General features: G+C 44.4%; 68 protein-coding genes, 1 tRNA gene and 2 riboswitches (2 of these 71 only partly in view). Of the genes, 24 read left to right on the forward strand and 45 right to left on the reverse strand.

Annotated elements, in window-relative coordinates; all coding sequences use genetic code 11:
* A protein-coding gene (ahcY, locus tag CBI31_RS06025) for an adenosylhomocysteinase (protein WP_088525494.1) crosses the window boundary here: on the reverse strand, positions 1–1,379 show its 5' portion. It extends 67 nt beyond the left edge of the window; only the first 1,379 of its 1,446 coding nucleotides appear in the window; its start codon is at positions 1,377–1,379; its stop codon lies off the left edge, out of view.
* Positions 1,380–1,440: 61 nt separating this feature from the next.
* Positions 1,441–1,546, reverse strand: a riboswitch (S-adenosyl-L-homocysteine riboswitch).
* A gap of 75 nt (positions 1,547–1,621) precedes the next feature.
* Positions 1,622–2,788: a methionine adenosyltransferase gene (metK, locus tag CBI31_RS06030; RefSeq protein ID WP_088525495.1), complete on the reverse strand. Its 1,167-nt coding sequence runs from the start codon at positions 2,786–2,788 to the stop codon at positions 1,622–1,624.
* 203 nt (positions 2,789–2,991) lie between these two features.
* Between metK and CBI31_RS06035 the strand changes: the two genes are divergently transcribed.
* From CBI31_RS06035 to dapF, 3 genes are read left to right on the forward strand one after another with little or no spacing between them, the layout of a single operon-like run.
* Positions 2,992–3,852, forward strand: coding sequence for an LpxL/LpxP family acyltransferase (locus CBI31_RS06035; RefSeq protein WP_088525496.1), 861 nt, complete (start codon positions 2,992–2,994; stop codon positions 3,850–3,852).
* Between the two features lie 15 nt (positions 3,853–3,867).
* Positions 3,868–4,767: an LpxL/LpxP family acyltransferase gene (locus tag CBI31_RS06040; RefSeq protein ID WP_088525497.1), complete on the forward strand. Its 900-nt coding sequence runs from the start codon at positions 3,868–3,870 to the stop codon at positions 4,765–4,767.
* Between the two features lie 58 nt (positions 4,768–4,825).
* On the forward strand, positions 4,826–5,680 hold the full coding sequence (gene dapF, locus CBI31_RS06045; RefSeq protein ID WP_088525498.1) for a diaminopimelate epimerase: 855 nt from the start codon (positions 4,826–4,828) through the stop codon (positions 5,678–5,680).
* Positions 5,681–5,691: 11 nt separating this feature from the next.
* On the opposite strand, the gene pyrE is transcribed toward dapF, so the two are convergent.
* Positions 5,692–6,360 carry an orotate phosphoribosyltransferase gene (gene pyrE, locus CBI31_RS06050; protein ID WP_088525499.1) on the reverse strand — a complete coding sequence of 223 codons (669 nt, stop codon included), beginning with the start codon at positions 6,358–6,360 and terminating at the stop codon, positions 5,692–5,694.
* Between the two features lie 8 nt (positions 6,361–6,368).
* On the opposite strand from pyrE, the gene CBI31_RS06055 reads away from it, so the two are divergent.
* A complete protein-coding gene (locus CBI31_RS06055) occupies positions 6,369–7,151 on the forward strand; it encodes an exodeoxyribonuclease III (RefSeq protein ID WP_088525500.1) in 783 nt (260 codons plus the stop codon).
* A 13-nt stretch (positions 7,152–7,164) separates the two neighbouring features.
* Here the strand turns inward: CBI31_RS06055 and CBI31_RS06060 are convergent, their stop codons facing one another.
* The 12 genes from CBI31_RS06060 to gatC all read right to left on the reverse strand — a co-directional run bounded on the left by CBI31_RS06060 (position 7,165) and on the right by gatC (position 18,441).
* Positions 7,165–8,478 (reverse strand): AmpG family muropeptide MFS transporter, encoded by a 1,314-nt coding sequence (locus CBI31_RS06060; RefSeq protein ID WP_240553768.1) that lies wholly within the window; start codon positions 8,476–8,478, stop codon positions 7,165–7,167.
* Positions 8,479–8,482: 4 nt separating this feature from the next.
* A complete protein-coding gene (gene metW, locus CBI31_RS06065) occupies positions 8,483–9,076 on the reverse strand; it encodes a methionine biosynthesis protein MetW (protein ID WP_088525502.1) in 594 nt (197 codons plus the stop codon).
* Positions 9,073–10,212: a homoserine O-succinyltransferase MetX gene (gene metX / locus CBI31_RS06070; protein WP_088525503.1), complete on the reverse strand. Its 1,140-nt coding sequence runs from the start codon at positions 10,210–10,212 to the stop codon at positions 9,073–9,075. Before metX ends, metW begins: the two co-directional genes overlap by 4 nt.
* Entirely contained in the window at positions 10,209–10,859 is a 651-nt protein-coding gene (gene slmA / locus CBI31_RS06075) for a nucleoid occlusion factor SlmA (protein WP_088525504.1), read from the reverse strand. Before slmA ends, metX begins: the two co-directional genes overlap by 4 nt.
* 8 nt (positions 10,860–10,867) lie before the next feature.
* Complete coding sequence (argB, locus tag CBI31_RS06080) at positions 10,868–11,770, reverse strand: acetylglutamate kinase (protein ID WP_088525505.1); 903 nt, start codon at positions 11,768–11,770, stop codon at positions 10,868–10,870.
* 12 nt (positions 11,771–11,782) lie between these two features.
* On the reverse strand, positions 11,783–12,160 hold the full coding sequence (gene dksA, locus CBI31_RS06085) for an RNA polymerase-binding protein DksA (protein WP_088525877.1): 378 nt from the start codon (positions 12,158–12,160) through the stop codon (positions 11,783–11,785).
* A gap of 223 nt (positions 12,161–12,383) precedes the next feature.
* Positions 12,384–13,427: a CobW family GTP-binding protein gene (locus tag CBI31_RS06090; protein ID WP_088525506.1), complete on the reverse strand. Its 1,044-nt coding sequence runs from the start codon at positions 13,425–13,427 to the stop codon at positions 12,384–12,386.
* Positions 13,428–13,496: 69 nt separating this feature from the next.
* Complete coding sequence (locus CBI31_RS06095; RefSeq protein WP_088525507.1) at positions 13,497–14,498, reverse strand: tyrosine recombinase XerC; 1,002 nt, start codon at positions 14,496–14,498, stop codon at positions 13,497–13,499.
* Entirely contained in the window at positions 14,479–15,153 is a 675-nt protein-coding gene (locus CBI31_RS06100) for a DUF484 family protein (protein ID WP_088525508.1), read from the reverse strand. Before CBI31_RS06100 ends, CBI31_RS06095 begins: the two co-directional genes overlap by 20 nt.
* A gap of 11 nt (positions 15,154–15,164) precedes the next feature.
* Positions 15,165–16,634: an Asp-tRNA(Asn)/Glu-tRNA(Gln) amidotransferase subunit GatB gene (gene gatB / locus CBI31_RS06105; protein WP_088525878.1), complete on the reverse strand. Its 1,470-nt coding sequence runs from the start codon at positions 16,632–16,634 to the stop codon at positions 15,165–15,167.
* Positions 16,634–18,151, reverse strand: coding sequence for an Asp-tRNA(Asn)/Glu-tRNA(Gln) amidotransferase subunit GatA (gatA, locus tag CBI31_RS06110; protein WP_088525509.1), 1,518 nt, complete (start codon positions 18,149–18,151; stop codon positions 16,634–16,636). Before gatA ends, gatB begins: the two co-directional genes overlap by 1 nt.
* Positions 18,148–18,441, reverse strand: a complete 294-nt coding sequence (gene gatC / locus CBI31_RS06115) for an Asp-tRNA(Asn)/Glu-tRNA(Gln) amidotransferase subunit GatC (protein ID WP_088525510.1) — start codon at positions 18,439–18,441, stop codon at positions 18,148–18,150. The genes gatA and gatC overlap by 4 nt, the downstream gene beginning before the upstream one ends.
* A gap of 61 nt (positions 18,442–18,502) precedes the next feature.
* On the opposite strand from gatC, the gene CBI31_RS06120 reads away from it, so the two are divergent.
* The 5 genes from CBI31_RS06120 to rodA are packed head-to-tail and all read left to right on the forward strand — an operon-like array spanning position 18,503 to position 24,076.
* The gene (locus CBI31_RS06120; RefSeq protein ID WP_088525511.1) at positions 18,503–19,546 is read left to right on the forward strand and encodes a rod shape-determining protein; all 1,044 of its coding nucleotides are present in this window, start codon (positions 18,503–18,505) and stop codon (positions 19,544–19,546) included.
* 24 nt (positions 19,547–19,570) lie between these two features.
* Positions 19,571–20,506, forward strand: a complete 936-nt coding sequence (gene mreC / locus CBI31_RS06125; RefSeq protein ID WP_088525512.1) for a rod shape-determining protein MreC — start codon at positions 19,571–19,573, stop codon at positions 20,504–20,506.
* Positions 20,503–21,027 (forward strand): rod shape-determining protein MreD, encoded by a 525-nt coding sequence (mreD, locus tag CBI31_RS06130; protein ID WP_088525513.1) that lies wholly within the window; start codon positions 20,503–20,505, stop codon positions 21,025–21,027. The genes mreC and mreD overlap by 4 nt, the downstream gene beginning before the upstream one ends.
* An 8-nt stretch (positions 21,028–21,035) precedes the next feature.
* Entirely contained in the window at positions 21,036–22,943 is a 1,908-nt protein-coding gene (gene mrdA / locus CBI31_RS06135; protein ID WP_088525514.1) for a penicillin-binding protein 2, read from the forward strand.
* Positions 22,925–24,076: a rod shape-determining protein RodA gene (rodA, locus tag CBI31_RS06140; protein ID WP_088525515.1), complete on the forward strand. Its 1,152-nt coding sequence runs from the start codon at positions 22,925–22,927 to the stop codon at positions 24,074–24,076. Before mrdA ends, rodA begins: the two co-directional genes overlap by 19 nt.
* Positions 24,077–24,159: 83 nt before the next feature.
* Here the strand turns inward: rodA and CBI31_RS06145 are convergent, their stop codons facing one another.
* The 3 genes from CBI31_RS06145 to CBI31_RS06155 all read right to left on the reverse strand — a co-directional run bounded on the left by CBI31_RS06145 (position 24,160) and on the right by CBI31_RS06155 (position 25,480).
* Positions 24,160–24,444 (reverse strand): HU family DNA-binding protein, encoded by a 285-nt coding sequence (locus CBI31_RS06145; protein WP_169709856.1) that lies wholly within the window; start codon positions 24,442–24,444, stop codon positions 24,160–24,162.
* Between the two features lie 110 nt (positions 24,445–24,554).
* On the reverse strand, positions 24,555–24,920 hold the full coding sequence (locus tag CBI31_RS06150) for a hypothetical protein (protein WP_088525517.1): 366 nt from the start codon (positions 24,918–24,920) through the stop codon (positions 24,555–24,557).
* Positions 24,921–25,183: 263 nt separating this feature from the next.
* Positions 25,184–25,480 carry a DUF167 domain-containing protein gene (locus tag CBI31_RS06155; RefSeq protein ID WP_088525518.1) on the reverse strand — a complete coding sequence of 99 codons (297 nt, stop codon included), beginning with the start codon at positions 25,478–25,480 and terminating at the stop codon, positions 25,184–25,186.
* Positions 25,481–25,502: 22 nt separating this feature from the next.
* On the opposite strand from CBI31_RS06155, the gene can reads away from it, so the two are divergent.
* The 4 genes from can to CBI31_RS06175 are packed head-to-tail and all read left to right on the forward strand — an operon-like array spanning position 25,503 to position 29,545.
* Positions 25,503–26,168 carry a carbonate dehydratase gene (can, locus tag CBI31_RS06160; protein WP_088525519.1) on the forward strand — a complete coding sequence of 222 codons (666 nt, stop codon included), beginning with the start codon at positions 25,503–25,505 and terminating at the stop codon, positions 26,166–26,168.
* A 7-nt stretch (positions 26,169–26,175) separates the two neighbouring features.
* The gene (locus CBI31_RS06165; protein ID WP_088525520.1) at positions 26,176–27,066 is read left to right on the forward strand and encodes an LpxL/LpxP family acyltransferase; all 891 of its coding nucleotides are present in this window, start codon (positions 26,176–26,178) and stop codon (positions 27,064–27,066) included.
* Positions 27,067–27,122: 56 nt separating this feature from the next.
* The gene (locus tag CBI31_RS06170; RefSeq protein ID WP_088525521.1) at positions 27,123–27,860 is read left to right on the forward strand and encodes a pseudouridine synthase; all 738 of its coding nucleotides are present in this window, start codon (positions 27,123–27,125) and stop codon (positions 27,858–27,860) included.
* Between the two features lie 56 nt (positions 27,861–27,916).
* Positions 27,917–29,545: a peptide chain release factor 3 gene (locus CBI31_RS06175; RefSeq protein WP_088525522.1), complete on the forward strand. Its 1,629-nt coding sequence runs from the start codon at positions 27,917–27,919 to the stop codon at positions 29,543–29,545.
* Here CBI31_RS06175 and CBI31_RS06180 read toward each other — a convergent pair whose 3' ends face one another.
* On the reverse strand, positions 29,546–29,791 hold the full coding sequence (locus CBI31_RS06180; protein ID WP_088525523.1) for a hypothetical protein: 246 nt from the start codon (positions 29,789–29,791) through the stop codon (positions 29,546–29,548). It lies immediately after the preceding gene.
* Between the two features lie 25 nt (positions 29,792–29,816).
* Positions 29,817–30,047 carry a DUF2798 domain-containing protein gene (locus tag CBI31_RS06185; protein ID WP_088525524.1) on the reverse strand — a complete coding sequence of 77 codons (231 nt, stop codon included), beginning with the start codon at positions 30,045–30,047 and terminating at the stop codon, positions 29,817–29,819.
* Between the two features lie 126 nt (positions 30,048–30,173).
* On the opposite strand from CBI31_RS06185, the gene CBI31_RS06190 reads away from it, so the two are divergent.
* Positions 30,174–30,356, forward strand: coding sequence for a hypothetical protein (locus CBI31_RS06190; protein WP_088525525.1), 183 nt, complete (start codon positions 30,174–30,176; stop codon positions 30,354–30,356).
* A gap of 51 nt (positions 30,357–30,407) precedes the next feature.
* Here the strand turns inward: CBI31_RS06190 and CBI31_RS06195 are convergent, their stop codons facing one another.
* The gene (locus CBI31_RS06195) at positions 30,408–31,280 is read right to left on the reverse strand and encodes a DMT family transporter (protein ID WP_133062487.1); all 873 of its coding nucleotides are present in this window, start codon (positions 31,278–31,280) and stop codon (positions 30,408–30,410) included.
* Positions 31,281–31,354: 74 nt separating this feature from the next.
* Between CBI31_RS06195 and CBI31_RS06200 the strand changes: the two genes are divergently transcribed.
* Together CBI31_RS06200 and CBI31_RS06205 are read left to right on the forward strand one after the other, a co-directional pair.
* Positions 31,355–31,999 (forward strand): histidine phosphatase family protein, encoded by a 645-nt coding sequence (locus CBI31_RS06200; RefSeq protein ID WP_088525527.1) that lies wholly within the window; start codon positions 31,355–31,357, stop codon positions 31,997–31,999.
* A gap of 34 nt (positions 32,000–32,033) precedes the next feature.
* Complete coding sequence (locus CBI31_RS06205; protein ID WP_088525528.1) at positions 32,034–32,804, forward strand: MipA/OmpV family protein; 771 nt, start codon at positions 32,034–32,036, stop codon at positions 32,802–32,804.
* 45 nt (positions 32,805–32,849) lie between these two features.
* Here the strand turns inward: CBI31_RS06205 and CBI31_RS06210 are convergent, their stop codons facing one another.
* From CBI31_RS06210 to CBI31_RS06245, 9 genes are all read right to left on the reverse strand, one after another.
* Positions 32,850–33,041, reverse strand: coding sequence for a hypothetical protein (locus tag CBI31_RS06210; protein WP_088525529.1), 192 nt, complete (start codon positions 33,039–33,041; stop codon positions 32,850–32,852).
* A gap of 172 nt (positions 33,042–33,213) precedes the next feature.
* Positions 33,214–33,315, reverse strand: a riboswitch (glycine riboswitch).
* A gap of 143 nt (positions 33,316–33,458) precedes the next feature.
* The gene (locus tag CBI31_RS06215) at positions 33,459–34,199 is read right to left on the reverse strand and encodes a sulfite exporter TauE/SafE family protein (protein ID WP_088525530.1); all 741 of its coding nucleotides are present in this window, start codon (positions 34,197–34,199) and stop codon (positions 33,459–33,461) included.
* A gap of 60 nt (positions 34,200–34,259) precedes the next feature.
* Positions 34,260–35,561: an alpha/beta fold hydrolase gene (locus CBI31_RS06220; RefSeq protein ID WP_088525531.1), complete on the reverse strand. Its 1,302-nt coding sequence runs from the start codon at positions 35,559–35,561 to the stop codon at positions 34,260–34,262.
* An 11-nt stretch (positions 35,562–35,572) separates the two neighbouring features.
* Positions 35,573–36,019: a tetratricopeptide repeat protein gene (locus tag CBI31_RS06225; RefSeq protein WP_161491185.1), complete on the reverse strand. Its 447-nt coding sequence runs from the start codon at positions 36,017–36,019 to the stop codon at positions 35,573–35,575.
* Between the two features lie 30 nt (positions 36,020–36,049).
* The gene (locus tag CBI31_RS06230) at positions 36,050–36,634 is read right to left on the reverse strand and encodes a histidine phosphatase family protein (RefSeq protein WP_088525532.1); all 585 of its coding nucleotides are present in this window, start codon (positions 36,632–36,634) and stop codon (positions 36,050–36,052) included.
* Positions 36,635–36,785: 151 nt separating this feature from the next.
* The gene (locus tag CBI31_RS06235) at positions 36,786–37,928 is read right to left on the reverse strand and encodes a sensor histidine kinase (RefSeq protein ID WP_161491186.1); all 1,143 of its coding nucleotides are present in this window, start codon (positions 37,926–37,928) and stop codon (positions 36,786–36,788) included.
* A 425-nt stretch (positions 37,929–38,353) separates the two neighbouring features.
* Positions 38,354–39,379, reverse strand: coding sequence for a fumarylacetoacetate hydrolase family protein (locus CBI31_RS06240; RefSeq protein WP_088525534.1), 1,026 nt, complete (start codon positions 39,377–39,379; stop codon positions 38,354–38,356).
* Between the two features lie 201 nt (positions 39,380–39,580).
* Positions 39,581–39,754 (reverse strand): hypothetical protein, encoded by a 174-nt coding sequence (locus tag CBI31_RS10330; RefSeq protein ID WP_161491187.1) that lies wholly within the window; start codon positions 39,752–39,754, stop codon positions 39,581–39,583.
* A 114-nt stretch (positions 39,755–39,868) separates the two neighbouring features.
* Complete coding sequence (locus CBI31_RS06245; protein WP_088525535.1) at positions 39,869–40,186, reverse strand: helix-turn-helix domain-containing protein; 318 nt, start codon at positions 40,184–40,186, stop codon at positions 39,869–39,871.
* 466 nt (positions 40,187–40,652) lie between these two features.
* Between CBI31_RS06245 and CBI31_RS06250 the strand changes: the two genes are divergently transcribed.
* Complete coding sequence (locus CBI31_RS06250) at positions 40,653–40,832, forward strand: hypothetical protein (RefSeq protein ID WP_088525536.1); 180 nt, start codon at positions 40,653–40,655, stop codon at positions 40,830–40,832.
* Positions 40,833–40,835: 3 nt separating this feature from the next.
* On the opposite strand, the gene CBI31_RS10335 is transcribed toward CBI31_RS06250, so the two are convergent.
* The gene (locus CBI31_RS10335; RefSeq protein ID WP_161491188.1) at positions 40,836–41,012 is read right to left on the reverse strand and encodes a hypothetical protein; all 177 of its coding nucleotides are present in this window, start codon (positions 41,010–41,012) and stop codon (positions 40,836–40,838) included.
* A 227-nt stretch (positions 41,013–41,239) separates the two neighbouring features.
* Here CBI31_RS10335 and CBI31_RS10340 point away from each other — a divergent pair, with 227 nt between their 5' ends.
* Both CBI31_RS10340 and CBI31_RS06255 read left to right on the forward strand, forming a co-directional pair.
* On the forward strand, positions 41,240–41,401 hold the full coding sequence (locus tag CBI31_RS10340; RefSeq protein ID WP_161491189.1) for a hypothetical protein: 162 nt from the start codon (positions 41,240–41,242) through the stop codon (positions 41,399–41,401).
* A 128-nt stretch (positions 41,402–41,529) separates the two neighbouring features.
* Entirely contained in the window at positions 41,530–41,724 is a 195-nt protein-coding gene (locus CBI31_RS06255; protein ID WP_088525537.1) for a hypothetical protein, read from the forward strand.
* 44 nt (positions 41,725–41,768) lie between these two features.
* Here CBI31_RS06255 and CBI31_RS06260 read toward each other — a convergent pair whose 3' ends face one another.
* The 4 genes from CBI31_RS06260 to CBI31_RS06275 all read right to left on the reverse strand — a co-directional run bounded on the left by CBI31_RS06260 (position 41,769) and on the right by CBI31_RS06275 (position 44,087).
* Positions 41,769–42,155 (reverse strand): hypothetical protein, encoded by a 387-nt coding sequence (locus tag CBI31_RS06260; RefSeq protein WP_088525538.1) that lies wholly within the window; start codon positions 42,153–42,155, stop codon positions 41,769–41,771.
* The gene (phaZ, locus tag CBI31_RS06265; protein ID WP_161491190.1) at positions 42,152–43,429 is read right to left on the reverse strand and encodes a polyhydroxyalkanoate depolymerase; all 1,278 of its coding nucleotides are present in this window, start codon (positions 43,427–43,429) and stop codon (positions 42,152–42,154) included. The genes CBI31_RS06260 and phaZ overlap by 4 nt, the downstream gene beginning before the upstream one ends.
* A gap of 179 nt (positions 43,430–43,608) precedes the next feature.
* On the reverse strand, positions 43,609–43,818 hold the full coding sequence (locus tag CBI31_RS06270; protein WP_088525540.1) for a hypothetical protein: 210 nt from the start codon (positions 43,816–43,818) through the stop codon (positions 43,609–43,611).
* A 32-nt stretch (positions 43,819–43,850) separates the two neighbouring features.
* Positions 43,851–44,087 (reverse strand): CDGSH iron-sulfur domain-containing protein, encoded by a 237-nt coding sequence (locus CBI31_RS06275; protein ID WP_088525541.1) that lies wholly within the window; start codon positions 44,085–44,087, stop codon positions 43,851–43,853.
* Positions 44,088–44,388: 301 nt separating this feature from the next.
* Here CBI31_RS06275 and CBI31_RS10345 point away from each other — a divergent pair, with 301 nt between their 5' ends.
* A complete protein-coding gene (locus CBI31_RS10345; RefSeq protein ID WP_161491191.1) occupies positions 44,389–44,562 on the forward strand; it encodes a hypothetical protein in 174 nt (57 codons plus the stop codon).
* Positions 44,555–44,767, forward strand: a complete 213-nt coding sequence (locus tag CBI31_RS06280) for a hypothetical protein (protein WP_088525542.1) — start codon at positions 44,555–44,557, stop codon at positions 44,765–44,767. Before CBI31_RS10345 ends, CBI31_RS06280 begins: the two co-directional genes overlap by 8 nt.
* 391 nt (positions 44,768–45,158) lie before the next feature.
* On the opposite strand, the gene CBI31_RS06285 is transcribed toward CBI31_RS06280, so the two are convergent.
* The 5 genes from CBI31_RS06285 to CBI31_RS06305 form a co-directional block, all read right to left on the reverse strand.
* A complete protein-coding gene (locus CBI31_RS06285; protein ID WP_338047334.1) occupies positions 45,159–45,374 on the reverse strand; it encodes a BrnA antitoxin family protein in 216 nt (71 codons plus the stop codon).
* A gap of 5 nt (positions 45,375–45,379) precedes the next feature.
* Positions 45,380–45,658: a BrnT family toxin gene (locus CBI31_RS06290; protein WP_088525543.1), complete on the reverse strand. Its 279-nt coding sequence runs from the start codon at positions 45,656–45,658 to the stop codon at positions 45,380–45,382.
* A 132-nt stretch (positions 45,659–45,790) separates the two neighbouring features.
* The gene (locus CBI31_RS06295) at positions 45,791–46,378 is read right to left on the reverse strand and encodes an SGNH/GDSL hydrolase family protein (RefSeq protein WP_088525544.1); all 588 of its coding nucleotides are present in this window, start codon (positions 46,376–46,378) and stop codon (positions 45,791–45,793) included.
* Between the two features lie 224 nt (positions 46,379–46,602).
* Entirely contained in the window at positions 46,603–47,157 is a 555-nt protein-coding gene (locus tag CBI31_RS06300; protein ID WP_088525545.1) for an outer membrane protein, read from the reverse strand.
* Between the two features lie 32 nt (positions 47,158–47,189).
* On the reverse strand, positions 47,190–48,305 hold the full coding sequence (locus tag CBI31_RS06305; protein ID WP_088525546.1) for an SDR family oxidoreductase: 1,116 nt from the start codon (positions 48,303–48,305) through the stop codon (positions 47,190–47,192).
* A 282-nt stretch (positions 48,306–48,587) separates the two neighbouring features.
* Between CBI31_RS06305 and CBI31_RS06310 the strand changes: the two genes are divergently transcribed.
* The gene (locus CBI31_RS06310; protein ID WP_206075456.1) at positions 48,588–48,830 is read left to right on the forward strand and encodes a helix-turn-helix domain-containing protein; all 243 of its coding nucleotides are present in this window, start codon (positions 48,588–48,590) and stop codon (positions 48,828–48,830) included.
* Between the two features lie 33 nt (positions 48,831–48,863).
* On the opposite strand, the gene CBI31_RS06315 is transcribed toward CBI31_RS06310, so the two are convergent.
* A protein-coding gene (locus CBI31_RS06315; protein WP_088525547.1) for an IS3 family transposase occupies positions 48,864–50,005 on the reverse strand; the annotation gives its coding sequence in 2 pieces (ribosomal slippage) (positions 48,864–49,738 and positions 49,738–50,005; 1,143 coding nt in all).
* A gap of 298 nt (positions 50,006–50,303) precedes the next feature.
* Complete coding sequence (locus tag CBI31_RS06320) at positions 50,304–50,783, reverse strand: arsenate reductase ArsC (protein WP_088525548.1); 480 nt, start codon at positions 50,781–50,783, stop codon at positions 50,304–50,306.
* 105 nt (positions 50,784–50,888) lie between these two features.
* Here CBI31_RS06320 and arsH point away from each other — a divergent pair, with 105 nt between their 5' ends.
* Together arsH and CBI31_RS06330 are read left to right on the forward strand one after the other, a co-directional pair.
* Entirely contained in the window at positions 50,889–51,599 is a 711-nt protein-coding gene (gene arsH, locus CBI31_RS06325) for an arsenical resistance protein ArsH (protein ID WP_088525881.1), read from the forward strand.
* Between the two features lie 174 nt (positions 51,600–51,773).
* Positions 51,774–52,220 carry a hypothetical protein gene (locus tag CBI31_RS06330; protein ID WP_088525549.1) on the forward strand — a complete coding sequence of 149 codons (447 nt, stop codon included), beginning with the start codon at positions 51,774–51,776 and terminating at the stop codon, positions 52,218–52,220.
* 435 nt (positions 52,221–52,655) lie between these two features.
* Here CBI31_RS06330 and CBI31_RS06340 read toward each other — a convergent pair whose 3' ends face one another.
* From CBI31_RS06340 to CBI31_RS06350, 3 genes are all read right to left on the reverse strand, one after another.
* Positions 52,656–54,458 (reverse strand): sulfatase family protein, encoded by a 1,803-nt coding sequence (locus CBI31_RS06340; protein ID WP_088525551.1) that lies wholly within the window; start codon positions 54,456–54,458, stop codon positions 52,656–52,658.
* A gap of 416 nt (positions 54,459–54,874) precedes the next feature.
* Positions 54,875–54,950 (reverse strand) — tRNA-Phe (locus CBI31_RS06345).
* A gap of 46 nt (positions 54,951–54,996) precedes the next feature.
* On the reverse strand, positions 54,997–55,239 hold the final stretch of the coding sequence (locus CBI31_RS06350; RefSeq protein ID WP_088525552.1) for an OsmC domain/YcaO domain-containing protein. The gene runs 1,953 nt beyond the window's last position; 243 of the gene's 2,196 nt are visible here — the last part of the coding sequence; its start codon lies beyond the right edge, outside the window — the gene reads right to left on this strand; its stop codon occupies positions 54,997–54,999.

Here is a 55,239-nt window from a genome sequence, read left to right on the forward strand (position 1 = left end):
TCAGATAACACTGTCAACTCAGCATTGAGAGTCTTAAGCTGTAAACGTGCGACCTTCTCATCCAAATGCTTGGGCAATGTATAAACGCCGATTGGGTATTTGTCGCTACCAACCGCATTCCACAATTCAATCTGCGCAATCACCTGGTTTGCAAATGAAGAGCTCATCACATAAGAAGGATGACCTGTACCGCAACCCAAGTTAACCAGACGGCCTTTAGCCAAGATGATGATGCGCTTTTCAGGCTTGCCATTGCTCGCTGGGAAAATCACGTGATCGACTTGTGGCTTGATCTCTTCCCACTTGTACTTCTCAATACCCGCAACGTCGATCTCATTATCGAAGTGACCAATATTACAAACGATGGCTTGATTCTTCATCTTCGCCATATGATCATGTGTAATGACATGGTAGTTACCAGTTGCAGACACAAAGATATCTGCTTTATCGGCAGCGTAATCCATAGTTACAACACGGTAGCCTTCCATTGCCGCTTGCAATGCACAGATTGGGTCTACCTCAGTAACCCAAACTTGAGCAGATAAGGCGCGCAAGGCTTGAGCTGAGCCCTTACCTACATCGCCATAACCGCAAACTACTGCAACCTTACCGGCAACCATGACATCGGTAGCGCGCTTGATTGCATCAACTAAAGACTCGCGGCAACCATAAAGGTTATCGAACTTGCTCTTGGTTACTGAGTCGTTCACGTTGATTGCAGGAAATTTCAATTCACCTCTAGCAAACATTTGATACAGACGATGAACACCTGTTGTGGTTTCTTCTGTAACGCCCTTAACTTTTTCCAAACGTGTTGAATACCAAGTTGGGTCTTGTGCTAATTTTTTCTTAATAGCAGAAAACAAAATTGTTTCTTCTTCACTCGTTGGGTGATTCAAGCAGGCTTGATCTTTTTCAGCACGGGCACCAAGATGTAACAACAAAGTAGCATCACCACCATCATCCAAAATCATATTGGTGAAGCCTCCATCAGCCCACTCAAAAATGCGGTGCGTGAAATCCCAGTACTGCTCAAGAGTCTCGCCCTTAATGGCATACACAGGCGTGCCATTAGCAGCAATGGCTGCAGCAGCATGGTCTTGTGTAGAGAAAATATTGCAAGATGCCCACTGCACTTGGGCACCAAGTGCCTCAAGGGTCTCAATCAACACTGCAGTTTGAATTGTCATGTGTAGCGAACCCGTGATTCGCGCTCCACGCAATGGCTGTTGTGCAGCAAACTCATCGCGAATAGCGATCAAACCAGGCATCTCAGTTTCAGCAATGGCAATTTCTTTACGTCCAAAATCAGCCAAAGAAATATCAGCAATTGCGCAACGTGTTGCAACAAAATTATTTAAATCGGTAACGGTATTCATTAATGCTCCAGCTAAATACGATCCAATGCTGGAGTGCAAACTCGCTAGCCGTTGAACCATGGGTTAGCGAGCGCGGTTGCAATTAGCAGAAACTGTTTAAGAATCCACTCCCTTCAAGCCTGGGGAAATGCTGGGTCTCAGCATTCCTTGCAACGCTCCTTGAAGGTATGGCGTAATTGTAAACAATTACGCCATATTTCGCCTCAATCCATCTATAAACTGCTTTTTAATACCCCTAGAGCTTATAAGCCAGCTGCGGAACGCAATGTAGCGGCCTTGTCTGTCTGCTCCCAAGTAAATTCGGGCTCCTCACGACCAAAATGACCGTAAGCGGCTGTTTTGCGATAAATAGGACGCAAGAGGTTCAGCATCTTCACAATTCCTTTTGGGCGCAGATCAAAGTGCTCAGATACCAATTGCGCAATCTTTTCATCAGAGATCTTGCCCGTACCAAAGGTGCTCACCATCACTGAAGTTGGCTTTGCAACGCCAATCGCATACGAAATCTGAATCAAGCACTTACTTGCCAAGCCCGCAGCAACCACGTTCTTCGCAACATAACGGCCTGCGTATGCAGCAGAGCGGTCAACCTTAGAGGGGTCCTTACCGGAGAATGCGCCACCGCCGTGAGGAGCAGCACCACCGTAGGTATCCACAATAATTTTTCGACCAGTCAAACCACAATCGCCCTGTGGGCCACCAATAACAAAACGACCTGTTGGGTTAACTAAGAAGTTAATTGCGCCCTTAATCAAATGCTTAGGCAATACCGGTTTGATAATTTCTTCGATGACTGCTTCACGCAATTTTTCGAGAGAAATGTCTTCATCATGCTGGGTGGAAAGAACTACTGTGTCAATCGAAACAGGCTTGCCATCAACATAACGCAGAGTCACTTGTGACTTGGCATCTGGTCGTAACCATGTCAAACGGCCATCACGACGTAACTGCGATTGACGCTCTACCAAACGATGTGACAAGTGAATTGGTAAAGGCATCAGCTCAGAAGTCTCATCACAAGCGTAACCAAACATCAGACCTTGGTCACCAGCACCCTGATCTAGGCCGTCGTCATGCGCCTTATCAACACCTTGAGCAATATCTGGACTTTGCTTGTCATAGGCAACCAGTACCGCACAACCTTTGTAATCAATGCCGTAAGCAGTATTGTCATAGCCAATCTCACGCAAGGTATTACGAGCCACTTGAATGTAGTCAACGTTTGCATTGGTAGTAATCTCACCAGCAAGGACTACCAAACCGGTATTACATAATGTTTCTGCTGCAACACGTGCAGTTGGATCTTGGGCCAAGATGGCATCCAAGATTGCATCAGAAATTTGGTCTGCTACTTTATCGGGATGACCTTCAGAGACTGACTCTGAGGTAAAGAAGTAATCGTTTGCCATTGCATATTCCTTTAAAAAATTAACACGTTCTATGGGACAACTCGACGTGCCAGGAACCACAACGGCGACGCTTTAGCAGAATTTATGAATCGCCCTGCAAGTTGTCTTAACTCAGCGATGACTCCATTTTATCCGAAAAGGGCTGAACTGAGCGAAGTAGGCTTAAATTTGGCCCTAATGGCTGTATTGAATATCATTAGGGGGTGCGAAAATTAATCCTCAAACTGAGCCTCAATGCCGTTGCAGCGCTTCCCCTGGTTTTGGTACAAATCATTGGGGCCTCTATGGGTGTCTTGGCCTATGTAGGCTCAAAGCAATATCGCTCGCTTTTTCGCCCACAATATGAAGGAGTAGTTAGCGCCTACAAACTACCATTCAAACTGTGGGAAGCAGTGAGGGCCTCTGGAATGCTATTTTCAGATAGCCTGTGGATATGGCGCAATCCCCAAAAGGCTCTTGCAAAGGCGGATGTACCAGACTGGGATGTCATTCAAGCCGCAATGTCCGAAGGCAAAGGCATGATTATTTTATGCCCGCACCTCGGTGGCTTTGAAATCATTCCTCGTTTTTTAGCACAACATTTCCCTGCAACCATCATGTATCGCCCATCCCGACAAGAATGGCTAAATGAAGTAGTGGAAGAGGGGCGCGCTTATCCAAATATGCATTTTGTACCAACTAATCTTCAGGGGGTTCGTCATATGACCCGGGCCCTTGCAAAAGGCGAGGCTATCGCCATCCTTCCGGATCAAGTCCCCAGTGGCGGTGATGGTGTTTGGTGTAATTTTTTTGGTCGTCCTGCCTACACTACCACCCTGCCAGTACGCCTTGCTAATCGACATCAAACACCTGCAGTAATGTTTACAGCAAAACGCAAAGCCTTGGGCTCTGGCTGGATAGTGAATGCCAAACGTTTGGCGCCTTTTTCAGATGACCCTACTATTGCAGCAAGAGAATTAAATAATGCCATTGAGGCTGCGGTCTTAGTTGCCCCAGAGCAATTCATCTGGTCTTACAACCGCTACAAACATCCTGCAGGCGCAGAACTACCTCCAAGCAATTAGTAATAAACTTTTGAAATGACCTGGTTATCCAACCTCTTCAATTTCTTGGCGCTTAATCTCCTGCGCCTCTTTGCTTTCCTCCCTTATGTATTCAGCGTCTATGTGGGCTATGGACTCGGCTGGCTTGCAGCCCATATACCTAATGAGCGTGCGCAGGTAGTGAAAACCAATCTCCGCCTATGTTTTCCTAATCTAAATGAAAAAGAAATTGATACGCTGGCACTGGAGCACTGGAAATTATTCGGCCGCAGCGTTTTAGAACGAAGTCGCATTTGGCTTGGTAGTGGTAAACAAATCACCGATATTGTGAGTATCGACTCGGCGATTACTTTGGGTGATCGCAAGCCACGCTTACTAATTAATCCGCACTTTGTAGGCCTCGAGGGTGGCTTTATGGCCCTGTCTGTTTTAGCCAGCCAGCATGATTGGCTCCGTGGTGCAGGTCTATACCAAAATATGAAGAATCCTTTCTTCAACCAAAAGATGATTGAGTGGAGAAATCGGTTTGGCGGGAAATCGATTGAGAGACAAAGCCGCCTTCGTGACCTCATCCGTGAAATCCAAACGGGGAACTTTATTTTTATCGCTCCCGACATTGATTTAGGTCCACGTGACTCTATCTTTGTTCCTTTTTTTGGCATTCAGACAAATACCATCACCTCCGTCTCCCGGCTAGCTAGACTCAGTGGTGCTGAGGTCTGTTTTATGACCACCACATTAAATAAAGACCGTAAAGGCTATACCTGCCATATCAGCGAACCCTTACCAAACTTTCCAAGTGATGATGTCGAGGAAGATACTGCCCGCTTAAATCACTATATTGAAGAACTTGTTCGCGAAAGACCGGCAGAGTACTATTGGGTACATAAGCGTTTTAAACATCGGCCACCTGGTGAGCTGAGCCTTTACGATTAACGAGATACTTTTGAGCACATCTTTAAAAAATACTGGACGCAAACTTCGCTTCACCAAAATGCATGGTGCTGGCAATGACTTCATTGTTCTCAATGGTATTGATCAAGACCTCAGTACCATCTCACGTGAGCAATGGCAGGCCTTAGCGCATCGTCAATTTGGCATTGGTGCCGATCAAATTCTCATTGTTGAAAAAGCTACTCGTCCAGATGCAGATTTTCGTTATCGGATTTTCAATTCTGACGGTGGAGAAGTAGAGCAATGCGGCAATGGTTCTCGTTGCTTTGTGCGCTTTGTATTAGATCAAGGCTTGTCTACTAAAAATCCTTTACGCGTTGAAGTTGCGCACACTGTGCTTACTCTCAAAGCTCATCCGGATGGTCAAGTAGAGGTTGATATGGGCGCTCCTATTTTTGAGCATAGCCAAATTCCATTTAATGCAAGTGGCTTGGCAAGCATGCAAGAGTTTCAAGAGATGCTTTTTGCACTTCCCCTAGATCATCCCGCCTCACATGATAGTTTTGTTGGCGTGCTTTCAATGGGTAATCCGCATGCAGTTCAAGTTGTTGCTGATCTTGAGAGTGCGCCCGTTCTTGAAGAAGGCGCTGAAATTGAAAAGTATTCTGCGTTTCCAAAAAAAGTAAATGCTGGCTATATGCAGGTCATGAATCGCAATGAAATCAAGTTACGCGTATACGAACGTGGTGCAGGGGAAACTTTGGCCTGCGGGACTGGGGCTTGCGCAGCCGTGGTTTCTGGTATTCGTCGAGGCTTACTGGATTCCCCCGTGAAGGTACATACTCGTGGCGGGGATCTTCTAATAGCCTGGGGCGGTATCGTCAATAACGTCGCCCAATCAGTCATAATGACTGGACCAGCGGCTACCGCGTTTGAAGGCGAAACACAAATCTAAGCAATGCCTTCTTAGATGCCGTATTGATCGCGATACGCTTTTACTGCAGGCAAGTAATTGGTGAGCTCGGTATCACTAGATGCCATGAGAAAAGTCATCAGGTCGGCTAAGTTAGCAATAGCAATCACTGGCAAGCCAAACTCTTCCTCAACTGCCTGAACTGCGGACTTCTCACCGATTTCAACGGCATTGCCAGAGCGCTCCATACGATCTAAGGCAATCAAGACTGCAGCAGGCTCAGCGCCTGCGCCACGTATGAGGTCTACCGACTCTCGGACAGAAGTCCCAGCTGAGATCACGTCATCAATAATGACTACCCTGCCCTTGACCGGAGCGCCAACTAATGATCCGCCCTCACCATGATCTTTGGCTTCTTTACGGTTATAAGCAAACGGAATATTTAAACCCTTATCTGCTAGAGCAATAGCAGTTGCAGCCGCTAAGGTAATGCCTTTATATGCGGGGCCATAAAGCATGTCGAAGGCAACCTTAGATTCTTGTAAGGCTTTTGCGTAGTAACGGCCCAATGCACTTAAGCGTGCGCCATCGTTAAATCCACCCGCATTAAAGAAATAAGGTGAAAGCCTTCCCGCTTTAGTTTTAAACTCCCCGAAGGACAAAACCTTTGTCTCCAAGGCAAAATGAATAAAGTTATCTTGATTTGAATTATTTGAGCTCATAGGCCTACATGTTACGCATCATTTCCGCGAACCTCAACGGTATCCGTTCCGCAGTCAAAAAAGGCTTCCTGCCATGGGCTATCAAGCAAAAGGCTGACTTTATCTGTATGCAAGAGCTCAAAGCACAACGAGATGACCTAGAAGCTTCCATCCTCAATCCAGACGGTATGCACGGCTTTTTTCACCATGCTGATAAAAAAGGCTATAGCGGCTGCGGGATCTATACACCACATAAGCCAGATGAAGTTTTGTACGGCTATGGCAATGAAGAATTTGATGCTGAGGGCCGCTATGTCGAGGCCCGCTTCAAAGCACTATCAGTAATTTCGGTTTATATGCCCTCAGGCTCAAGCTCACCTGAGCGCCAAGAAGCTAAGTATCGATATCTTGATAGCTTCTTACCCCACCTCATTGGGCTGAAAAAATCAGGGCATGAAATTGTCCTGTGCGGTGATGTCAATATTGCCCATCATGAAATTGACCTCAAGAACTGGAAAGGTAATCTTAAAAACTCTGGCTTCCTGCCAGAAGAGCGCGCATGGCTCACTAACTTGTTTGATCAGGTTGGCTACGTAGATGTCTATCGCAAACTAGAGCCTAAGGCTGGTGAGTCTTGCTACACCTGGTGGAGTAATCGTGGGCAAGCCTATGCCAAGAATGTTGGCTGGCGTATTGATTACCAAATTAGTACCGCAGGCATTGCTGCTACTGCCAAGAAAACTGCTGTCTACAAAGATGAGCGCTTCTCAGACCATGCCCCACTGACGGTGGACTACGACTGGAATCTGTAATTTAATACTAGCGTTAATCTTTCTTGATCTGCACGATTTTGAAATGAATGGTGGCCCAAATGAGTAGTAACACTGGTGCGCCAATAATAGCCGTGCCATAAAAGAAGGTCTGGTAACCAAAGGTATCGACGAATACTCCAGAGAAGCCTGCTAACCATTTTGGCAACAACAACATCATCGAGCTAAATAGGGCGTACTGAGTAGCTGAATAGCGAATATTCGTGAGGGCTGATAAGAAGGCAATAAATGCAGCGCTAGCAATACCTGAGCTTAAATTATCAGCAGAGATTACCCAAATCAAACCATGTAAATCATGGCCTTGGGTTGCCAACCAAGCAAACAAGATATTGCTGACTGACGACAACACTGCGCCCAAAAATAAAATCCGTAGGACACCAAATCGCAAAGTGAGAACACCACCAACAAAAGCGCCGACTAAAGTCATTACAACGCCGAATACCTTACTCACTGCCGCAACTTCATCTTTGGTATAACCCATGTCAACATAAAAAGGATTGGCCATAATGCCCATCACCACATCACTAATGCGATAGACGGCAATTAAAGACAAAATCAATACTGCGTGCCAGCGATAGCGCGTCAGAAATTCAGCAAATGGCTCAATCAAAGTTTGATGTAGCCACGCTTTAACATTACGCGCTTTAGGCAAATCAATTTTCACGGGCTCTTTACTTAATAACGTAGTAATCACACCCACACTAATGGACGCAGCCATACATAAATAAGCGAACTGCCAGGCGCCTGCATCATAACCAGCGCCAGTCTCTGCACGGGCAGCGAGCCAGAGAACGCCTGCACCAGACCATATCAAAGCAAGGCGATATCCCGTTTGATAAGTAGCGGCTAAGGCGGCCTGACGATCACTATTGGCGGATTCAATCCGAAATGCATCTAATGCAATGTCTTGGGTAGCCGAACCAAATGCAACTAGTAGTGCACACCAAACTACAGAGTTGAGCGCAAGCTTTGGATCTAGCGTAGACATTCCCACAAGACCCAAAATGATGAGTGCCTGCGCGAATAGCAGCCAGCTGCGACGGCGCCCGAATAATTTTGTTAAGAAGGGGATTTGTAAACGATCAACCAGTGGAGCCCACATCCACTTGAATGCATAAATCAGCCCGACCCAAGTTAAGTAGCCAATAGTGCTGCGATCAATCCCAGCTTCGCGTAACCAAAAGCTTAAGGTGCCAAGAATCAGTAATAGTGGGAGGCCGGCAGAAAAGCCAAGGAACAACATTCGAAGACATGGCCATTCGAGGTAAACCCGAAAATCAGCAAGCCACGACTGAGCCGCTCTCAGCATGGCTCTATGCGCTGCGAACGCGGAAAAGCGCCAAACTGCCAAAGAAATTAGGCATCAGGGTAACTTGCCGCCCATCATGCAAGATGCATTGATCAATCACCTGCAGGCCAAGACTTGAGGCGAGCTTCTCAAAATCTTCTACGGTAAGCACGCGCACATTCGGCGTGTTGTACCACTGATATGGCAAGCTCTTTGATACTGGCATACGACCAAGCCCTACCGCCAAACGATGTGACCAGTGGCCAAAGTTTGGGAAGGACACAATCGATTCTTTGCCAACGCGCACCACTTCACGCAAGATCTTTTCAGTCTGATGAATCGTTTGTAATGTTTGCGATAGCACTACGGTGTCAAAGCTATCGTCTTCAAAAAGCGCTAAGCCACCCTCTAAATCTTGCTGAATCACATTGAGGCCTTTTTGTACGCAAGCAAGAACGCGTACATCATCAATCTCTACCCCATAGGTATGAACGGGCTTTTGCTTTTGTAAGAACTCTAAAAAGCTACCATCGCCACATCCTAAATCAAGGACCTGGCTATGAGGGGCAATCCATTTAGCAATTGCTGAAAAATCTGCGCGCATATTTAGGACGCTCATGATTGAGCCCCCAGCATTTGCGCAAAATACGCTCTTACTAAATTGTGATAGCGCTCATCATCTAATAAAAATGCGTCATGTCCATGAGGGGCATCAATCTCTGCATAAGTCACTTCACTCTTATTGCTCAATAAAGATTGCACAATCTCACGGCTGCGACTGGGCGGGAAACGCCAATCTGTTGAGAAACTCACTACCAAGAATTTAGCCTGTACTTCAGCCAAAGTACGGTTGAGACTGCCATCATAGCGACGGGAGGGATCAAAGTAATCTAAGGCGCGTGTGATCAGGAGATAAGTATTGGCATCAAAGTAAGTTGAAAACTTATCTCCTTGATGGCGTAAGTAACTTTCCACCTCAAACTCAACATCAAAGCTAAAACGATAGTCATTCGATTCACCATTAGGGCGCTGTAAATCGCGTCCAAATTTTTCAGCCATGTCATCATCAGATAAATAGGTAATATGGCCAACCATTCGGGCTAAACGTAAACCACGCTTTGGTACTACGCCATGCTCATAATAATTGCCCCCATGAAAATCAGGATCCGACAAAATAGCATTACGTGCTACCTCGTTAAAGGCAATATTTTGTGCGCTGAGCTTTGGTGTTGATGCAATCACAACACAATGCTCTAAGCGCTTTGGAAACTGAATTGCCCAAGCCATTGCCTGCATACCGCCCAGGCTACCGCCCATGACTGCAGCAAATTTCCGAATGCCTAATTTGTCTGCAAGGCGCGCTTGGGTGTTTACCCAATCCTCAACGGTGACCACGGGAAAGTCGGCACCATAAGGCTTGCCAGTTTCTGGGTGAATGCTCATGGGCCCAGTAGAACCGAAGCAAGAGCCCAAATTATTGACCCCAATAACAAAAAAATGATTCGTGTCTACAGGCTTGCCTGGCCCAATCATGTTATCCCACCAGCCGATATCTTTTGGGTCATCAGGACTAGGACCAGCTACATGATGAGATGCATTAAGCGCATGACAAACTAATACCGCATTACTTTTATCTGCATTGAGCTTGCCATAAGTTTCAATGACTAAATCATAGGCAGATAGAATGGCTCCACTCTGCAAAGGCAGGGGCTCGGCAAAATGGATGGTATTTCTAGAGAGGTTTAGCTCGCTCATTCTGAGAGGAGGATGCGCAAACTAATATCAGAGGCTTCGGTTGGCAATTTCTTAAAGCCACTGCGGGCAAATCGATGCCAACGGCCCAAAACAAAACTCATCAACATGGCAGCGCGAATACTAACTTCTTCCTGACCGGCACCAGCCCAGGCGCCGCCTTGGGTTTGGGCAATGCGCAGCGCTTGCTTTAAGGATGCCTCAACGCGATCTAAGACCTGAGTAATACGCTCTTGCAAACGATCATCTTCTTGCAACAAAGCATCTCCCAGAAGAACCCTCGTCATACCTGGATTCTTCTCGGCGAAGAAAAGCAACATTTGCAAAATTCCACGCGCTTGGGCAAGACCAGATTCTTCTTTTTGATTAATCTGATTAATTAAACCAAAAACAGTTTGCTCGATAAAAGAAATTAAGCCTTCGAACATCTGCGCTTTACTAGCAAAATGACGATAAAGTGCAGCTTCAGATACTTGAATTTTTGCTGCCAAGGCTGCCGTCGTTACCCGCTCACCTTTGGGGTTTTGGAGCATCTCTGCAAGCACTTGCAAAATCTGTAGGCGACGCTCTCCAGGGCGGGGGCGCTTGCGCGCCTTACCAGTATCAGCGCTGCTGTCGTTGATATCTGCTGGCTCTAAAGATTGAGGCATGTATTTACTTACCTCGAACGAATCATCGTACCGAATGCTTGCTCGGTCAAAATTTCTAGCAGCAAGGAATGTTCAATACGTCCATCAATAATGTGTACTGAATTTACTCCACTTTTCGCAGCATCTAATGCGGAAGAAATCTTCGGCAACATGCCTCCAGAGATCGTGCCATCCGCAAATAAAGCGTCAATCTCTCTTGCAGTGAGATCCGTAAGGAGCTTGCCCTCTTTGTCCATCACCCCAGGGATATTCGTCATCATGACCAATTTCTCTGCATGCAAAATTTCAGCCATCTTGCCAGCTACTAAGTCTGCATTGATGTTGTAGGCCTGACCCTCTTCACTAAAGCCAATTGGGGAAATCACCGGAATAAAGGCGTCATCTTGTAAGGCCTTTACAACCGCAGGATTAATGGCCTCAATCTCACCCACAAAGCCTAAATCAATTGTCTTACCAGGCTCTTTATCACTAGGCACCAACATTTTCCTGGCATGAATTAAGCCGCCATCTTTACCAGTCAAGCCAACCGCCTGACCGCCAAATTGGTTAATCAGCATCACAATATCTTGTTGTACTTCGCCGCCAAGAACCCACTCCACCACTTCCATGGTTTCTTCATCGGTAACGCGCATACCCTGAATAAAGCTCCCGGTCTTACCAATTTTTTTCAAGGCTTCATCAATTTGTGGGCCGCCGCCGTGAACAACAACGGGATTCATGCCGACCAATTTGAGCAAGATGACATCGCGCGCAAAACTTTCTTTGAGGCGCTCTTCAATCATAGCGTTTCCGCCATACTTAATGACAATAGTCTTGCCGTGATATGAGCGGATATATGGCAAAGCTTCAGCCAGAATCTGCGCCTTTAACAAAGGCGAGATATCGCTAAGGGTGGGTAAATGCTTGGTCATCGCAAATAAAAGTTATTCGCCAAATAATTTTTGACGTAGTTCACGACGCTCCTGTGCTTCAAGAGACAAATTGGCTGTAGGCCTTGCAATTAAACGGTTTAAGCCGATTGGCTCGCCAGTTTCTTCACACCAGCCATAGTCACCAGACTCGATACGAGCCAAAGCTTGCTCAACCTTTTTAAGCAACTTACGCTCACGATCCCGCGTACGCAATTCCAAGGCGTGCTCTTCTTCAATAGTTGCCCGATCAGCAGGATCTGGCACCAAAATATTTTCGCGAAGATGTTCGGTGGTCTCCGAAGCATTCTTCAAAATGTCATCTTTAAGGGTTAGTAACTTTTGACGAAAAAAGTCTAACTGCGCAGCACTCATGTAGTCCTTGTCGGACATCTTCAGTAATTCTGCTTCAGTTAAGGGCGCACCTTTTACAGTCTTGGTACTCGCAGCTTTACTGCTAGCTTTTGTCGCGGCTGCTGGTTTTGTTGCTGTTTTTACTGTCATCTCATTCTTTCCTAGATTTGAAGCATTATTGCCTCATTCTGCCAAACTTTTACCGTGCTTTAATCAATATTTTTTAATATTGACCGTGGCGGCGGATTGTACCCGAAACTTCCTATACCAAACATCCCTCAAGCCCAGCCAGTAGGGTGTCCTTAGGTAAATCAATGCCTATAAAGACCATACGGGTTTGCTTAGGCTCGCTACCCCATGGGCCAGCCATATCGCTACCCATCATTTGATGAACCCCCTGGAACACCACTTTTCGGTTACTTCCCTTCACATAGAGCACGCCTTTATAGCGCAGCATCTTTTCACCAAAGACCTCCAGAATGCCTCCCAGGAAGTCTTCTAGCTTATTGTGATCAAAGGGTTTATCACTACGAAAAACAAAGGACTGAATGCGGTCTGTGTGCCCTGCGTGCCCATGATGATGGTGCTCGTGGCTATGGTCGTGCCCACAGGTGCTGTGGTCATGATCATGGCTGTGATCGTGATTGTCTTGCTCCAAAAAATGCGGGTCAATGTCTAGCTTGGCATTGAGGTTAAAGCCCTTTAGATCTAGTACCGCATCAAGAGGCACAATTCCTTTAGTAATCCCAGTAATGGGGGCCCTTGGGTTCATGCGCATCAAACGATTACGCAAAGCCTCAACCTCAGCAGGCGTTACTAGATCGGTCTTGGTAATGAAAATCTGGTCAGCAAAGCCCACTTGGCGCTGGGCCTCTTCATGTTCAGTTAGCTGCTTAGGGCCATGCTTAGCATCCACCAAAGTCACAACAGCATCTAGAACGTAATGGTCAGCAACATCGTCATCCATAAAGAAGGTTTGGGCTACTGGGCCAGGGTTAGCGACGCCAGTCGTTTCAATCACAACACGATCAAAACTAATTTTCTTATCCTTGCGCTGATCCCAAAGCTCATTGAGTGCCTCAACTAAGTCGCCACGAATGGTGCAACAAATACAACCGTTGCTCATCTGCACAATATTTTCTTGGTTGTCTTGAACCAAAATATCGTTATCGATGTTCTCCTCGCCAAACTCATTTTCAATCACGGCAATTTTTTTACCATGCTGCTCGGTCAAAATATGCTTCAGCAAAGTTGTTTTTCCACTTCCTAAGAAGCCCGTCAAAATGGTTACAGGAATTAATGCCATGAATGATCCAATCAAAATCTAGAAGTAATACTTGCCCAAAGCGGGAAACCCACTATCTTACCGAGTTCCTCAAGCTTTACCAGCCTTGGCTCGGGGATGCGCTTTATCGTATGCCTGAGCAAGGTGCTGAAAATCTAAAGACGTATAAATCTGGGTGCTGGAAATACTGGCATGCCCTAGCATTTCTTGAACAGCCCGCAAATCTTGGGAGGATTGCAAGACATGACTAGCAAAGCTGTGGCGCATCATGTGCGGATGTACATGGGTGGGTAGTCCTGCGCGCATAGCTAAAGTACGTAGGCGCGCCTGAACCGTGCGTGGCGATAAGCGCTTGCCAGTTGCCGATAGAAAAAGAGCGTTCGATTGCTGAGCATAACTACTACTATTGCGAATTTCTCTCCAGATATTGAGCGACTGCATTGCTGGAGCGCCAACTGGTACAGAGCGTCTTTTGCCACCCTTTCCTAAAACGGTGACTTCAGCTGCATCCCAATCTAACCAACCCGCAGACTCTTGTTGGCGATCTTTACTTTGCATCACATCAATTCCCAATAGCTCAGATAGACGTAAGCCTGAGGAATACAGTAAATCAATAATGGCCGCATCTCGAATCGATTCCAAATCTTTTTTCTCTTCCGCCTCTTTAACGGCTTGACTCACCAAGGAAAGTGCCTGCTCGACCGACAAGGCTTTAGGCAAGGACTTCAGGCGCTTAGGCGCCTTGACATCATCAACTGGGTTAGCCACTAGATTGCCAGTCACCTTACCAGCGCGGGCATCTCGCCTTGCATCTTTCTCGGTGAGCCAGTGATACCAACCACGCCATGCTGAAAGTGCCCTCGCAATGCTTCTGGAAGATTTGCCTTTGGAATGTAAGCGCCCCGCCCAACGACGCACATGACCATTGCTCACTTTTAATAAATCAATAGAGTCTTCAAGAGCAAAATTTTGCAGATCCCCAAGATCCATGCCATACGCTTTGAGTGTATGCGGCGAGAGTTGACGCAATACATGCAACTCGTGCAAATACTCTTGCACGAGAGGGTGAAGATCAGTCGCTGGTAATTTCATAAGCCTGGATACGATCCAAAGCTGCTGCTGTAAGTTCTGCAATCTGGCGTAAATAGAAGGCGCCCATATCTGCAGTAAAACGGGTTTCATCCTTACTAGCTAGTAATAAAACTGCGGGGGATTGGCTAGCGCCTATGCTTTTGCCAAGCGGCAAGCCAATAGCCACCATGCTTTGCCAGCTTGGATCAATACTGGTTTGACTCGCTAGTAAATCTACGCTCGCAGCTGCAAGCTCTTTAGCTGAACCGCAAAGTGGTGTATCAATCCAAGGACCAAATGCAGAATTTGGCGATAGTAATTGCGCAGACTCAACCTCAAAAACTTCAGCCAATCCAGAAGTAATTGCGCCTTCAACATCCGCTTTATTGTTTGCCTTCATTAAGCGCAATAACCAAGCAACCAAACTTTGTTGGGTTTTATCGTTACGACTACCAAAATGCAGCATCTCACTTAATCGACGATTGAGCTCTTGATTTTGAGTGCGTAGCACCGTCATCTGACGCTCTTGCAACGAGATCGCACGATCCTCATGTGGGTGCTTAATACGAATCTCATTAAAAAGATCTGCATAGCGATCGAAGAAGCCTGGTGAAGCTCTTAGCCACTCAGCAACCAACTCTTCTTGTTCGGACTGCTTTGGATCTATTACACTCATCTATTTCTTTCTTAACTTAGTTTTTTACGCAAAAGTTCATTTACTTGGCCTGGATTAGCTTTTCCCTGAGAGGCTTTCATAATCTGGCCAACAAGGGCATTGAATGCCTTCTCTTTGCCAGAGCGGAACTCTTCCACTGATTTCTGGTTGGCTACAAGCACTTGATCAATGATGGCCTCCAATGCTCCGCTATCACTAATCTGTTTCAGCCCTTTGGCATCAATTACTTGATCGACAGTGCTCATTGCCTTACCAGCAAGAGCCTCTTCCCACAAAATTGCAAAGATATCCTTGGCGATCTTATTAGAGATAGTGCCATCAGCTACGCGAGTCAATAAAGGCGCTAAGTGCGCAGCCTTCAGTGGAGCATTTGCAGTCGCAATTCCAGCACGATTTAAAGAAGAGGCAAACTCACCTGCGATAAGGTTTGCAGCGGCCTTGGCTAGAGATTTACCTACGATAGCTAGTAACTCTTCGAATACTTTTGCGGTATCGCGATCTTGTGTCAACAGCTGTGTATCGTAAGCGCTCAAGCCATAGTCTGCCTGCCATTGCTCGCGTAGTTGCGCAGGAAGTGCTGGCATCTGATTGCGCACTTGTGCAATCCAAGCATCATCAATAACGACGGGCAATAAATCAGGGTCTGGGAAATAGCGATAGTCGTTAGCGTCTTCTTTACTCCGCATGCTACGTGTTTCACCACGGTCGGGATCATAGAGGCGAGTTTCTTGAATAACAGTGCCACCGTCTTCGATTAATTCAATTTGGCGGCGCACTTCATATTGAATCGCCTCTTCTAAAAAGCGGAAAGAATTTAGGTTCTTGATCTCACAACGAGTACCAAACTCTGCCTGCCCTTTAGGGCGAACAGATACGTTCGCATCGCAACGGAAAGATCCTTCTTGCATATTTCCATCACATACCCCTAGCCACACCACCAGGGTATGCAATGCCTTGGCATAGGCCACAGCCTCAGCGGCACTGCGCATCACTGGCTCAGTGACAATCTCTAGAAGTGGTGTGCCTGCACGATTTAAGTCGATGCCGCTAGAAGGCTCCCCATGGGGACCAGTAAAGCCCTCCTCATGGACGGATTTACCAGCATCCTCCTCCATATGAGCGCGAGTTAATTCAACGACCTTCACTTCATCGCCGACCAAAATTTCTAGATGCCCTCCAACCACCACCGGAAGGTCCATCTGGCTAATTTGATAGCCCTTGGGTAAGTCTGGATAAAAATAATTCTTACGGGCAAAAATACTGACTGGCGCAATCTTTGCGCCAACAGCCAACCCAAAACGAATGGCGTGCTCGACCGCTTGACGATTAAGAACCGGCAATACTCCTGGCAAAGCCAAATCTACTGCGCATGCTTGCGTGTTTGGTTCTGCGCCAAAGCGGGTGCTTGCACCACTAAATATTTTGGATTGAGTTTGTAACTGTGTGTGGGTCTCTAGACCAATAACAACCTCCCATTGCATCATGCCACCCCACTCGCTTGTCGCAGATGCCAATCCGTAGCTTGCTGATATTGGTGTGCCACTTGCAATAAGCGCGCTTCAGAAAAATAATTACCAATGAGTTGCATGCCAATCGGTAAATTATTGACATTAAATCCACAGGGCGCACTCATTGCCGGGAGTCCCGCCAAATTCGTTGAGAGCGTATAAATATCTTCCAAATACATCTGCACTGGGTCTTTTGACTTCTCCCCCAACCGCCATGCCACATCAGGCGCAACAGGCCCAAGGATCACATCACACTCATTAAATGCTGCCTGAAAATCTGCCGCAATAATGCGACGAATTTTTTGTGCCTGCAGATAATAAGCATCGTAGTAGCCATGACACAGAACATAAGTGCCAATCATGATGCGGCGCTTTACTTCTGCTCCAAAACCTTCAGTGCGAGATTTTTGATACATATCTCCAAGATCTTTGTACTCACCAGCACGATAGCCATAACGCACACCATCAAAACGACTCAAGTTACTTGAGGCTTCTGCTGGCGCTAAAACGTAATACACCGGAATAGAGAGCTTAGTTTTAGGCAAACTCACTTCAACTAATTTTGCGCCCAAACTTTCTAAAGTTTTTGCAGCTTCATTGACTGACTTAGCAACATCACTTGCTAAACCTTCAGCAAAAAATTCTTTAGGTAATCCAATGCGCAGACCTTCTAGGGGTTTAGCGGAATTCGCATTGCCTGCTTGCCAACTTTGATTGAGGTAACGGCCATAGTCTTCACCAGAGTCAGCAAGCGAAGTAGAGTCGCGCTGATCATGTGATGACATGGCAGAAAGCACTAGCGCGCAGTCCTCGGCAGATTTACCCATAGGGCCAGCCTGATCCAATGAAGAGGCGTAAGCAATCATTCCATAACGAGAAACGCGCCCATAACTTGGCTTAATACCAGTCAATCCACAAAATGCTGCTGGTTGGCGGATTGAACCACCGGTATCGGTGCCAGTTGCAATCGGAGCTAAGCCCGCGGCAACTGCAGCAGCGGAGCCGCCAGAGGATCCACCAGTAACACAGGCTGCATTCCAAGGGTTAAGAACTGGGCCATAGGCTGAATTCTCATTAGAAGAGCCCATGGCAAATTCATCCATATTGGTCTTGCCAAGACAAACCATGCCAGCACCATGCGGATTGTTTTCGTCGGGAATACCGAGGTTAGCAACCACCGTTGCATCAAAGGGGCTCTGGTAAGCGGCCAAAATTTTAGAGGCGGCTGTCGTCTTCCAGCCACGAGTGACGAAGACATCTTTATGGGCAATCGGAATTCCGGTCAACCTGCCTGCTTTGCCAGAGGCAATTAGCTTATCTGCTTTAAATGCTTGCTCTAAACTTAAGTGAGCATTCACATCAAGATAGGCGTTCAGATGTTTTCCAGCCTCAATTCGATCTAAAAAGTACTGGGTGAGCTCTTTGCTGGACACTTCTTTTGCAGCCAGTGATTTCGCTATAAGAGAGATGGGAGTGTTGTGCCAACTCATTCAATGACCCTAGGAACCAAGAAATAGCCCTCTTGCTGGGCAGGAGCAGATGTCATATTCTCCACTCGGCGATCAGACTCACTGACTAGGTCAACGCGCATTGGTTGAGCCAAATCACGCAAAAATAGGATTGGGTGCGCAAGCGGCTCCAACCCCGCGGTATCGACAGCCTGCATTTCCTCAACCAGAGAAAAAATAGCCTGTAGCTGGGGCAAGACTGCCTCAGCTTCTGCCTGACTTAACTCAAGTCTAGAAAGGTGCGCAATGCGCTGGACATCATCAAGATTCATGGGGGGCTAGAGTATCATTCCTATATATTTTTATTAACAACTTCTATTTTCCCACTACATCATGTTTAGTTTTTTCCGCAACTATTTTTCCAATGACCTAGCAATCGATCTAGGAACCGCTAACACCCTAATTTACATGCGTGATAGGGGTATTGTCCTCGATGAACCCTCGGTTGTGGCAATTCGTCAAGAAGGCGGTCCCAACGGTAAAAAGACCATTTTGGCCGTTGGAAAAGAGGCAAAAGCGATGTTGGGTCGTGTTCCAGGAAATATTGAGGCAATTCGTCCAATGAAGGATGGTGTGATTGCTGACTTCACCATTACCGAACAAATGCTCAAGCAATTTATCAAGCTTGTGCATGAGAGTAAATTATTAAGGCCAAGCCCACGCATCATCATTTGCGTTCCCTGTGGATCTACTCAAGTTGAGCGTCGTGCAATTCGTGAATCTGCATTAGGGGCTGGCGCATCACAGGTATTTTTAATTGAAGAGCCTATGGCTGCTGCAATTGGCTCCGGCCTGCCCGTTTCAGAAGCTGCAGGCTCGATGGTTGTTGACATCGGTGGAGGCACCACTGAAGTTGGCGTCATGTCATTAGGTGGGATGGTGTACAAGGGCTCTGTTCGCGTCGGCGGTGATAAGTTTGATGAAGCGATTACAAACTATATTCGTCGCAACTACGGCATGTTGATTGGCGAACAAACTGCCGAGTTGATTAAGAAAACCATTGGCTCTGCATTCCCCGGCGCTGAAGTACGCGAGATGGAAGTAAAGGGTCGCAATCTTTCTGAAGGTGTACCGCGCAGCTTTACGGTAACGAGTAATGAAATTCTCGAAGCATTAACCGACCCATTGAATCAAATTGTGACGGCAGTTAAAGCAGCTCTTGAGCAGATCCCGCCTGAGTTGGCGTCCGATATTGCTGAGCGCGGCATGATGCTTACTGGCGGCGGCGCCTTATTGCGTGACCTTGACCGCCTCTTGCTTGAAGAAACTGGCTTACCAATTCACATTCCAGAAGATCCCTTAACTTGTGTTGCTCGAGGTTGCGGTATCGCACTTGAGCGCATGGATAAGTTAGGCGGAGTGTTCTCGCACGAGTAAGCGACATACACGTCGATCAGGGAATTGCAAGATAGCGCTCCACCACTTTTCAGACAGGGCATTCCGGCCTTACTTAAACTGATTGTCTGTCTGTCAATCAGCATCGCTCTGATGCTGATTGATTTTCGTTTTAAAGCGCTTGATCCCATTCGCAATAATGTAAATTGGCTTTTGCGCCCGCTTGAATATGTCATGATGGCACCTCGTAATGCTTTCGAAGCCGCATCAGAATATTTCACTACTCGCTCGACGCTTGATCAAGAAAATCAGGTAATGAAAGTACGCCAAGCAGAGCTCTCCTTGCTTGCCAATCAATCCGAGTTCTTGATTGTAGAGAATCAAAATTTACGCGAGCTGATGGCACTGCAAAAACAGACGCCTTTCAAAACTCTGCCTGTAGAAATTCTGTTTAATCCGCCCAATCCAATTTCGCAGCGTATTGTGATCAACCGTGGAAGCAACGATGGCTTAAAGCTTGGCAACCCCATTGCCAACGATTCCGGTATCCTTGGCCAAGTAGTTCGCCTCTATGAGCGCTCTGCTGAGGTCTCCTTACTGGAAGATCGAGACTTTGCCGTACCCGTACAAGTCGCTCGCAATGGCTTACGTGCTGCTGTTTTTGGGGCTGGGCGCGGAAATCCTTTGGAATTACGCTATTTACCCGTAGCTAGCGATTTAGAGGTTGGGGATATTTTGCTCACCTCCGGAATCGATGGCGTCTATCCGCCAGGATTTGCTGTTGCAGTCATTAGCAAAATTGAGCGTAATGCCGATAAAAACTCATCTAATGTATTTTGTGTTCCAGTGGCCGCAGTAAATCGCTATCGCCAAGCCTTAGCTTTTTTATACGATCCGCAGTTCGATGCCAAAGCACCGACGATCAACGATAAATCAAGTACTAGTCCGGTAACAACCAATACTCCAGGCCGCCGCCAAACTCGTGCGCGAGGAATGCAATGATTGATTTCCAAAGCGGCTATATATTGCGTCCGGTCAATCCGGTCTTCATTTATTTCAGCTTGTTCTGTGCGCTGCTATTAAATCTTTTGCCAATTGGTAACTATGGATGGGTACCAGACTGGCTCATTCTTTGTATTGTGTTTTGGAACATTCATCAACATCGTTACGTTGGAGTGATATGGGCATTTAGCTTAGGGCTGTTAATAGATGTTCACAACTCCGATCTTTTGGGTCTGCACGCCTTTAGCTATGCACTAGTAGCATATATAGCCATCTCTTGGCATAGGCGAATTGTGGCGCTGACCGTTGTATCGCAAGCAATCCATTTACTGCCAATCTTCTTGCTAGTTTCTTTATTTCCAGTCTTAGCGCACTGGTTACTCAGCGGAGAAATTTATTGGTGGGCTTTAACGGGCGCTATTCAAGCCATTATTGAGGCAATGCTTTGGCCACTAGCAACCCGTATATTGTTGGCGCTACAACGTCGTCCGATTGACGTCGATCATAATCGGCCGCTCTAAGAAGTTGTATGGTTTCTTTTAAAAAACCAAACCTCGACTCATTTCAAGAGCGCATCTATATTGCGACTTTATTCGTCACATTTTGTTTTTTGATTTTAGTCACTCGCTTAGTATGGCTACAACTTGTCAGCCACGGTAAATATGCTTTGTTAGCCGAAAGTAATCGAATTGCTTTAGTACCTGCCCCAGCTAATCGCGGCCTACTCATTGATCGCAACGGCATCGTGATTGGCCGAAATTACTCAGCACTCACCTTAGATGTCAATGCCGAACAACTTAAGGGCAATGTTGACCAACTGATTAACGAGCTTTCTGAAATTGTGGATATTTCCCCGAAAGATCGACGTAATTTCAAACGCTCCCTGGAAGATTCGCGGAATATGGGTACATTTCCCTTGCGCTCCATGCTCAATGAGGCCGAAACTGCCCGTTTTATGGCCAATCGATACCGTTTTCCAGGGGTAGAGATCCGTGCCAGAAGCTTTCGAGAGTATCCATATAACGAGTTAGGCTCTCACCTGATTGGCTATATTGGTCGGGTTTCCCAAAAGGATAAGGAGCGCATGCAAGCTGAAATCGAGGGCGCTAAAGGCAATGATCCAGATGCTTTGCAAGCCTCTTTTCTGCCCGGCATTCAATACGTTGGCAAGATTGGTTTAGAGCAAAGCTACGAGAATGTTCTGCGGGGCGTGCCTGGATATGATCAAGTAGAAATCACTGCAGGTGGAAAACCAGTAAGGACACTTTCTAGCTCGCCCTCAGTGCCCGGTAAAAATGTTGTGCTCTCTGTTGATATCAAATTGCAATACTTAGTAGAGCAACTCTATGGAAACTACCGCGGTGCCTTTGTTGCAATAGAACCTGAAACGGGCGATATCTTGGCATTCGTCTCTAAGCCTAACTTCAATCCCAATGATTTCGTTGAAGGCATTGACTCGGTAACATGGAAAGAGCTTAATGACTCTCCACAAAAACCGCTCTATAACCGTCCACTCAAAGGTATTTATCCTCCAGGATCAACCTACAAGCCCTTTATGGCGCTTGCTGCCTTGGAGACTCAGAAGCGCACGCCTTCGCAATCAATTTCTGATCCAGGTTATTTTGATTTTGGTAATCACACCTTCCGCGATGATAAGAAAGGTGGGCACGGCATCGTTGATATGCAAAAGTCTATTGTTGAATCTTGTGACACGTATTACTACCTACTTGCTCGCGATATGGGCGTCAATTTGATGCATGACTTCATGAAACCATTTGGCTTTGGTCAAATTACTGGCATTGATTTACAAGGTGAATCTAGAGGCGTATTGCCATCAACCGATTGGAAGAAAAATACCTTCAAGAAGCCTGAGCAACAAAAATGGTACGAAGGTGAAACGATTTCTTTGGGCATTGGTCAAGGATATAACGCCTTCACCATTTTGCAATTAGCACATGGAATGGCTAACCTAGCGAATAACGGTATTGTGATGAAGCCTCACTTGGTAAAAGCAATTGAAGATCCTTTTACTCGCAACAGAGTGTTAACTACGCCAAAAGAAAGCTATCGAATTGACCTGAAGCCAGAAAATATTGAGGTCATCAAAAAAGCAATGGTTGAGGTCAATGTCTCTGGAACATCTACAGCGGCCTTTAAGGGTGCGGGATACGTTGCTGGAGGCAAGACTGGTACCGCCCAAGTCTTTAGCTTGAACTCAAAGGAATATAAGCACAGCTCTACTGCAGAATTCTTGCGAGATCATGCTTTATATATTGCGTTTGCACCCGCAGATAAACCCACCATCGTCATTGCCATGGTGGTTGAAAATGCAGGCTTTGGCGCGCAATGGGCGGCGCCAATTGCGCGCAAAGCATTGGACTACTACATTGAGGGCAAATGGCCTAAGGAGATTCCCGAGTGGAAAAGAGCCCCTTAATCAAAATTAAAAGTGTGTTCTCTAGCATATTCGCTGGACTAGATCGCCAGCTAGGCCTTATTTTACTTGGATTAGCAGCTATTGGCTTTTTTACATTTTTATCTGCAAGTCAGAATACGCCCGTACAAATCGCCGATGAGATACGTAATCTTGTACTTTCATTCGTAGTGATGTGGATCGTTTCTCGTATTCCACCTAAGTGGTTAGAGATGGGTGCTGTTTGGATTTATGGCTTTGGTGTTGCGCTACTGATTGCGGTAGCAGTATTTGGATTGATTAAAAAAGGTGCGCGTCGCTGGCTTAATATTGGCATTGTGATTCAACCATCTGAAATCATGAAAATTGCAATGCCGCTGATGCTTGCATGGTACTTCCAAAAGCGCGAAGGTATTCAAACAAGCTGGGACTACGCAGTAGCGGCAATTATTTTGGCCATCCCAGTTTTCCTGATAGCGCGTCAGCCAGATTTAGGTACTGCACTCCTTGTTTTTGCGGCCGGCCTCTACGTCATCATCCTAGCTGGCCTGCCATGGAAGTGGATTCTACCTTTTGTGGGTATTGGTGTTGTCGGCATTTTGCTCATTATTATTTTTGGCAGCACAATTTGTGCGAATGATGTTGTTTGGCCGCTTGTACATAACTATCAAAAGCATCGTGTGTGTACTTTGCTAGACCCCACTAGCGATCCCCTTGGTAAAGGGTTTCATACAATTCAGTCGATGATTGCAATTGGCTCTGGTGGATTTTTTGGTAAGGGCTGGTTTCAAGGAACGCAAGCACATTTGGAATTTATTCCAGAAAAACATACTGATTTTGTTTTTGCAGTTTTTTCGGAAGAGTTTGGTTTGCTTGGAAATCTAATATTAATTGCTTTGTTCTTTGCATTGATTAAAAGAGGTTTAGCAATCTCAGCAAGTGCGCCAAACTTATTTACGCGCTTACTAGGCGCTGCTGTAACACTCATTTTCTTTACTTATGCATTTGTAAACATTGGCATGGTCAGCGGCTTACTGCCAGTGGTTGGAGTTCCGCTACCCTTTATCAGCTACGGCGGCACCGCCCTGGTTACCCTTGGGTTTGGGGCGGGCATATTGATGAGTATTCATCGTCATCGTCGCCTAGTACAGAGTTAATTTAAAGCCGCCTCTGTGGGATTTAAATTCTTCAAGAGATAAAAAAGCCCGGCATGCCGGGCTTTTTTTCAACAAGGAAGAAATTACTTCTTACGCTTGTTAACTGAATCTTTAAATGCTTTACCAGCTGAAAACTTAACAGTCTTAGCGGCAGCGATTTTGAGTGGCTCACCAGTTTTTGGATTGCGGCCCATACGTGCAGCACGTTTGCCAGATGAGAATGTCCCGAAACCGATCAGTTGTACTGAGTCGCCTTTAGTAACAGCTTTGATGATTGTGTCGATAGCAGAATTCAATGCAAATTCAGCTTTTGCTTTAGAAATCTCGGCGTCGTCAGCGATTGCTGCGATTAGTTCGGCTTTGTTCAAGTGAAGCTCCTTATAGATATTGATGTCAGCGCACATTACGCTTACGTGATTTTAACCACAAAAAAGTACAAAAATAAAGTTACGTTGCAACAATTTTTTACTACTACAAATTATTCATCCAAAACGACTATATCGGAGACAAAATATTCAGTATCTCCAAAACAGCTTGTCGGTAAACCAATGTGCTGCTCGTATTTTAGAGCTACTTTTTTACCTAAATTAGCATTTATTTTTTGCGCTACAGCATCCGAATGCACCGTAAAGAGGAATTTTTCTGACATCGTTCCAGGCATTGAAACCATTGCCAACTCTCCTTCCCAAGTTTTGCAAACATAGCCGCGATTGGAGAATTTTTGTATATATCCCGCTCGTTCGCCGCTTCCATAGCTCCAAGTAAGCATGCCCCAAGTGTAGGCAGAAATACCCACTAACCCAATTAAAACAAGGCTTAAGAGCCACTTTGTAAACCTATTCATACGATCATCCTTGATCTATGTTCACATCAACCCTGGCGGGGCATCTAAACCTAACCTCATCAAGTATATGAGCATCCCCGAGTAAGAAATAGTCTATTAGTGTTCTACAGACAAATTAAATTGCGGGCGCTTACAGGACATCGGCAAGTTCTACACAAATTTTTCACATCCTCTTATTCAGTTTTGGAGCCTCTGCTCTTGATATTTGTTGGGTAGGCAAACGGGTCTTAATTTCAGGAATTAATATGCGATGTTCTGAAGGCTTAGGGTTTAAGGGCCTGAATGATTTGTTCGGGGCTAATAGGGCCCCAGACTTCAAGCCTCTTCTGCCTGCTATTTTGTCCAGAAATGAACTGAATCTGCTTTTGGGGCACCTTTAACTGCTTCGAAAGCCAGGCCAATAGTAGCTCATTGGCCTTGTTTTCTAAGGCGGGAGCCTGAAGAGAAATTTTGAGATAGCCATCATGCAAGCCCACCACTTTAGTGATCTTTGCACCAGGCTGACAATGCAGATTCAACGTAATTCCGTTGGGAGTTTGTTTTAACCAAATAGGTGTCATTAAAGTACTTTAAACTTAAACCATGATTATGAAGAGCTCCAAAACGCTAGATCACCTATTTGCAAGCAATCGCGACTGGGCTGAAGGGATGATTGCCAAAGATCCTGATTTCTTTAAACGCTTAGTAAATCAACAGGCTCCAGAATATCTCTGGATTGGTTGCGCTGATAGCCGCGTACCGGCCAATGAAATTGTTGACCTGATGCCCGGCGAGCTTTTTGTTCATCGCAATGTTGCTAACGTTGTTGTTCATACCGACTTAAATTGTTTATCTGTTATTCAGTTCGCCACTGACTTGCTGAAAGTAAAACATATCATAGTAGTTGGGCATTATGGTTGTGCTGGCGTGCATGCGGCACTTAGTGATCGTCGCGTAGGCCTTGCTGACAATTGGTTGCGGCATGTTAAAGATGTTCATCAAAAACATGAACGCTATTTGGGAGAAGTGTTAGCTACGCCCAAACGCCAAGATCGTTTGTGTGAATTGAATGTAATTGAACAAGCGGTTAATGTGTGCGAGACCACCATTGTTCAAGACGCTTGGGCCCGCGGCCAAGACCTCACAGTACACGGGTGGGCATACCGTCTTGATACAGGAATCGTTAAAGATTTAGGAATGTCCTGCAGCTCAATTGAAGAGATGGAAGTGTGCTACAAAAAAACCTTAACTCGTTACGACGCTGAGTAAATCGCATTTGCTCAAATCTCTTGCTAATCATTTAGTAGTTGCCTTTCTTAAGCTACTGTCCATCCTGCCCTATAAGCTTTTAGTGTCCATTGGATATGGCTTGGGCTATATCGCCGCAAACATTCCTGGAGACCGAAGCCGGGTAGTAAAAACAAATCTACATCTATGCTTCCCGGAGCTCAATACAAGCGAAATTGATCTTTTGACCAAGCAACACTGGCGCTTGCTTGGTCGCAGCCTAGTTGAGAAAAGTATTATTTGGTTGGGCAGTAAAAAACAGCTGAGTGACATGATTGAGGTGAAATCCGCCGTTGATCTAACGAGTAGAAAGCCTCGAATTTTAGTCAATATGCATTTCACTGGAATTGAAGGCAGCATCATTTTGAGTGCGCTTGCAAAACAGCATCATTGGCCTCGCACTTCAGGATTTTTTCAGAGAATGAAAAGTCCATTCTTCAACCAAAAAATTATTGAATGGCGCAATCGCTTTGGTGGCAACTCAATTGATCGGCAAGGAAACTCGAAACAAATTATTCGAGAGATTCGCAATGGAGACTTCATCATCATTGCCCCAGACATTGATCTTGGCACAAAAGATTCTGAGTTTGTTCCCTTCTTTGGGATTGAAACCAATACCGTTACTACAGTATCTCGTTTAGCTAAGATTACTGGTGCCGATGTTTGCATGATGACAACCACTCTAAAGGCGGATGAGTCCGGCTATCTCTGTGAAATCAAAGAGCCTTTGCAAGACTTTCCCGGGGCTGATCCTAAAACAGATACTGCTCGCTTAAACCAGTATTTTGAAAAAGAAGTTCGGCTTCGTCCTGCGGAATACTATTGGGTCCATAAACGCTTTAAAAATCCTCCCAATAACAAACCTAATCCTTACAACTAGCCCATTTAAAAAGCGGCTTTAGCTCCTACTTCGCACAATTACCCGATAATATGGACATGGAAGATAAAGTACGTGTTTCGAAACTATTGTCTGAGCTGGGGCTATGCTCACGTCGTGAAGCAGACTCCTATATTGAGCAAGGCCTAGTCACAGTAGATGGTGAAGTAGTTAATGAGCTTGGCGTGCGCGCCTATCGACATCAAAAAATTGAATTACAGTCTGGCGCCAAAGTACAACAAGCTTCTCGTATCACCGTCATTCTGAATAAACCTGTTGGCTACATCTCGCACTTCGATGATGAGCAAGAATACCAACCGGCTGCTTCTTTGATCACGCCCGATAACTACTTTGCTAGCCCGCTTGATAAAGGCCGAAATCCCCGATTCAACACCAAAGGCTTGGCACCTGCAGGTAGGCTGGACATTGACTCTACCGGATTACTGGTGCTAACCCAAGATGGTCGGATCGCTAAGTTATTGATTGGTGAAAATAGTCCCATTGAAAAAGAATATTTAGTGCGCGTTGAAGGCGCGCTTTCTTTTGAAGACTTAGATCGCCTCAAGCATGGCCTATCTTTAGATGGGGTCACGCTCAAGCCGGCGCAGGTGAGCTGGCAAAATGAAGATCAGCTCCGCTTTGTATTGCGCGAGGGGCGGAAACGTCAAATTCGTAGAATGTGTGAAATGGTTGGGCTCAAGGTCATTGGCCTTAAGCGTGTCAGAATAGGTCGGATTTCATTAGGCCCCCTGCCCCCAGGGCAATGGCGATTTGTAAGGCCAGAAGAGCAATTCTAAGTTAGTCCACGCGCTTATAATTGCGTCCAAACTAGATTAATAAGCGCAGAATTACCATCGACACCACCAGCTCCAGCACTCCAGCAGCAGAAGTATTAAGACGCCGCAGCTTTGCCATCATCTCTCACCCAGATGCTGGCAAAACAACGCTCACTGAAAAATTATTGCTTTACGCTGGTGCAATTCAAATTGCTGGAAGCGTTAAAGCCCGTAAAGCAAGTCGGCACGCAACCTCTGACTGGATGGAAATTGAGAAGCAGCGCGGTATCTCTGTCGCAAGCTCTGTGATGCAGATGGAATACCGTGACTGCATCATCAATCTACTTGATACCCCAGGCCACCAAGATTTTTCTGAAGATACTTACCGCGTTTTAACAGCAGTAGATTCTGCCTTGATGGTGATTGATGCGGCCAATGGTGTCGAATCACAAACCTTGCGCCTACTTGAAGTCTGTCGTGCTCGCAACACGCCTATTGTCACCTTCATTAATAAGATGGATCGCGAAGTAAAGCCTCCCATGGAATTAATAGACGAAATTGAGACCGCCCTTGGTATCGAAGTTGTGCCCTTTACCTGGCCAGTAGGCATGGGCAAGTCTTTTGCAGGTGTAATTGATATCGCCAATATGCGTATGCGCATGTTCAAAGCAGGTGAAGATCGTATTACCGAAGACTCACATGCTGTAGTTGACGTAAATGATCCAGCACTTAAAGAGCGCCTAGGCTCTGATCTAGAAAGCGCCTTGGCAGAAGTAGCGCTAATTAAAGAGGCTATGCCTGCATTTGATCGAGAAGCTTTCTTGGCAGGCCGCCAGTCCCCTGTATTTTTTGGCTCAGCCATTAATAATTTTGGCGTACGAGAAATCTTAAATACACTAGTTGAACTTGCGCCATCGCCGGGATCACGTAAAGCACTTCAACGAGAAGTCAGCCCCGCTGAAAATAAATTCTCTGCCGTAGTTTTTAAGATTCAAGCCAATATGGACCCCGCACATCGTGACCGCGTAGCATTTTTACGCATCTGTTCAGGGCATTTTCAGCGCGGCATGAAATTAAAGATTTGTCGCAATAACAAAGAAGTGCGCACCAATAATGCATTATCTTTTCTTTCCCAAAGGCGCGATATTTTAGATGAGGCATTTCCGGGCGACATTATTGGCCTACCGAATCATGGCTTGCTACGCTTAGGTGATACGCTTACTGAAGGTGAGCAGCTGCAATTTACTGGTCTACCGTTTTTTGCCCCTGAAATTTTTCGCATGGTTGAATCCGCAGACCCCTTACGCTCTAAGCAACTTAGAACTGGCCTAATGCAACTTGGTGAAGAAGGCGCTATTCAGGTGTTCCGCCCTATGGCTGGCGGAATAATGCTATTGGGAGCTTTTGGTCAGCTCCAATTTGAGGTTGTCAGTCATCGCCTGCAAACAGAATATGGCGCTGAAGTGCGCCTGCTACCTGCGCGCTATAACTTAGCTCGCTGGGTGAGCTCAGACGATCCTGTTGCTTTGAAAAAATTTACCCAAGAAAATATTCATCGCATGGCAGAGGACGTTGTTGGGGCATCAGTTTTTCTCGCCTCTCATAAGTCAGAGCTTGATGTGGCCCAACAACGTTGGGAATCTATTCAATTCCATGCCCTAAGAGAGCACGCCGGCCTCATTTATCAATCTGATTTAGCTGGTTAATTATTTGCTTTTGCTCTGCGGTAACTTACAGTCAAAAACTGCAACCAATTGTGTATCGCTATTTCTAAAAGACGCAATCTTGCCGTATTGCGCACAATAGTCGCTTGCCTTCTGAGTTAGCTGTCCAATAGACTCATCACTACTATTCAAAAAAGTAACATGATTTGCATCAGATGCATCTGTATAAACTGCTGCGCAAGCGCTCAAAAGAGCCAAACAAAATACTCCAGAAATATAGATCTTCATACAAAGCATTCCTCATTATTCACTACTAGCTGGACTTAATCTTCTTAACAATTTCTTCGGTTAGATTGCTAGCAAGCGGCCTATAAACCAAAATACAAACAATAGCGACAGGATAGGCTATCGACCAAACTTCTATCCATGCAAAAAAGAAGTTGACTGTAGACCCATCACGTACGAAAGTGGTTACAAAAGTGATGCTTGAAGACATCAGAAAACCCATCACCAGAGAGAAGATGACATTTGGAAGATTAATCATGCCTAATCATAGCGCCTGAACTTTTAAGCTGTTATTCTGAACTGTGATCACTATTGTGCGCCCTAGATAGGGGGATCTCTTGAGCATCCCTCTTGAATTCATCATTTCATCAATCTAGGAAAACTCATGGCTGCAGGCCAAAACCAAAGAAATAGAAAAAACGACCCCATGCTCACCAAAACAGGCAAACCACGTCTTGGGCCATTAAATGCTACTCAGCTCAATAAACTGCTGGAGGCTAGCAACAAGCCAAAAGAGAAAAGCAAGATCTTGCGAGCAATTCAGAAACAAGCCGTTGTTGCTGCATAAATACCAAGCCCCGAAATATCGGGGCTTTTTTAATTGGGGATCAAAAGGCATTTAAGCCCTCTTGACCAACATCCTCTTTCCCAAGACAACAGTGTAGACCACAAAGAAGGCGAAAACTAAATTCATGATTGTGAGCGAATCACCAAGCAAAATACTTGCTACTACAAGAGTGCAGAATGGTTGTGTTAACTGAACTTGACTCACCCGCGCAATACCACCAACAGCAAGCCCTTCGTACCAGAAGAAGAAGCCAATAAACATCGAAAACAGGCTTAAGTATAGAAAACAAGACCAGGCTGTAGGGCCCGCATAAATGTACTGTGTGTTAAATGTGACATAGCTCATCACGATATTGACCGGCAGCGAAATCACAAGCGCCCAAGAAATGACAGAGCGTGGATTCATCTTTCTAGATAGCTCTCCACCCTCTACATATCCGACGCAAGCACAAATACCCCCGACCACTAATAGTCCATCTATGTAGGTGAAGTCTCCGGAGCTTTTGAGTAAGGCATAAACTACCACCAACCCTGCTCCCAATAAAGAAACAAGCCAAAAACCGAGGGAAGGTCTTTCTTTAAAACGAATTACGCCAATGACTGTTGAAGCCAAGGGCATCATGCCCAAAATAACCGCACCATGGGAAGAAGATCCTTCGACCATGGCGATGGTCGTAAAAATTGGGAAGCCGAAGATTACCCCAAGAGCAATTACTACAAACTTAGCAAAATCAGCCTTAGATGGCATGATTTCCTTTTTATATAGCAGATAGGCCAAAGCAACCGAACCTGCAAGCGTAGCCCTCCCAAATGCAATGAAGTATGGGTCAAAGCTCAAAACTGCAATCTTGCTGACTGGCAAAGTCAAACTAAAAATCAGAATGCCAATAAAGCCAATCAGCATCCCCTTGGTTTCTTTATTCACTATCGACCTTGATCTATAAAAGTCATTGTATTGGCAAAGCCATGGCACCGATCATTAGCCCTTATGATTACTAAATGACTACAACTCGCTTTTGCTTAGTGCGCCACGGAGAAACAGATTGGAATGCTGAAAGCCGCCTACAAGGCTATACCGATATTCCTCTAAATGCCCGTGGGTTAGCTCAAGCAGCTCAGATGGCCAAAGCCCTTCAGAAAGCCCATTTTCAATTTGATGTTCTCTACACCAGTGATTTGCAAAGAGCAAAACAAACTGCGCAAGCGATTGAACGCTTATATGCTGTTTCTGCCACTAGCCACAGCTTACTGAGAGAGCGTCATCTTGGCGTCCTTCAAGGGCTTACTACTAGTGAGGCGCCGCTTCTAGAGCCAGAGCTCTGGCAAGCACACCTGAGCAGAGATATTCATCAAGAATTACGGGGTGGCGAAAGTATTTTGCAATTTGCAAATCGCATCAAAACTGCGCTTAAAGAAATTCAAGAAAAATATACCGGTAAAACGATTTTGATAGTGAGTCATGGAGGCGCCCTGGAGATGATGTATCGAATGGCGAGTAATCAAGCGCTCGATGCGCAGAGAGTCATCACAGTCCCAAATGCATCGCTAAACTGGATTAGTTGCGATGGCCCCAACTGGAAAGTCGACAACTGGGCAGATACAAGTCATCTAGATGGATTGGCTTTAGATAATTTAGATCTTTAGGCCTTATATGTAAGTTAATGGCATAAAATGAGGTATGAAGCTCCTTCTAAAGGCGCTACCCCATCTCCTCATTGCACTCCTATTGACGCCTCTGCATGCAGTGGGTGATGTACCAAATAGTCTACCCGATCATATTGTTGGCGATATTGGCGTGGCGGCATACACCTCAAACCTGCATATTGGAGCCGAGGGCACTCAATCTCTTATTCTCCCCTACGCTTTTTTTGACTACCAGCGCTTTTTTGTGCGTATTGATGAAGTTGGTATTAAAACTTTCAAAATGGGTTATGGCTACCTTGAGATCATTGGAAAAATTAATTTAGATTCTTATAAAGTAAAGTCGCCATTTAATGGTGCATCTATTAATCGTAGTGATCCCATACCTCTTGGCCTAGGCACTTTTCAAGAAACTCCGATTGGTGGATTTTTTGTAAACGCCTATCATGACTTCGGAAAATCTAAAGGAGCGCTTTATGAGCTCCTTTATTTTGCAGAACTAGAGACTTATCAGAAGATCGTTTTTTACCCTCAAGTAGGAGTAGAGCGGCAATCCAATCAATACGCCAATTACTACTACGGCATTAACCCTGGAGAATCACAGCTCACGGGCTATAGTGCGTACTCAGTGCCAGCAACCAACAACCTACTGGCAGGCATTATGGTGGAGATTCCTGTGATCGATAGCTGGTATATCAATGTCTATGGCAAACGCAAGTGGATGGGCAATGGCATTAACAACAGCCCCGTGATGAATCGCTCATTCCAAGACAATCTTTTTGTAGCGCTAGCCTATCGCTTTAAGTAAGGCTTGCATCAATAAGCCACCAGCAGGGGGCTTATTTGCACCATATCACTTGGCTGGGTGTCCTTTATTCTGCTCTGAGGCGCAGAAATCAACAATCACGTCTGCAAAGTTTAAATAACGAGAATTACTCTTTCTAAATTCATCAATTTCTGCAGCAAGTGGAGACGCTCCGGCCTTCAATCCTACATCCTCATATCCAGGGTGATATGGCGCTTCTTCAACAAATTTGTTTGGCATACATTAACCTCATCTAGTTTGCACTCAAAAGCGGTATCGCTATTAAGCAATATAAAAGGGGATCCGCATCGGCAGACCAAGAAATTTACTAATGAATTATTGACATAGGTTTTGCATAAAAGCTCTCCCAAAAACGGTCCACCGGTCACATAGCAGCGCTATGCGGATGGATGCCGCTCCCCCTGTCCTTGATACCTGAGAGATTCACCCTAAGCCTAGCTTAGGGCTTGCTCCTTCGGCGCACCAAAATTGTTGACTCTCCAGACGGCTATTAAGCATAAGCAGTACCTTCCTGTGGGATACCTGAGCGTTCATGGGAGTTTGCGCCTTCGGTGGAGGGTTACCCCTCACTCTCCTGCTTACAAAAATTATATCCTCACACTTTAGCTTGAGGTCTAATTATTTATGACAGTTGCTTTAAAAAGACATCGCCAAGATGGATGCCCCCGAGATCAGCATAACCAGCTCCATCAGCAATAAAAACTTCTTTTCTGGCAGGGCCAAAACAATTTTTTTAGAAAAAATTGAGCCGACTAAGACGCAGCTGCCAATCAATAGGCCCTGAATCATTGCCGTAGCATTTAAAAACCCCAACTGATGAAAAGTAATGCCCTTGGTAAATAGAATGGAGAGGGTACTGGCGGCCTCGGTACCTAGAAAGGCGCCCTTGCTTAAACCAAACGCCAAGAAGAATGGGGTATTAATAGCGCCCGTTGTCGCCACTATGCCAGTCAGATAACCAATGCCTGCGCCTACTAAACTCATTTGCCACAGCTTAAGGTAAAAATTCTGTTGGCGCATCCATCTGCGAATTGGAATCAGCAGAATGAGAAAGAGGCCAAGGGTAATTTCAACAAGTCGATCATCCAGGCTAACTAAAGTGTTCACACCCAATATCACTGCAGGTATTGCAGTGATGCTATAAACAAAACATACTTTCCAGTTGATGACACTCCACCATAAAAAAATGCGTGAGAGATTTGCGACTGTAGCAACTATCGCAATGACTGGAATTGCTTGAATGGGCCCATAAAAATAGACTAAGGCTGGCATGAGGATGATCGTAGTACCAAAACCTATCACCCCACCTAAAACTCCAGCCCCCAGACCTAGGAAGCCCAATACTAGGGCCTGAAGCAGTAGCTCTTGAACAGTCATGTATCTATATGACTTGAGAAACTAAGAAAGCATCTCGCTAATCTCATTTTAAAAAACTCTTCAGTTTTTAGGACAAGCATTGGCTAGCGCTTTTCCAGCCATGCGATCTTTTACCCAAGGCAAATACAGGGGCGCGGCGGTACCTGGCGTAGAAAAGTGGGTTTGCTCTCCTGGTAATTGAACTCTGCTAATGTTGCCGCCCAACTTGCACATCTGCTTTTGATAGAGCTCGCCCATCACAGGAGGCACAACCGTATCTTTCGTACCCCAATAAATAACAACAGGGGCCACCGGCTTGACTGGATCAACGCTTCCCTTCAAAAATGCTTGCGCCCATGCCAGAGTATTTTGCGCCTTTGGCTTTAAAAGATTTTTATATCCAGCCCCATAGGCATAGTTCAAAGTATCGGCTGATGCATGGAGGCATTTATTAGAGTAAATTTTGTCGATCACTTTTGCGCCATCATCTGTTAACAAATCGGTTAACTTGAGATTAGGAAATGCGGCCTGAGTACCCCATAGAGTCATTGAAAAATGCGCAAAGTTAAATACATTGTCAGAAAAGCTAGCACTTAACTCGCTGATCATTTTTTCTGATATTGCTTGATCAAGTTTGGCGCCAGGCATTGTTACCGCAACATCATAAGGGGCCAAGGCTACAAAACCTACTGGCTCGATATCATCAAATGCAGTCCCCTTTTTGGAAATGTAATCTGGCATGCTGGCAGCTGCAATCGCAGTTCCACCGCCCTGTGACCAGCCATAAATAATTGCCTTCTTACCGGCGCCGGTTTCTTGCATTGAACCAACTGCTCTAATAGAATCAATCGTATCTTTTGCTTGCGTATTAGCTACTGCGTATTGATGCTTGCCACCACCACCTAGGCCCTGATAGTCAGTGCCAACCACTACATAACCCTCTTTAATAAAAGCCTCTAGGCTTGGAAGCCCGTAGTCTGACCACGAGTTTCCATCCAATAAGAAATATTGATTTAAAGAAACGGCGGGATTGGTCAGCTGAGATGGGCCACAGCTTTGCGCAGTTCCCGTGGTTCCATGTGCCCATGCCATGACGGGCCTACCTTCAGCAGGAGCTTTCGCAGTTGGAGCAACGACTAAAGCAGTGGCAATCGTTTTCCTGTCGCCCACATCTGAAGAAATATAAGCGATACGCCATGCCTGAGCACCGGGCACTGCGGTGGATATTTGCTCTTTTTTAATAACTTGCCCCAACTTACCATCTGGGCTCATTTTGCTTACAGCTTGGTAGAAAGGAGGGATGGAAGGTTCAGCGTAGACAATGCCAAAATTTAGACTAAGGAAAATAGACAAAACAGCGGCTTTGCATAAGACTTTTTTCATTCTGAATACCTCTACTTTTTAGACTTATATTTTTGTATGGCGCCTTTTAAATCGGAATATTCCTCACATCCAAAAGTACAGGCTTTATCTAATCTCGCCAATAGCGCCTCAGCTCCCAGCAAATCATTATTAATCAACTTAAGCTTGCCATAGTACTCAAGAGCGCCTCGATGCTCAGGGTCTATTTTCAATGCGGCTTGATAATATTTTTCAGCGCCCACCAGGTCAGGCGGTTGTTTTTTACGAAGGCTGTAACCTAACAAATTATTCCAATCTGCAGAACTTGTTTCGTTAGCTGCCTGTAATTGTTTGATAGCCTGATCGTATTTTTCTGACTTAACACTTGTCCTTGCTTCAGTCAGCCAAACTGGGTCTGACTTAGTAGGTGCAGTATCTGCGGCCCAAGAAGTTCCTATTAAAGACATGAGTAATAAAAACGTAAAAGATAAATATTTCATAAAGACCTCCAAGTAAAATTGTCTAATGCCCTACAGCTGAGGACTTAGGTAGATTGTGTGAGAAAGATATTCTCCATTTTTATTCACCCGCACTAAAACCATGTCGCCTACTCCAACGACTTTTCCGGTGAAGGCCTGAATATTCACATGGTGCGTTACTAGAATAATTGGTGTCTTAGATTGCCTGGCTAACTCATTTTTAATGAACGTCTCCAATGCTTTGGTTTGCTTCTTCTCTAGACTCATATTATCGAAAAATGACCCTAGTGATGCTTCCGTTTTTACCGGTCCTTTATTGAGCAGATTTGCCGTATCCAAGCACCTACACCATGGGCTACTAAACACCTCTGCTTTTTGAATCCCTTGGTTAGCCAACCATGCCCCAATTGCCTTGGCCTGTCTTTTGCCGTAATCACCCAAGTTACGCTGCGTAGAGCACTGGCCAATGACATACCCAGCAGGATCTCCATAGCCAGGGGCATCGGCATGCCTCATCAGCAAGACATGCTGGCCATCCTGCAAATCACCCGCTAAAGAAGCTATCGCTTGCTGGGCAATAAAAAGACTGCCTAGAAGAAAAATACATAGGGAGATTGTTCGATTAAAACGAGTCATAGCATTTCATTATTTGTAAGTAAGCCACCCCATCGTAATAGATGCTTAATAATTCTGCCAAGCTGGGTGAAAATAGCCCAAGCAGTGGGCTATTTATATTTTTGGTGGCAATGGCGAAATGGGCCGGGCCTAAGGATATTTGGCTCTAGCTCTAGGCGGCCGATGGAAGTTCAAACACAAACGTAGCGCCGCCACCAACAGTATCTTCATAATGAATCGAGCCGCCACATCTAGTGACAATATGCTTACAAAGCCACAAGCCCAAACCCATACCAGATTGTTTAGTAGTACTTAGTAATTCAAATAACTGAGGCTTAAATTCGGCAGACACGCCATCCCCGTTATCAGAAATACTTAAGCGAATAAGCTGGCCAGATTTAGTGGCCTCTATCGTAATTCGGCGTTGGAGGGTTCCCGAGTTAGCCAAAGCCTGTAAGGCGTTATTCATCAAGTTCAATATGACTTGTTCAATTTCGGTGGCATTTACCTTAACCATCAACTGCTCATCAACTCGAAGTTGAATTTGGATATTTTTCGACTTCAGTTCTGGCATAACAATATCTAATACTTTAGAGATCAAATTGCCTAATTGGACCTCTTCAGCGCTTGAGTCACTCTCGATAAATATTGACCTGAGTGATTTGACAATCGTCGCCGCACGATGGTTATCCGCCTCTAGAGAATCTAAAATCTCCTTCCCCAACTCAGGACTAATAACGCCCTTTTCTAATTTCATTTTAAGAAACTGGATATTCAGATTTGATGCACCAAGGGGTTGATTGAGTTCATGAGCAATAGATGCCGACAGAGCGCCAGTGGCCGAAGTCTTGTTAGCCTTGAGTAGGCCATAGATCAAGCGCTCCTTTTCTTTTAATAGGGCAATAATTTTGGAGCTTTCCTGTATCGCTTGAGCCTTTTCAATACTTATTTTTTCTAGCCAATAACCGAGGACTGCCACATAAGATAGGATTGAGATACCAAGCCATACCCATCTGATTGAAGAGCTAATTACACCTTCTTGATACAAGTTAGGGGTAGATAATCCACCATCAATGTACAAGGCAGTAAGCCTGGCAATAGTAAGGACTAATTCGATAGCAACGGTGTAAATCAAAAACCTAAGTTGGTTGGAGCGAATCTCCTTAAGGCGCCTCAACTCCCTGAGCTCCCAAACAAAACATGAGGCTGCTATAAGACTGATCAAGCCAACCCTTTGTATAAAGAATCCATTTTGTCTTAAGTATTCAAATAAAACAGCGAAAACCAACAAGCCCGCAAGAACAAGAATGTTCATATTTTTTGGAATCGGGCCGTTAAGAGAGCGGCAAAATAATCCAAAGTAAATAAAATTTGCAACAAAACAAGTGTTTGCTAATGTCAGCAAGCTTAAGGATATTGTTGATGCTAACGCGAATAGCGTAAATGAAGTGGCAGTAAGCGTGAGGGCAGTGAGCCAAAGTTTTTCAGATTGGCTTGCCTTGCCCAGCGTTAATATAAACCTTGAGCCATAAAGCAATCCCCATAGGATCAGGGCAAATACAAGAAAGAATATTTCGTTTGCGTATTTCATAGATTTGAATATTACTACTCTTATAAAGAACCCTGCTTGATGGAGATGCCCTAAGAAAATAGCCCAACAAGTGGGCTATTTAGACTCTTGGTGGTCCGGGGCGAAATCTACCCAGGCTGAGAATGTCATATCTTTTTATGCCGCCAATCTCAAGACACGGTAAATTTAAGATTACCTAGCTTCTCAACACGCGTTTCAAGTTTGTCTCCGGGCTTAAGCCATATCTGCTTGTCTTTGGGGTAGCCTGTAATGACACCCTCTGGCGTGCCAGTAAAAATAATATCGCCTGGCTCTAGAGTAAAAATTTTAGAGGCATAGCTCACAATCTGAGCACAATTAAAAACCATATCGTTAGTATTAGATGATTGACGGACCTCACCATTAACATATTGCTCAATCTTCAGTTGATTTGGATTGCCAACTAGATCTGAAGTCACAATGTATGGGCCTATGGGTGCAAAACCATCATTGGTTTTGCCAATCATCCACTGACTACTGCGTTGCTGTAAGTCACGTGCCGTAAAGTCTTGTCCTGTTGCATAGCCAAACACATATGACAAGGCATCAGCCTCACTAACGTTGTATGCGCGCTTGCCCATCACAATAACTAACTCTGCTTCGTAATCAAACTTTTCTGCATTTACTAATGATGCCTTTACAACCCCATTATGACTATTGAGTGTGTTGTTAAATTTATTAAATAAAATTGGTAATGTTGGAATGGGATTATTAGTTTCTTTGGCATGCTTTGCATAGTTCAATCCTACGCAGATAATTTTCTCAGGGTTGGTAATAGCAGGTGCATATTCGATTTTATTTTCATCCAAAAATAAATCTGGGCCGCCCTTACTCAAGGCCAAACTCACCAACTTACCTAGGCCTTGATCGCCATTCTGAATCAAATCATCAGTATTGATTGGCGCCTTCACCTTAAACTGTTTTGCCGCCCTAGAAACGTCTAAAATTCCCTTGTCTGTCTTTACGCCTAAGACGTATTTATTGTTCACTTTATAATTTAAAACAGCCATATTCTTTGCCATCTCGGGATTGGCAATCCTTACAGCCCCTGCACCAGGTCCAGCTGCCTCAGCCTGATTTGAAATAAAAGGGGTTGTTAGCGCTGCACCGCCAGCTAAGGCGGACACCTTTAAAAACTCTCGTCTTTGGTTGCTCATAGTCTCTCCGTATTTACTTCTTATAGTTAATGTTTTTACTCCGGTTAATAATCTAACATAGGGTAAATATCCTCATGCTAGGGATTACCCGTGAGTACCTTATAGAATAAAGTTACTAGCTCTAGAGTTCATTAACAGAGTGAGCTATTTAAATGGTTGGTAGTGCGAGCCAGAATCGACTAAGACCGGTAATGCCAAACTCTATTTCTTGTTCACTAGCGAAACTCCTAAGACTGCGATAAGGCCGCCAACCACCATAGAAATTAATATCGGCTCACCAAGCAATACCGCAGAAAATAGCACTCCAAATGCTGGAACTGAACTGACCTGATTTTTAGTACCACTCCAGAAGAGAGGATTTTTGATAATCTTCACCTTAAAGGAGTGGTACTAAAAATCAGGTCAGTTCAACAATAAAAAACTACTTTAAGTTTTCACAAAAAGTGGTCAAGCCCGTAGGAGCCGGCAATCAGAACTAATTATTAGAATTTATGATTTCTTCATTAGAAATGGGGGAATATGACTATCTACTGGAGCCACCACATATCTTGTTGGCATGATTGAGGGGGCTTGGCTCATGGCATTTAAATCAACGTTTAATGCTTGAGCATAAACATTAGAGTAGCTCATGATCTTTTCTAGATTACTTTCAAAAGCAAAAAGATTGCCATTCTCAATATGAACCAATTGGGCAACACTAAGTCCACATTGTTTAGATATATGCTGAAGATTTGCTCGCTGTGCTTCCCGCGAACTTCGCAATAGCTTACCTATTTGCTTGGCAGAACGAATATCGACTGGAGACACGTTGCACCATAATAAAGAATGGATGTAAATCTTATATGGAATTCAATCACTTATGCAACTAAGGGATAACACTAATATTTGGTTACAAGAAGCTAAATTTAGAATCTTTTTAAAAAATAGCCTAGTCAGCGTCGTTTTAAACGACATTGACTGACACAAGGATGGCGACTCCTTGTCGTGAATGGGGTACCCAGAGTATGAAATGTCCTTTAAAAGGACGTTTATATGAATTTTTCCATAATTTTATTTCATATTTGACGTCTGTATATCAAGCTCAATTGTGACAATTTCACCTCTTAAAATTTAGCTCTCAATATTTCAGTTAACGATAGATTTGTCACATTTATTAATTGAAGATGCAATCTACTTATGGGAGATGAAGAGCAATTCTGCTCCTTTCCGGTCTCCTCAGTTTGCTCTAACAGCCCATAGGTAACCATGTCTGATTAATTTAGGGAGAGCACTAATGACTACCTTTACTACTGAAGATCGCGAACTTGTTGAAAAAGAGCCTATTCCCTTTTATGGCCACTGCCCCTTAACGGACCCATCTACCAAGGACAAGAATCCGCTTTTGCATCCGGTGCTCAAGAAAATTAAAGTGGAATACAGGGTTGATGACAGCAGTGAGGATTTGGAAGATTAGGCTTTAATGCTCTTTATGTTTCTTACCCAACTTCTCGGGTTTACCATTTCCATAAAGACACCACTGTTTGATTTCCTCAGTGAGATGTTCAACATCCTTCATCTTCAAATTCTTAAAGTCTTCAAGCCCAATAGTTCCAGTCACTCTTAGTTTTTCTATAGCCTCTTTTAATGCGCTCATCTTGAAGCCTTTTCTTGTTGAAATTGATTTTTTGACTCTAATTTAGGTCATTTTTTACGAGATTAATGCAGGTTTAATCTATTTTGAGGCATTTTGGAGTTTTATGACCAAATGACGACAAATAGTTCTTTTAATCCTAAACGTTATTTTTTGTCACGCAATATTCATTAAGAAGGCTCATACTATGTAAGTAGTAACCCTAGTATTTTTAACAAAAGGAGCCTTCAATGACACAATTATTGAGTCTCTTAAATCAAGTCTTTGGCAACCAAACCAAAAGCAATGATTTAGAGCAATACATCAACAGCCACAACCCTAATAGCCATCAGCAAGTAGAGCAACTTACTCGTGACTACCTGCATCACTACACCAATTCTAGGGGGCTATAAATCATGAAAAAACTAAAACGCCTGTTCATTAAAGCGGCTTTGGCTTGGGTTGAAGCTCGTAAAGCCTACGCCAGTCGCTATATTAATCACCGCCTAGGTTCATGAGCTTAAATTTAGGAAAACACTAAATGAAGTTAACCGTCTTTCGTTACAAAGTCTGGGATCATCAAGATGATGATCATGTCCATGTTGCGCCTTACTATGCCATTCGAGAGTATATCGAGCACTTAGAGGGCGCAACAGTGATTGAAGATGATTCGCTAGAAGTTGATGAGTCTGATTTAGATGCTCATGGGCGGATCGCTGTAAGGGATGAGGGATAGTTTGTATTGCAGTTGTAAGGATCAGCACATGTCCTTACAACTTTTTATATCTGACTGGCATCTTTATAAATCTGCTGATGCCCTTTATCCATTAGCTGAAAGAAGCTGTCCATAAATTGATGATGTTGCTCTGCCATAGCGTTATAAATGGTTAGATTCGTTTGTCCAAATGCTTGACAGGCAATAGTCATAGCGGCCATAAATTCATTAGGCTTACTATGATCAACCGCTTCAACTACTCTATCAGTAACCCGCTCATTGGCTTCTTGCATTAACTCAATTAATTCTTCGTGTAATTTTTTATGATTTTCAAAAGAATTGCTCGTCACAGCCCAAATAGGCATCAGCAAACTATAAAATCCCTCCATAGTTTTCATGGGGTTCATTTGTCCTGATGTCTGTCCTGATCCACCAAAATGGTTTAAGGTCATGATTGGTCTCCTGTTGTAGTTACTTGGGAAGGTGAAACTGTTACTTCATGGTGCTGATCAGCATCTTGAATAAATTGGGTAATCATTGGGGCAATCGTGCGACGAAATACTGCGCCATTAAAGGTTCCGTAATGCCCTACTCCTTGAATCAACTCGTAGCGTTTGTGTTTTTCAGGTAGGTTTGGCGTGATATCAAATGCCGCTTTCGTTTGACCAACACCACAAATATCATCCTCTTCACCTTCTATGACCATCAAATAGCTTTTGCGAATATGTTTAGTATCTACCTGATGCCAACGGCTCATCATCTTTCCTTGTGGTAAGGAATGTTCTTGAAAGACTTCTTTGATGGTTTGAAGATAAAACTCTTCGGTTAAATCCATCACCGAAAGATATTCATCATAAAAAGCCTTACGACGATGAGCCTCTTCTTCATTCCCCCGAACCAATGCCTCATGCATGGCATCAATTGAGATGGCATGGCGATCTGAATTCATGGCCATAAAACTGTTTAGCTGTAAAAAACCTGGATAAACCCTTCTGCCCATGCCTAAAAATGGTGGTGGCACAGGTTGAATCAAATTTTTCTCAAACCACTCTAGATCGTGAGATTTTGCAAACTCATTAACCTTGGTTGGATTTACTCGAGTATCAATCGGTCCAGCGATCAGCGTTAATGAGCATGGCTGACAGCGATCACCCCAATCTGACATGATGGCAGTAGTTGCAAGGGCGGCTACGGTAGGCTGACACACAGCCAACACATGAGTCTTAGGGCCTAAGAAATGCAAGAAATCAATTAAGTAGTCTATAAAATCATTGAGATTAAAGCGATCTTGATTGGTGGGAATGTTCTTGCAATCGAACCAATCAGTAATGTAAACATCATGCTCCGGTAGCATTGCTTCAACGGTACCTCGCAAAAGGGTCGCGAAATGCCCTGAATAGGGAGCAACAATGAGTAGTTTTGGTTGATGTAATTTTGTGGCTACTTTTTTGAAATGCACTAATTGGCAATACGTTCGCTTGAGAACTATTTCATCTTGAATCTCAACTGCCCCTCCATTAACCTCAGTCTCATGAATACCCCACTCCGGCTTGAGATGAGCGCCTGACAATTGCTCTATGACATCTAGCCAAGCAAGATTAGATTTATGGAGTTCAGTATTAATAAATGGGTTGGCCGCACTATTTAAAGTAGCCCGCACAATCCTGAGAGATTGACGCATTGGTCTAATACTGGAAGCAATTGTGTTTTGCAAAAGGTATAGCATACCCATCCCTTAGCTAAGAGTTTGAACCCTGATAGTTATCCTAAGATATGACAACTTGATTACAAGTTGTTTAATGTCGTTTAAAACGACATTACAAGCAGTGATGGCAGATAAGCGTCGCTTAAATCGACGGTTAACCAACGCAGGGATGACCATCATCTGATTCGCCTATAGAGGTCCTACTCATGTGACCATTCATAGTCTATATCGATAATCTCTAAAACATAGCCATATTTATTTAGGCAATGCTGATTCCAGGCAATCACGAAGTCTTTGGTATTGATATCACAATGGTAACGATTTAACAAATGAATCAAGCCATGGTCCTTCATTTCTACTTGCCCGTTAGTAGTCTTTACGGTCACTGCTTTGGCATGCTTAAAGCTCATCCTGACCCCCGATAGATTTAGATTGTCAATACCTAGAGGGAGAAGTGGGTGCCATCACATAGCGGCGCATTAGCTGATTGCTTGCATCCACAGAAATAGACAGTCATGGTCTCTGTAGCAATAAACTCCAATGGCATCATATCCGCTCTTTGGTGTGATGCATCACAAAAGGGTTGACTCTTACTTAAACCACAAGTGCACCAGTAATAAGTCTGGCCTTTGATGACCTTTACAGGATATGGCTCGTTTTTGGCAGTTTTTATTTCCATGGCAACCCCCGGTATTTAACTCACCTCGGTTTAATTTAATCTTTATTATTCCTATTAGCAATTGTTAGCAATAAATTCATTTTAAAAGTGAGTAATTACTCATCACATTGAATTTTTGGATGCGATGCAATAGATTTTCATCAGATAAAAAACTTAAAAATTTATTAGACAGCGCCTTCATTTTGGAGCAGACTAAATTTCTGCTGATAAGTTGTTTGGGCACCCCATGGTCCTGTTTCGATACTGCGTGACTCAAGCAATTTATTGGCAACCAAATTTATTTTGCTAAAAGGAGCCAACCATGAACCACCAGCAACTAGAGATCGAAGAAGATAGTCTTCCTGAGAAGTTTTTTGAATTACAAAACAATGAATTAGTCCAAGAACGATTAATTTGGCAACATTTAACTAGGCGCAAAATTAATGAAATGAACCATATTCCAGATGAAGACTGTGCAGACTGGGGCGATGATTAAATCGTTTGATATGAAGCTATTGGTCTATCGTTATCGGTATGGGAGTGATCGAGCAGATAATCATGCTTATATGCCCCCTTACTATGCAACTTTAGAATACATTGAGCATTTGATAGGCGCTAACGCCATAGAAGATCAAAGTATAGAAGTTGATGAGTCAGACTTAGATACCCTAGGTCGGATCGAAATTGACGAAAAAAGTTGATAGCCGACGGCATACAGATCAACGCGGCTAAAAACTCCTCGTGATGCGGCAATAATTACCAGTCTAAGATGCCTGTATAGCCAGAGCAAAACAGCACAGTATTAAAAATAGCCATAAAGAATCGGTATTTGACATAAGCACTCCTTAAGCGGATTTACTTACATATTCCCTTGCATAATTTGTGCCATTTTAGTTAATAAACAGAAAAAATCTGTTGTTCATAATCGTCCTTTAAAAGGACAGTTCATGATGGGGATATCCGGCTCTTATGGCGTCTAAGCCAGCCAAGCCATAAAAGAAAATGCCCCGCACGAAGCAGGGCATTATTTGAGTTTGATGACCCGGGGCGGAATCGACCAAGGCATCAGGAGGCTCTCATCCTACCTCTAGACTATTTCCAGCTAAGGTTCAATTTCTTATTCGAAGCGGCGCAATCTCTCAAATAGAGATTAATGAGGCTTTGATAAGGAATTCCAACTTCTTCTGACACAGATTTGAAGTAGCTCACTGAATCTTCGTCCAATCTAATAGTTATAGGCTTCTTGAGCATAGAAGCATATGGGTTTTTACGAGCTTTTGAGAAATCATATTCTTTACGCATCTTCATTACCTTTAATAAGCTTTTGACTCTTTAGGGGTTGCCTTACTAGCCGAAATAATACGAACGACATTACCCTCGCTTCGATAACAATGGCAAACCAAAATCACACGAAGAGAATGGCTTACTCCCAGCAAGATAAATCTGTCTTCATCCTCCGAATGATCGGGGTCGGAAATTAACTTAGCACTTTCATCATAAAAAACAGATTTCGCCTCTTCAAAAGAAATGCCGTGCTTTTTAAGATTGGCTGAAGCTTTTCGAGGCTCCCATTCAAATCGCAATGAAGTCATATGTACATTGTACATATATTAATTGGAAGAAGCAAGTCCGCCCGACCAAAAGAAAATGCCCCACACGAAGCAGGGCATTATTTGAGTTTGGTGGCCCGGGGCGGAATCGACCAGGGCCGAGGATGCCTAATCCTATTTGATATTTTTCTCCTTAATTACTTGCTGAATCATTGGAAGCATATATTGAGCCCATTTTTGATAGCCCAAAACTGTCATATGACCTCCACCGCCACCCGGCATATCAAACAGCCTGTGATCATTGTCAGTAGGTATATTTTTATTCCAATGCCCGTAGTAATAGACACCATATTTAGATGCTAATGCCTGGGCCTCTTCATTGCTTTGAATCCAAACGTGCGAAACATAAATCGTGGGCATATTCTGTTTTTGTAGATAAGCCAAAACCTCCTCTGAGGGGCCAAGGTTAAATCTTGGGTTTCTCTCATTTGGGCCTGGTTCAAAAATAACTATTTTAGTATTTGGGTTAGCTTTTAAGCCTTGCTCTAATCTTGTCATCATAAAAGCAGGTCGATCGCCATCTACGCCAGCATTGATTACAGTGGCATAGATTTTGTCTTGGGCCAATAACTCATTTAATCTTGTTGTGTAGGCTTGGCCAGAATTTTTACAGTTCGTATTGCTTGTGCCAAGGGCAAATATCTCAAATCCGAATGAATTAACGGATGCAAGACAAGCGAAAATAGCGAGTAAAAATTTCATTTATTAAATATTAGCATCACTATATTACCGCCCTCGACTTAAGTTACCAGTTGCCCATAGTTGATACGGTCAAACAAGATTCGACATCCCCACTTGTAGGATCGCAACACTAGGCCATTGTTAATACAGTAGGCACATAAAACAAAACCCCCACTTAAAAGTGAGGGTTTCTGAGTTTCTTGGTGGCCCGGGACGGAATCGACCGGGGCAAAGGATGCTCGACCCTAGAATCTCCAGCCTAACCCGATGCCATAAGAATTGATATTGACCTTGTCGCTAGAGCCATCACCCCAGTCAACGGTTTTATAGTTTTGCTGAGAAACCTCAACTCTTGTAAATAGATTCTTAGTAATCAAATATTCAGCGCCAATACCGTAGCTCGGTCCATTCATCCACTGGTAGTAGCCAGGCGAAGAATATTTTGACCATGACCATCCTAACTTGGCATATGCCATCAGTTTTTCAGTTATCGCATAGCCAACTTTTCCACCCGCCTCTATTGGTCTATGAGCATCTGGGTCTGTGCCAGTAGTATCGGTTGTGCCCAAGTCGTAGTTACCATAAACACCTACTAACCAACTATCTGAAATAGCTTTATAGGCATCAGCAGTTATAGAGGGCATACCACTTCTACTGGTAACAGAGCCGCCAGGTGTGGACTTATCGGTAATTGAATTTAAAGCATAGTCAATTGACAGTCCAAAACCTTCAAAGTTTTGTGATTGAGCAAAGGCTGCAGGACTCAGTAATACCAAAAATAAAATAACTATTTTTTTCATAGACACTTCTTTAAATTCTCTTTTTTAATATATTACTTGTAATCAAACTTCATTTGCTCTGAAATCGAAATATCCTTACTGGTTAGCTCACAAAGTTCCGCGTACTTTGCCAATGGAGTGGGCTCACTCATTCCCTCTTCAATCAATCTTTGATTATCAAAAGCAAGTTCAAGGGTTGAGAAGTTTCCATAAGTTTTGATTGCTTTGGCTACAATGCGTCGATTACATTCGCCAAGAAGTGTTTTAAATTGATCCTTCATGAGAAGTATCTGCTCATATGATTTTTGTTGATAATTCGTCAGCGGGGGCAAACCTGTTGCCTTAGCTATAGATTTATCAATTTCAGCAAAATTTGAGGAATACTTTTCTCCCGCTGAGATATGGTACGAGTCATACTTTAGCTTTGGTTTAGTTAAAAGCAAATAAAGGGCATCGGCACAATAATCTACCGGGACAACATCAATCTTCTGATCTAAGGCACAAGGGAATGCTTTTAGTGCCAACGCCATTCTAAAAACCCAAAAGATACTTCCCGATGGCTTACAGCCTAACTTAGTATGGCCAACAACAATGGACGGTCTAGCAATGACCAAAGGTAAATCAGGTAGCTCTTCCTTTAGGCGTTGCTCAACTTCATATTTGCTATGCGTGTACTCTAAAAAATGCTGAGTTTTTTTACCGAGGTTATAGCCCTCAGGAACGGGATTTGGTGAATCCAACCCACAAGCCATTGCGGTACCAATGTGAAGAAATCTTTTTAACTTACACCGGTGAGCTAGGCCATGGGCCATATTTAAAACCCCATCTACATTCGTAGGCCAGATAGAGGGGTGATTGCCAAAAGATGCTACTGCGGCAGAGCTCACCACATTTTCAATGGAGCTCAGGCGTGGGTCATCAATCCAACGATTCACAACATTTAAATCACCGCACAGAATCTGTTCAAGTCTTAGCTTTAATAACTGCTCTGTTTTAATGCCATGATTTCTGAGTGTATTGACCAGTCTCACCAAGCCCTCTTCAGGCTTTGATGAGCGAATTAGAAAAATCGCGTCCTCAACTTCACCACGAGCAAAAAGCTTGGCCGTCAAAGCTCCGCCAATAAAGCCATTTGCTCCAGTAATTAGTGTTTTAGGTTGGAAAATCATTAGTGCGACTATCTAATAGAATCCATTGATTCTAATGGGTAGCTCAAAAGTCGCTTAAATCGACGCTTGACCACCACAAGGATGTCAAATTGGTTTGTCGTTTTAAACGACATTCCGAGTCAATGGGAAAATTGGATGGCCTAGAAAAATGGTGCCAGACCGCGGCTAACACTAGAGATTCGATGGGCCAACTCTAATGTTTTAAGTGTACGACTCGACACATAGTTAACACTTTATACCGGACACATACTTTACAGTTTTTGGCATAGGAGGGACCACTCTATGCCGTGGAATGAAAGTACGAAGATGGATGAAAAGCTCAAATTTGTGTCGCGTTACCTCGATGGCGAGAAAATTACTACCCTGTGCCAGGAGTTTGGAATCTCCAGAGTCACTGGCCATAAGATCATTGATCGTTATAAAGACAGTAGTTTAGAAGCCTTTACGGATCGATCAAGAAGGCCCTTTCGGCAAGCCAACCGGCTACCCTTCCAGGTCGAGCAATTTGAACTGCTGTCAATTTAGGTCCACTACCAAAGAGAGTATTTCTATAGTAAATCATTGCAGCAACATGGGTTGATTCTGGATTAATTGGGGTACTTGGGTTTGGGGTGCTGGAGGTCTGTAACCTAAAGCGCTATGGGGCCTGACATGGTTGTAATGTTTAACCCACTCCCCCACGATGATCTGGGCCTCTTTTAGGCTATAAAAGATCTCCCCATCTAAAAGGTTGTCCCTAAAAGTGCCGTTAAAGCTTTCACAAAAGCCATTTTCCCAAGGGCTCCCTGGTTCAATGTAAGCAGTTTTCACTCCAATGCCAGATAACCAACTACGCAGGTCTTTAGCAATAAATTCTGGGCCATTATCACTGCGGATGTACTCTGGGATACCGTTGTCAATCATGGCGTTCGCCAGTTGCTCAATCACTTGGATCGATCCAATCCTTCTGGCGCAGTGGATCGTTAAACACTTTCTAGTGAACTCATCAATCAGGGTGAGCATGCGGATCTTGCCACCATAAGCATCTCTGATAAAGACAAAGTCATAACTCCACACATGATTGGGGTGGGTCGCTCGCAGCCTCATACAACTGCCATCGTTAAACCAGAGTCTGCCCCTAGGAGCTTGCTTTTGTGGGATCTTTAGACCCTCTTGCCGCCAGATGCGAGCAACCTTGGCAGTAGTCGCTTGTCCCCAGCCGCTATTACGCATCATCCCAGCAATCAATCGATAACCATATCTGCCATAGGTGCTGGCCATACGGATGACCTCAGCTCGTAGGGGCTCTTCATCATCTTTAGGCAGTGGCATATAGCGATACGCTGCTCTGGAGAGCCCTACTAATTCACAAGCTAAGCGCTCTGATGTTGAGTATTTCTGCAGCAACACCTGAGCAGCTGTTTTGCGTTTAGCAGGGCTTAGAAGTTTCCCTTAATAACTTCCTTGAGCATCACCTCTCGTAGCGATAAGTCCGCTACGAGCTTCTTGAGTCGGGTATTTTCCAGTTCTAGATCTTTGTACTTACGAGCTTGATCGACCTTCATGCCGCCATAAATCTTGCGCCAACGATAGTAGCTTTGCTCTACCGTTCCCACTTCTTTACAGGCCTGGGCTAGGGTTTTGCCGTTCGTTGTCAGGACATCGATTTGACGCAATAAGGTGACGATTTGCTCGGGTTTAAGACGTTGGCCTTTTGCCATATTTAGCACTCCTTTAAGGTGAGAGATTATCAAAAATCCTCTCTTTTGGAGTGGTACTAAAAATCAGGTCAGTTCAAGCGTCGCTTAAATCGACGCTTGACCACCACAAGGATGTCAAATTGGTTTGTCGTTTTAAACGACATTCCGAGTCAAGGGGAAGGTTGGAAGACCTGGGGAAATGGTGACAAACCGCGGCCTACACTAGAGATTCTATGAGCCACTTCTAATGTTCGGAGAATTCTTGGTGGCCCGGGGCGGAATCGAACCAGGGCCGAGGATGTCTGACTCTAGTTAAGAATTAGGCCTTAGTATGAATCTCTTTTAAGCTCATTGAGTCCAGCTTTTCTAACGGCATAGATGCCAAGAGCTCGATACGCTTTTTCAAACCAATCATGACATCTTTAAACGCCTTACGCTTTTCTTCATCGCTACCTTCAACTTGCGATGGATCAGGAAAGCCCCAATGAGCTGTCGCTGGGTTACCGGGCCATACTGGACAGACTTCACCGGCGGCATTGTCACAAACAGTCACAATGAAATCCATCTTGGGAGCATCAGGCAAGCCATACTCATCCCAGCTCTTGCTTCTCAACTTGCTTTGATCGTAGCCCATTTCTTTAGTCAATTCAGCCGCAAATGGGTTGACTGAAGTGCCAGGAGTTGATCCTGCGGAATAACCAACAAATAATCCACTTTGATGTGTAGATGCCAAAGCCTCTCCCAATACTGAGCGAGCGGAGTTGTGGGTACATAGAAAGAGAATGTTGTATTGCTTCATTTGGCTTAGATCCTACTTTTTGTTGTTTGACATTTAATTGTACGGAATCTATTTTGCTAATCTATGACAGTTTTATTACAGCCAGTTACTCATTACACTCTACCTATGACCGACCTTCCTAATATCGACAAAGCATTTTTTCAAAGCCCTGATCTTAAAAAGCTACAAGCTGGCGCTCCGCCAAATCATCCCCCTAAGATTTTGCTGTTGTATGGCTCATTGAGAGAAAGATCGTTTAGTCGCCTTTTAGCAGAAGAAGCGGAACGCATATTAAAGGCGATGGGCTGTGAGACTAAGTTTTTTAATCCTCATGGATTGCCGCAAGTAGATGACGCTCCTGAAACACATCCCAAAGTAGTAGAACTCAGAGAACTTGTAGAGTGGTCAGAGGGAATGGTTTGGAGTAGTCCAGAGCGCCATGGCGCTATGACAGGGCTGATGAAATCTCAAATCGATTGGATACCACTTAGCGTTGGCGCTGTCAGACCCTCTCAAGGTAAGACTTTAGCTTTATTACAAGTGAGCGGTGGTTCGCAATCTTTTAATGCGCTCAATCAAATGAGAGTTCTGGGCAGATGGATGCGGATGATCACGATTCCCAATCAATCATCCGTACCCAAAGCATTTCTAGAGTTTGATGACAACAATCGCATGAAGCCATCCGCAAACTATGATCGTGTAGTAGATGTGATGGAGGAGCTGGTTAAGTTCACTTTATTAACTAGAGCAGTTTCAGGCTATTTGACTGATCGCTACAGTGAGCGAAAAGAAAGTGCTGAGGAATTATCAAAGCGGGTTAATCAAAGAGCTATTTGATTGAATTGTCGTTTTAAACGACATCGACTGACACAGGGATGAGAGATCCCTGTCACGCAATTGTCCTTTTAAAGGACAACGCTTTCAGCAACATCTTCCCAAATCGTCACTTCATTGCCATATTAAAGCTGTAATTTGTGCTTGTAGCATCCATTCAATAGCTAAGGGGGCAATATGAATCTCAAAGATCTACATACAACCGCTACAAATGTAACTTCCCTAACTGGACACTATGCTGTTTTGCAAGAAATTTTTAGTGAATTTCATTCCCATCTTGAAACTCAATTAGAGACCGAGCAGTATCAAGATTGGAATATTGAAGTTTCTGACTTAACCGAGCTAAATGAATTTATTATCTTGATAGCTGGGCAAGAAATCATCTTTAGTTTTGACATAGAGTCTGATGATGCAGGATCCTACTTGGGGTTGGTAACAGCTTTTGTAACAGATGATTATTTTGATGATCTTCCAAAAGTAATAGCGTCATTTACATTTGATGGAAGTGGTATTGCTAAGGATCTAACTGGTCTTGAAGATCCTGCAAATCTTAAAGTAGCCGAGCATTGCCTCAACATAGCCTTACAAATCTGTCTTGGTGCTTTTGATGAAATTGAGGAGTAGTCCGAGCAGTCAATCAGGATTTGGCATCCTGAACCTAGATTTAGAGCTCTCAGAATGATAGCCACGCTGGGCTAAGGTAATGACACCATCTGCTACTTTGGTGCCACTATGGATTCTTGGTGGCCCGGGGCGGAATCGAACCACCGACACAAGGATTTTCAAATATCCTCCGATAGACCGCTTTCGCTTTGATTTCAAAGGCTTGAGTCACCAGTTTTAACTTGTCAAAAAATTGTGCGTCCTTGTGCTGGTCGAATTTGGCAATGGAATCAGAATCTTGCAACGGGCAATTTTTCTGTGTGTACAGAATGCGTTGCCATACCCCTCCAGTCAACCACCATGGCGTCTTTAAATGTTGTTTAAAACGACGCTTAAGTTAATCTGTTGTCATGGGCGGCTAACGACCCAAAGCCCTCATTCACTCAAACCCAAAAACTACCTCTGGCCTTGTTTTGCCACATGCCATCTACCATTTCGGATTGGTAAAAAGCTGCCGTCATCAATTCCAACTTCTTGAGCAATCCGTTCGTTCATAACTTTATTCATGGCCATGATCAAATCGCCATTCTTCTTAGGATCCATAGCCATGTTATTCATTTCATTCGGATCGTTTTGAAGATCAAAAAGCTCTAAATCGTTCTTTGCTAACATTTCTTCCATCGTGGTTGGGGTGTTGAACTGGAGCGGTGAGAAATATCGTGAGAAACGGTATCTTCCATCAAACACACTACGAATACCAACCCGGTTAACAAAGTTGGGTTGATGTGTATTCAAAATCTTAGCCGACTCTTTATAGTCGTACTTACCAGACATTAACCAAGAATACGTCTTCTCAGCCCAAAACCAGCTGGTAAACATCAACATATTAAAGTTGAACAAAGAGGCTGGTCTTGCTGAATCTACCCTTGCCTTTTCTGGCTCCTTGAAGAGTGGAGTTAAGTCACGGCCTTTGAGCCCTTCCGCAGCCTTCTGAATATTCTGCGGATCTTTTCCGGTCATTGCCAAAATAGTTGTTGCTAAGTCAATTTGTGAAGTAATCGCTTGGCACTCTTTACCACCTGGATATGCCGGGTGAATAATCATCAAAGGTACATGATTCTGCTCTTTGTAGGCTGTAGTGCCTTTGCCACGCATTTGGTGGGATCCACCCAACTCACCATGATCGGCTGTGAAGATTACGATAGTATTTTCTTCCATGCCACTATCTTTTAAGCCTTGCATGACTGCTGCAACATTCTCATCACTATCGCGCATGCAGTTAAAATAGTAGTCAAGCAACAACCTCCAGCGTCGATCTTCATTAGGCCATGAGCCCATTAGCAAGTCCCAAATCTCTTGATACAGCTTGTGCGCCTTTGGTCTGCCGGGAGCATCTAGAGCTTGATGACGACTTTCTGGCAGTGGGTAGTTATCCCATGTCGCTTGATATAGCTCAGTTGTAGGCGGAGGTAAGATGGTCATCGCATGCTTAGCGCCTTGCACAGGTTTACCGGGCAAATCCGAGTTCACGTAGGTCACATCATGAGGGTTAACGATATTGACCGCCAAATACCAAGGCTGCTTCTTAGCTCTGAGCTCTTGCCCTTCATTACGCAACCAACCAATCGCTGATGAGAGTGTTAGTTTATCGAAGGTATAGCCACCCTGCTGTTGATCGACGATATCACCAACGCCTAGGAAGTCATCAAAGCCATAGGATTTAATAATCTTACGATAAGTATCCATCGGAGCGTCATAGGCATTCTTGACTGTATCCATATTGGCCGATAAGTGCCATTTACCTTGATAGGCAGAGTGATAGCCCAGCTCTTGAAGGCGATGTCCAATTGTTTTAACCTTTAGCGATAAATCAGGCTGCCATAAAAAATTAAGGTTATCAAAAATACCAGAGTGCTGAATGTGCAAACCCGTATAAATAACCGATCGAGCAGATGAGCACTGCATTGATGCCGCTTGGTGATTCGTAAAGGTAATGGCCTTTTTCTTTATCGCCTCACGTGCAGGAACGGGCATTGGCCACTTTGAAAAGAAGTGTTCTTGATCAACCAGAACAAACAAAATATTGTAGCCAGCAGGTGGTGTATTCGGCGCAATTGTCTGAGGCTTTTCTACAATTGATTGTGCCTGTGCATTTTGCATTCCAGCAGGCAATAAAGTTGCACCTAATGCGGCAGCGCCTGTGGAAAGTAAATCACGACGTGATGGGTTTGATGGGGCATTACTAGAATTAGATGTCATGGCAAATCACAGTAGATTAATTGGGATATTCCCTATCCAAACCGTAACGCTTCAAAGCGATTAGGGATGTAAGCCAGATAAGTTACCAACTTTATACCAAACATGCATGACGCCGCTATAACAATGCGCACCAAATTAAGCACATCGACCGCAAAGGGCCGCAAGCAGCCAATCAAAAGATAACTAAATCACTAGAATATTTGTCGTTCAAAACGACATCCCAAGCAGTGATGGTAGATCAGCGTCGATTTAAGCGACGCTTGACTGACGCAGGGATGACAAATCCCCAATAGATAATGTGTCCTTTTAAAGGACGCTTCTAGTCAAGAGGGAAGTTGGAAGAGCTTGGGAAATGGTACCTGACCGCGGCTGACACCAGAGATTCTATGGACCACATCTCGTGTTCGGAGAATTCTTGGTGGCCCGGGGCGGAATCGAACCACCGACACAAGGATTTTCAATCCTCTGCTCTACCGACTGAGCTACCAGGCCAAGTCTTGGAATTATAGATGAAACTGCATTCTGGCTTGAAAAATGGCTAGGCCATAGCTTTTGCCCGAGCTGCATGCAATTTTCTGTAGCTATCGATCATCCGGTGGTGCCTATCCAGGTCCTCCAGCTTTAGATTTGTTGGGGTCAATCCGTAGAAGCGCACGCTACCATCTACCGACCCTATTACCGCATCCATTCTCTCGTCGCCAAACATCCGACGAAGGTTGATGATGTAGTCATTAATCTCAAGGTCATCGGCCAGCAAAATCTCCAGTACTGCATTTAGGGC

It is taken from the genome of Polynucleobacter campilacus (genome assembly GCF_002206625.1).
Taxonomy (GTDB): Bacteria; Pseudomonadota; Gammaproteobacteria; order Burkholderiales; family Burkholderiaceae; genus Polynucleobacter; species Polynucleobacter campilacus.

Coding starts and splice junctions, on each gene's coding strand:
- CBI31_RS06240 (WP_088525534.1), bottom strand. CDS start 39,379: ATGAGCAACCAAAGACGAGAGTTTTTAAAGGTGTCCGCCTTAGCTGGC.
- CBI31_RS06255 (WP_088525537.1), top strand. CDS start 41,530: ATGAAGTTAACCGTCTTTCGTTACAAAGTCTGGGATCATCAAGATGAT.
- CBI31_RS10335 (WP_161491188.1), bottom strand. CDS start 41,012: ATGAGCGCATTAAAAGAGGCTATAGAAAAACTAAGAGTGACTGGAACT.
- CBI31_RS06190 (WP_088525525.1), top strand. CDS start 30,174: ATGGCTGCAGGCCAAAACCAAAGAAATAGAAAAAACGACCCCATGCTC.
- metW (WP_088525502.1), bottom strand. CDS start 9,076: ATGAGCGTCCTAAATATGCGCGCAGATTTTTCAGCAATTGCTAAATGG.
- CBI31_RS06280 (WP_088525542.1), top strand. CDS start 44,555: ATGATTAAATCGTTTGATATGAAGCTATTGGTCTATCGTTATCGGTAT.
- arsH (WP_088525881.1), top strand. CDS start 50,889: ATGACCGACCTTCCTAATATCGACAAAGCATTTTTTCAAAGCCCTGAT.
- CBI31_RS06090 (WP_088525506.1), bottom strand. CDS start 13,427: ATGGCATTAATTCCTGTAACCATTTTGACGGGCTTCTTAGGAAGTGGA.
- can (WP_088525519.1), top strand. CDS start 25,503: ATGATTATGAAGAGCTCCAAAACGCTAGATCACCTATTTGCAAGCAAT.
- mrdA (WP_088525514.1), top strand. CDS start 21,036: ATGGTTTCTTTTAAAAAACCAAACCTCGACTCATTTCAAGAGCGCATC.
- CBI31_RS06295 (WP_088525544.1), bottom strand. CDS start 46,378: ATGAAATTTTTACTCGCTATTTTCGCTTGTCTTGCATCCGTTAATTCA.
- CBI31_RS06200 (WP_088525527.1), top strand. CDS start 31,355: ATGACTACAACTCGCTTTTGCTTAGTGCGCCACGGAGAAACAGATTGG.
- CBI31_RS06270 (WP_088525540.1), bottom strand. CDS start 43,818: ATGAGCTTTAAGCATGCCAAAGCAGTGACCGTAAAGACTACTAACGGG.
- CBI31_RS06055 (WP_088525500.1), top strand. CDS start 6,369: ATGTTACGCATCATTTCCGCGAACCTCAACGGTATCCGTTCCGCAGTC.
- metX (WP_088525503.1), bottom strand. CDS start 10,212: ATGAGCGAGCTAAACCTCTCTAGAAATACCATCCATTTTGCCGAGCCC.
- phaZ (WP_161491190.1), bottom strand. CDS start 43,429: ATGCTATACCTTTTGCAAAACACAATTGCTTCCAGTATTAGACCAATG.
- CBI31_RS06170 (WP_088525521.1), top strand. CDS start 27,123: ATGGAAGATAAAGTACGTGTTTCGAAACTATTGTCTGAGCTGGGGCTA.
- CBI31_RS06205 (WP_088525528.1), top strand. CDS start 32,034: ATGAAGCTCCTTCTAAAGGCGCTACCCCATCTCCTCATTGCACTCCTA.
- CBI31_RS06230 (WP_088525532.1), bottom strand. CDS start 36,634: ATGACTCGTTTTAATCGAACAATCTCCCTATGTATTTTTCTTCTAGGC.
- dapF (WP_088525498.1), top strand. CDS start 4,826: ATGCATGGTGCTGGCAATGACTTCATTGTTCTCAATGGTATTGATCAA.
- CBI31_RS06250 (WP_088525536.1), top strand. CDS start 40,653: ATGACTACCTTTACTACTGAAGATCGCGAACTTGTTGAAAAAGAGCCT.
- CBI31_RS06330 (WP_088525549.1), top strand. CDS start 51,774: ATGAATCTCAAAGATCTACATACAACCGCTACAAATGTAACTTCCCTA.
- CBI31_RS06320 (WP_088525548.1), bottom strand. CDS start 50,783: ATGAAGCAATACAACATTCTCTTTCTATGTACCCACAACTCCGCTCGC.
- CBI31_RS06120 (WP_088525511.1), top strand. CDS start 18,503: ATGTTTAGTTTTTTCCGCAACTATTTTTCCAATGACCTAGCAATCGAT.
- pyrE (WP_088525499.1), bottom strand. CDS start 6,360: ATGAGCTCAAATAATTCAAATCAAGATAACTTTATTCATTTTGCCTTG.
- CBI31_RS06210 (WP_088525529.1), bottom strand. CDS start 33,041: ATGCCAAACAAATTTGTTGAAGAAGCGCCATATCACCCTGGATATGAG.
- CBI31_RS06290 (WP_088525543.1), bottom strand. CDS start 45,658: ATGACTTCATTGCGATTTGAATGGGAGCCTCGAAAAGCTTCAGCCAAT.
- slmA (WP_088525504.1), bottom strand. CDS start 10,859: ATGCCTCAATCTTTAGAGCCAGCAGATATCAACGACAGCAGCGCTGAT.
- mreD (WP_088525513.1), top strand. CDS start 20,503: ATGATTGATTTCCAAAGCGGCTATATATTGCGTCCGGTCAATCCGGTC.
- CBI31_RS06185 (WP_088525524.1), bottom strand. CDS start 30,047: ATGATTAATCTTCCAAATGTCATCTTCTCTCTGGTGATGGGTTTTCTG.
- CBI31_RS06040 (WP_088525497.1), top strand. CDS start 3,868: ATGACCTGGTTATCCAACCTCTTCAATTTCTTGGCGCTTAATCTCCTG.
- argB (WP_088525505.1), bottom strand. CDS start 11,770: ATGACCAAGCATTTACCCACCCTTAGCGATATCTCGCCTTTGTTAAAG.
- gatB (WP_088525878.1), bottom strand. CDS start 16,634: ATGCAATGGGAGGTTGTTATTGGTCTAGAGACCCACACACAGTTACAA.
- CBI31_RS06155 (WP_088525518.1), bottom strand. CDS start 25,480: ATGACACCTATTTGGTTAAAACAAACTCCCAACGGAATTACGTTGAAT.
- CBI31_RS06300 (WP_088525545.1), bottom strand. CDS start 47,157: ATGAAAAAAATAGTTATTTTATTTTTGGTATTACTGAGTCCTGCAGCC.
- CBI31_RS06285 (WP_338047334.1), bottom strand. CDS start 45,374: ATGAAGATGCGTAAAGAATATGATTTCTCAAAAGCTCGTAAAAACCCA.
- CBI31_RS06180 (WP_088525523.1), bottom strand. CDS start 29,791: ATGAAGATCTATATTTCTGGAGTATTTTGTTTGGCTCTTTTGAGCGCT.
- CBI31_RS06220 (WP_088525531.1), bottom strand. CDS start 35,561: ATGAAAAAAGTCTTATGCAAAGCCGCTGTTTTGTCTATTTTCCTTAGT.
- CBI31_RS06060 (WP_240553768.1), bottom strand. CDS start 8,478: ATGCTGAGAGCGGCTCAGTCGTGGCTTGCTGATTTTCGGGTTTACCTC.
- gatC (WP_088525510.1), bottom strand. CDS start 18,441: ATGAATCTTGATGATGTCCAGCGCATTGCGCACCTTTCTAGACTTGAG.
- CBI31_RS06100 (WP_088525508.1), bottom strand. CDS start 15,153: ATGAGTGTAATAGATCCAAAGCAGTCCGAACAAGAAGAGTTGGTTGCT.
- CBI31_RS10340 (WP_161491189.1), top strand. CDS start 41,240: ATGACACAATTATTGAGTCTCTTAAATCAAGTCTTTGGCAACCAAACC.
- CBI31_RS06150 (WP_088525517.1), bottom strand. CDS start 24,920: ATGAATAGGTTTACAAAGTGGCTCTTAAGCCTTGTTTTAATTGGGTTA.
- CBI31_RS06260 (WP_088525538.1), bottom strand. CDS start 42,155: ATGACCTTAAACCATTTTGGTGGATCAGGACAGACATCAGGACAAATG.
- CBI31_RS06310 (WP_206075456.1), top strand. CDS start 48,588: ATGCCGTGGAATGAAAGTACGAAGATGGATGAAAAGCTCAAATTTGTG.
- CBI31_RS06340 (WP_088525551.1), bottom strand. CDS start 54,458: ATGACATCTAATTCTAGTAATGCCCCATCAAACCCATCACGTCGTGAT.
- CBI31_RS06275 (WP_088525541.1), bottom strand. CDS start 44,087: ATGGAAATAAAAACTGCCAAAAACGAGCCATATCCTGTAAAGGTCATC.
- metK (WP_088525495.1), bottom strand. CDS start 2,788: ATGGCAAACGATTACTTCTTTACCTCAGAGTCAGTCTCTGAAGGTCAT.
- CBI31_RS06305 (WP_088525546.1), bottom strand. CDS start 48,305: ATGATTTTCCAACCTAAAACACTAATTACTGGAGCAAATGGCTTTATT.
- CBI31_RS06215 (WP_088525530.1), bottom strand. CDS start 34,199: ATGACTGTTCAAGAGCTACTGCTTCAGGCCCTAGTATTGGGCTTCCTA.
- CBI31_RS06235 (WP_161491186.1), bottom strand. CDS start 37,928: ATGAACATTCTTGTTCTTGCGGGCTTGTTGGTTTTCGCTGTTTTATTT.
- CBI31_RS06095 (WP_088525507.1), bottom strand. CDS start 14,498: ATGAAATTACCAGCGACTGATCTTCACCCTCTCGTGCAAGAGTATTTG.
- CBI31_RS06225 (WP_161491185.1), bottom strand. CDS start 36,019: ATGAAATATTTATCTTTTACGTTTTTATTACTCATGTCTTTAATAGGA.
- dksA (WP_088525877.1), bottom strand. CDS start 12,160: ATGTCCGACAAGGACTACATGAGTGCTGCGCAGTTAGACTTTTTTCGT.
- CBI31_RS10345 (WP_161491191.1), top strand. CDS start 44,389: ATGAACCACCAGCAACTAGAGATCGAAGAAGATAGTCTTCCTGAGAAG.
- gatA (WP_088525509.1), bottom strand. CDS start 18,151: ATGAGTTGGCACAACACTCCCATCTCTCTTATAGCGAAATCACTGGCT.